Origin of the sequence: Actibacterium sp. MT2.3-13A (assembly GCF_018139985.1) — a bacterium.
Classification (GTDB): domain Bacteria; phylum Pseudomonadota; class Alphaproteobacteria; order Rhodobacterales; family Rhodobacteraceae; genus JAGSOU01.
This window is the reverse complement of the sequence record NZ_JAGSOU010000015.1, coordinates 1-55,353: the sequence shown is the minus strand read 5'-3', so window position 1 is coordinate 55,353 and position 55,353 is coordinate 1. Positions and strand designations below refer to the sequence as shown.

Below are 55,353 nucleotides of genomic sequence, written 5' to 3'. Positions count from 1 at the left end.
TTCGAGACGCCGGGCCGCTTCCTGCGCCAGCTGGCCGAGACGCCGGACGGGGTGCGCTACCTGTGCCTGGCGCGCGATGTCAGCAAGCCCGGCGGCGCCTGGGGCGTGCCCGACCGGCGCTTCGCCATCGGGCTGGGCTGCGAAGTGCAGCACGCCGAGGAGCTGGTCTATGCCGACGGGCTGGACCTGACCCGCGCCGCCAGTTTCGAGCCGATCGGCATCTCCTGCCGGATCTGCGAGCGCAAGAATTGCCACCAGCGCTCGGTCCCGCCGCTGGAGCGCCGCCTGCGCGTCGATCCCGACCACCGCGGCGTGCTGCCCTACGAGATCGCGGAATAGCTTTACCGCCGCCCCCGCTCGCCTTAGGTCTGGGGCAAACTGGGAGACAGGACATGGAACTGAATGGCAGCCGCGTCATCGCGGCGGACCGCGCGACGGTCTGGGCAAAGCTGAACGAGGCAGAGACCCTCAGGGCCTGCATCCCCGGCTGCGAGGAACTGACCGGCAGCCCGGAGGAGGGCTTCGAGGCCGTGGTCAAGCAGAAGGTCGGGCCGGTAAAGGCCACCTTCAAGGGCGGCGTCACGCTGTCCGACGTGGTGCCGGGCGAAAGCTACACCATCGCCGGCGAGGGCAAGGGCGGCGTCGCCGGATTCGCCAAGGGCGAGGCAAAGGTGCGCCTCTCCGACGCCGAGGGCGGCACCGAGCTGAGCTATGATGTCGAGGCGAAGGTGGGGGGCAAGATCGCGCAGCTCGGATCGCGTCTGATCGACGGCTTCGCACGCAAGATGGCCGACCAGTTCTTCGAACGTTTCCAGGAACAGGTCGAAGGCCCGGCCGCGCCCACGGGGGACGAGGCCGGGGCCTGAGAAAGGGCTCAGCCCTCGGCGGGCTCCGCCAGCATGCGGGCGATCTCGTCCTTCAGGGCGAGGCGCTGCTTGCGCAGTTCGCCCTCGTGCAGCTCGTCGGTGGGCTCCACGTTGGTCTCGGCGCGGTGCACGGCGCGGTTCACCTCGTGATATTCCTCGACCAGCTTGGCGAAATGCGCGTTCTTCGTCTTCAGATCGTGGATGGCTTCGACCTGATCGGGGAATTCTTCGGCCAGTTCGTGCGGCGTGTTCGACATTGCGCGGTCTCCTTACAGTGCATTTGCGGTAACGCTAGCCGAGCCTGTTGCCCGACACCTTGACCGTGATCAAGTGGAAACCCGCGCCCCCCGCGCGAATGCTGTTCGGCTGCGGGAAAAACCGCGCAGCCACGCCCGCGCGCGGGCCGGCTCAGGGCTTGGTGGCGTTGGCCGGCGGCGTGACCGGGCGGCGCTTCAGCCGGGCCTCGCGCCAGGTGATGTAGCTGACCGATCCCATGGTCAGCGCGCCGCCCAGCACGACCCAGCCATCAACCTTTTCGCCGAACACCAGCCAGCCCAGCAGCGTCGCCCAGACCAGTTGCAGAAAGGTCACTGGCTGGATCACCGCCATCGGTGCTGCACGGAAGGCGTGGGTCATGAAATAATGCCCCGCCGTGGCGAAACCCGCGACCAGGAACAGCCAGCCCAATTGCCCCCATGTGGGCGTCACCCAGACCCAGGCGGCAAAGGGCGCCAGCCCGATGGTGACCGACACCGACAGGATCGCCACCACCGTCCCCGCCCCCGCCTCGCGGCTGGCCATCCCCGCGCACAGATAGGAGGCCGCCATCATCATCGCCGTGACCAGCATCGCCAGATGCCCGGTGGACACCTCGCGGAAGCCCGGACGCAGGATGACCAGCACACCCAGCAGCGCCACGCCGATCGCCGTGATCCGGCGCACCGAGATCTTCTCGCCCATGAACAGCGCCGCGCCGATGGTCACATAGACCGGGTTGAGATAGTTCATCGCCGTGACCTCGGCCACGGGGATGCGCGCCATGGCGTAGAACCAGCAGATCACGCCCAGCGTATGCACCACACCGCGCAGCGCCAGCAGCCGCCAGCTGAGCGGCGACAGCCGCACCCGGATCAGGCTGCGCGCCATCGGCAGGAAAAAGATCAGCCCGGCCAGAAAGCGCAGGAAGGCCGCCTCGGCGGCGGGCAGGCCGCTGCCCACATGCTTCACGATGGCCGTCATGATGACGAAGCTCAGCCCGGCGAGGAGCATCCAGAACACGCCCACCATGGGGCGGGACTCGGAAGGGGCGATTGCCTGCGACATGCGGCGACTTGACGCGATCCCGGAGGCAAGGGCAAGGGGGCTTCAGCGCTCGGCCCAGTCCCCGTGCCCCAGTAGCCGGTCGATCGGGGCATAATTGTCGGTCAGAACCGGCGAGGCCGTCTCGGCCAGCAACTGATCCCGCGCGTCCCGCGCGAAGCGCACAACCCGGTAGCCCTCGGGGCTGAGCGTGCGCAGAGCGCTGAAGGGCGAAGCCGAGCGCCCCGCCAGCAGGATGAAAACCTGCCGGTTCTCCACCCCGATGGCATCGGGATTGGCCCAGATCTCCACCACCGGAAAGACCTCGCCCAGCGTGCGCGCGATGGCGGTCAGCGCCTGCAGCCGGTCCATGTGGTCGATCACGTTCATCAGGTAGATGCCCTCGCCGGTCAGCCGGCTCTCCACCAGTTCAAAGAACTCCCGCGTGATCAGGTGGGGCGGCACCGCGATATCGGTGAAGGCGTCGCCGATGATCACGTCATAACTGTCGGGCCGCGTCAGCAGGGCCCGGCGCGCGTCGTCGTTCAGCACCCGCGCGCTGGCGGGGTCGAACCAGAACTCCCGCGCCGCAACCCGCGTCACGACCGGGTCGATCTCTGCCACGGTGACCTCGGCCCCGGGCCGGGTCGCCGCCCAGGAGCGCGGGATCGAATAGGTGCCACCGCCGATGAAGAAGGCGCCGAAGCGGTCGCGCCCGGCCATGCGCGCGCGCGCCAGCGCGTCCAGCGCGGCGGCATGGTAGGTCAGCATCTCCGAGGGATTGTCGCGCGACGAGATGCCGTGCACGAGGTGATCGAGCACCATCAGGCGCGTCGGACCGACGCCCGGCGCGCCGGGCTCCTCGATCACCCGGATGCAGAAATAATCGCTCTCCTCCGTGCAGGGATCGGGTCGCGCCAGCCCCGCGCCCGCCACGCCCAGAGGCAGAAGAACCGCCAGCCCCAGCACCGCCCAGCGTCCCACCGGAGCGATCCGCCCCGCCAGCGCGAAACACAGCGCGGCGAGGCCCGCATAGGCGGCGGTGACCGCGGCCAGCGTGCCCGCCGAGCCCAGCCAGGAGATGAACAGGAACCCCGCCAGCAGCGTGCCGCCGATCGCGCCCACCGCGCCGGCCGCGAACATCGCGCCCAGCGCCCGCCCGGTCTGGCCGGGCCGCGCCAGCACCGCGATCTGCGCCAGCACCGGCGCCGGGATTCCGGCAAAGAAGGACGGCAGGAAGAACACCAGCATGCTCAGCGCCACGATGGCGCCCACCGGGCTCTGCATCGCGGCGATCACCGGCCCGGCGGCGAGCCGCAGCACGAACACCGCCGCCGCCGTGCTCAGCGCCGCGCCCGCCATCGACCAGCCGGTCAGCAGCAGCGCCCGCCGCGGCGGGGCCTCGGCCATGCGCCCGCCCGCCCAGTGCCCGGCCGAGAACCCGGCCAGCACCACCGCGATCACCGATGTCCAGGTGTAAAGCGACATGCCCACATAAGGCGCCAGCATCCGGCCCGCCACGATCTCGACCACCAGGCTCGCCGCCGCCACCACACCTTGCATGGCGACCAGCACCGCCACGCCCGGCAATCCCTGATCGCGCCCGTCCCCATATGTCATCGCCCTGCCCCCGCTCTGCCGCGCCGGACGGAGTTAACGCAACCTTCCGATCCCCGGCAAGAGATTGCCGCTTGCCCGCCCCCGCGGGGAGGATGCTAGGCTGGGGGCATGTTGGAACGGCTCCGCCTCGGCCTGGCCCTGCTCGCCTGTCTCGCCGCCCCGCCGGCCTCGGCGCAGCTGCCGGCCGACAGCGCGCCGGCGGCGGACTGCCCCCGCCCGGACCGGGCCGATGCCCTGCTCCCGCCGGAGATGCCGTCGCCCGCATTGGTGGCTGAACTGATCCTCTGGATCGGCGAGGAGACTGGCTACGACACCGCCGAGGCGCTCGAAGCCCCGCCCGAGATCCTCTTCTGCCTGACCGGAGAGGAGATCGGCGTCGACGACGAGGACATGCTGGTCGAGGAGAACATGCTCGGCGCCTACGACCTGGCCCGCGGCCGGGTATTCCTGGTGCGGCCCTGGTCGGAGGGCGACAGCCGCCAGGTCTCGGTGCTGCTGCACGAACTGGCGCATCATGTGCAGTTCCTGAACCGCGGCTTCGACTGCCGCCAGGCCGCGGAATGGGAAGCCTATCAGTTGCAGGCGAAATGGCTGGCCGAGCGCGGCGTGGAGCCAGCGTTCGACTGGCTCCACATCTATTTCCTGTCGCGCTGCCCGCGCGACATCCACCCCTGAGGCGCGGCGCTCAGAGCTGCGCCATCACCTCGTCGGAGGCCTCGAAGTTCGAGGTGACGCGTTGCACGTCGTCGTCATCCTCGAGCGCGTCGATCAGCTTCATCAGCTTCTGCATGCCATCGAGGTCAAGCTCGGTGCTGGTGGTCGGCTGCCAGATCAGCTTGGTCGAGTCCGATTCGCCCAGTTCCGCCTCCAGCGCGGTGGACACCGCGTTCAGGTCGGTATCGGCGCAATAGATGATGTGGCCATCCTCGGAGCTCTCCACATCCTCGGCGCCGGCCTCGATCGCGGCCAGCATCACCGTGTCCGCGTCGCCCACCGAGGCGGGATAGACGATCTCGCCCTTGCGCTCGAACATGAACCCGACCGAGCCGGTCTCGCCGAGATTGCCGCCGTTCTTGGCAAAGGTCGAGCGCACGTTCGACGCGGTCCGGTTGCGGTTGTCGGTCATCGCCTCGACGATCACCGCCACGCCGCCCGGGCCGTAGCCCTCGTAGCGGATTTCCTCGTAATCGTCGCCCTCGCCGGCCTGCGACTTCTTGATCGCGCGCTCGATCACGTCCTTCGGGACCGAGTTCGACTTGGCCTCCTTCACGGCCAGACGCAGACGCGGGTTCTTGTCCGGATCGGGATCGCCCATCTTGGCGGCGACGGTGATCTCCTTCGACAGTTTCGAAAACAGCTTCGAGCGCGCCGCGTCCTGGCGCCCTTTGCGATGCTGAATGTTTGCCCATTTTGAATGGCCGGCCATGGTGCTCTCCGACAGGTGACAACTGAGATTGTCCCGTCTATACGGACTGCCCCGCCGGGGAGCAAGCCACAGCGCCGCGATGCTGCAATGCGCGCCTGCGGCGCAGAGCTTTTGTCTCGCACCCGGCCTGCGGCCGGATGCTCGGGATGCCTCCGGCGGGGATATTTTGGGCCAGAAGAACCCCGGGGCTTCTTCTTGGCGGAAATACTCCGGGGTTTGGGGCCGAGCCCCAAGGACCGGCTGCGGAATACAGCGACTCGCGCCGGCCACGGTCGCGCCGCCGGTCCGCGCGAAAACAGCGGAGCGGGGTGGGTGCCCTGCCGCGGCCCTCTGCCCCCTTGTGCGGGAACATTGCCACGTCGTTACCAGGGCGTTACCCCTGTCACCGCTCCCACATTGCTTCCGGAAAAATGGCACGGTTTCGGGGAACGGCCGAAAGCTTCTGAATACATGTATGAAATCGACAGTCTGGCGACCCCTCCAGGACTCGAACCCGGAACCTGCTGATTAGAAGTCAGCTGCTCTATCCAGTTGAGCTAAGGGGCCGCTTGCGCCCGTTTTTGCGGCGTTAGCGCCCACCGATCAAGGCAAATCGGCGGCCGGGCGGGGCAGTCCGGGGATCAGTGCGTCCAGACGGTGCGGCGGTTGGTGGCGAAGTTCTCGCCATAGCCGCCCTTCCGGATCACCGGCTTGCGGGTCTTGGGCTCCGTCACGATGGCTTCGATGCCGTGCTCGCGGGCGTAGTCCAGCGCCGCCTGCTTGCTGTCGAAGCGCAGCCGCACCTGGGCCTGGGTATCGGAGGAACTGGTCCAGCCCATCAGCGGATCGACCTCGCGCGCACTGGCGGGGGCGAATTCCAGAACCCAGTGGTGGGTCTTGGCCATGCCGGATTGCATCGCGGTCTTGGCGGGCTGGTAGATACGGGCAAGCATCGCGGAACTCCCTTCAGATCGCCCTCGTTATGGGAAAAACCGCGCGCCAGCGCAAGAGGCCGCGAGGGCGCCCCTTGAACCCAACGCGCAACGGGTCAAGTTAGGAAGGCCAAGGAGTCCGCCCATGCCCTATGCCCAGGAACATCCCGCCCTGCATGCCCCCGCCCCGGAGGTCAGGACCCGCCCCAAGCTGGAAGGCGGCAGGCGCTTCGTCATGAAGACCGAGTTTCAGGCGGCGGGCGACCAGCCCACCGCCATCGCCGAATTGTCGGCGGGCGTGAACGAGGGAGAGCGCAACCAGGTGCTGCTGGGCGCGACCGGCACCGGCAAGACCTTCACCATGGCGCGCGTCATCGAGGAGACCCAGCGTCCGGCGATCATCCTCGCCCCCAACAAGACGCTGGCAGCGCAGCTTTATGGCGAATTCAAGGGCTTCTTCCCCGACAACGCGGTGGAATATTTCGTCTCCTACTACGACTACTACCAGCCCGAGGCCTATGTGCCGCGCTCGGACACCTTCATAGAGAAGGAATCCCAGATCAATGAGCAGATCGACCGGATGCGCCACTCGGCCACGCGGGCGCTGCTGGAGCGCGACGACGTGATCATCGTCGCCTCGGTCTCCTGCATCTACGGCATCGGCTCGGTCGAAACCTACGGGGCGATGACCCAGGACCTTGAGATCGGCAAGGAATACGACCAGCGCGCGGTGATCGCCGATCTGGTGGCCCAGCAATATCGCCGCAACGACGCGGGCTTCCAGAGGGGCAGCTTCCGGGTGCGCGGCGACGTGCTGGAGATCTGGCCCGCCCACCTGGACGACCGCGCCTGGCGATTGTCGTTTTTCGGAGAGGAACTGGAGGCAATCACCGAGTTCGACCCCCTCACAGGTTCGAAAACGGATAGTTTCGAACATATCCGGGTCTACGCGAATTCGCATTATGTGACGCCGAAGCCCACCATGAAACAGGCCATCATCGGCATCAGGAAAGAGCTGCGCCAGCGGCTCGACCAGCTGGTGGCCGAGGGCAAGCTGCTGGAGGCGCAGCGGCTGGAGCAGCGCACCAATTTCGACCTCGAGATGCTGGAGGCGACCGGCGTGTGCAACGGGATCGAGAACTATTCGCGCTACCTCACCGGCCGCGCCCCGGGCGAGCCGCCGCCGACCCTGTTCGAGTTCATCCCCGACAACGCCATCGTCTTCGCCGACGAATCCCACGTCACCGTGCCCCAGATCGGCGGCATGTATCGCGGCGACTACCGGCGCAAGTTCACCCTGGCCGAGCACGGGTTCCGCCTGCCCTCCTGCATGGACAACCGCCCGCTGAAGTTCGAGGAATGGGACGCCATGCGCCCGCAGTCGGTCTTCGTCTCCGCCACCCCCGCCGCGTGGGAACTGGAGCAGACCGGCGGCGTCTTCACCGAGCAGGTGATCCGGCCCACCGGCCTGCTGGACCCCGAGATTGAAATCCGCCCGGTCGAGATGCAGGTGGACGACCTGATGGACGAGGTCCGCAAGGTCACCGCCAGGGGCTTCCGCACGCTGGCGACCACGCTGACCAAGCGCATGGCCGAGGACCTGACCGAATACCTGCACGAACAGGGCATCAAGGTGCGCTACATGCATTCCGACATCGACACGATCGAGCGGATCGAGATCCTGCGCGACCTGCGCCTCGGGGCCTTCGACGTGCTGGTGGGCATCAACCTGCTGCGCGAGGGGCTGGACATTCCCGAATGCGGGCTGGTGGCCATCCTGGACGCCGACAAGGAGGGGTTCCTGCGCTCGGAAACCTCGCTGATCCAGACCATCGGCCGGGCCGCGCGCAACGCCGAGGGGCGGGTGATCATGTATGCCGACCGCATGACCGGCAGCATGGAGCGCGCCATCGCCGAGACCAACCGCCGCCGCGAGAAGCAGATCGCCTATAACGAGGAACACGGCATCACGCCCGCGACCGTGAAGAAGAACGTCGAGGACATCCTCGCCGGCCTCTACAAGGGCGACGTGGACATGAGCCGGGTGACGGCGAAGATCGACAAGCCGCTGCACGGCGCCAACCTGGAGGCGCATCTCGACGGGTTGCGCGACCAGATGCGCAAGGCCGCCGAGAACCTGGAATTCGAGGAGGCCGCGCGCCTGCGCGACGAGATCAAGCGGCTGGAGGCGGTGGACCTGGCGATCTCGGACGACCCGCTGGCGAGGCAATCGGCGGTGGAGGCGGCCAGCGAGGCCGCCGTGGGGCGGTCAACGGCGGGACGGCCGGGGCAGAGGGGTGGTGTGAAGAGGAGGAAGCGTTGACCTATTCACCTTTTCACAGGCTGCATTGGCATGGCTTTTAGTGAACGTAGTTTCCTAGCGACATCCGCGTCCAAACAGAGATCTTCAACGCTGTGGATGCATTTTATTCCACGCCCTATTACATTACCTCGCTCGTCTGCTCCGAACCGATTAGCTAGTTCCTCGAGGTATCTCGGTTCCGGGATATTAAAATTCGTCTTGGTCTTGTTCGCACACTGATAGGCTGCATGGGCAGCCAAGTCTGCATACCGCAATAATGGCTCTTCAGTCTTGGTTTTCGCCGTGATCGCAAACGGATTAAAAACGCGCAAATACTTGGCATCTGTGTGCATCGGCTTTTCCTTAATCGCACTAAGATACCGGCGCATCGCATCGTAATCGTGGTTTTTCTTTTCGAAGCAAACTTCGGGCGGCGTTCCAGCCATGCCTTTCGCTGTCAGGTACTGCCCAACACGCTCGAGCAAATACACCGCACATTTGTTGTAGAACTTGTCGGGATCCTTTCGGATTCGCTCAGAGTAGCTTCCAAGCGTGCTCTTATTCGAAATCACGGCGAAGAAGCGGAGATTGACCTTAGTGGCGGTGCGCGCCCAGAAAACCGTTTGGTAATGATTAAGTTCGGTTGCGTGTGACCATTTTTTGGGAATTGTTTTCAGTACCTCGTCGAGAACTGATGTCGCCGAAATCTTCACGGCCCTTGGCATCACTGCAGCTGCCAGTACGAAGTATGGCGACGCTCCACCTGATGTATCCGAGCGCACCTTTGCGATACCGGCCTCTCCGCTTTCATCAATAAATACACTGCAAGTCATTGAACGTGGAACTCATTTGAAAAACGCGAGTTTTGATATTCGCTACGTTCAACCATGAGAAGACTTCACAAAAATTGCAATGTTATCAGTAGGGCCGCGACCGACCCGAGGGGTGGCGCAATCGCGCCGCCCCTGGGGGGCGGGTCGGCGCGGCCCGGGCCGCAAGCGCCCCGGGCGGAGCTGTTCTCTGACGGCAAGATGAGCCCCTTGGGTCACCAAGGGCGCGTTCCGCACCCACCCTCGGGCCGGGCGCGACTCTGGGGCAGACGTGGCGCCGCTGGCCGGATGGCAATCGGCGCCGCCCTCCCCCGCCGCCCCGATCCCTGCTATCCTGCCCCCATGCCCGACAAGCCCCCGAAAAGATGGTCGCAGAAGGTCACTGAGACCAGCCATGCGCTCGCCCTCGAAGAGGGGGTCTTCACCTGGGACGATCCGAAACGCATCGCCGCGTCGCTCAAACGCTCGGCCGAGGAAAGCACGCAGCGCAAGGGCACCGTGCTGCAATCCTCCATGTCCATGCTGAGTTTCTACATCAACCGCGCCGGCCGCACCCTCGACCCCGGGCAGAGGGAAATCCTCGAACAGGCCAAGGCCGAGCTGCGCGCGCTGTTCCGCGACCGCCGCGGGCCCGCCCCCCCCCTTGACGCCGCCCGCAAAACCGCGCATGTGAGGGCTGTCGTGGGGCCTTAGCTCAGCTGGGAGAGCGCGTCGTTCGCAATGACGAGGTCAGGGGTTCGATCCCCCTAGGCTCCACCAAAATTCCCTCGCAACAGATCTTCGAACAGCATCTTCGCCGCAGCGGCGTGGCTTGGTCCCGTTTTTCCGCCCCTTCCCGCTTGAAGCGTCCCCGGCGATCGCACGGGCGGCCTGTCGAATCCCTCGATAACGTCATCGGGGAATACGGGCCTGCCCCGTCTCCGACCCCGGCGATCCCGTGCGGCGCAGGGACGACGGCCCGCGGGGCCAACGGCGCGGCCCCGATGCACGCGTCGCGCCGGAAGGCGCGCGCATCGGGCGCAATTGTCACTTGCCCTTCCGGCCCCGCGCGCCTAGGCCATGGCGCATGAAGATACTGTTTCTCGGAGATGTGATGGGCCGCGCCGGGCGCGCGGCCATCCAGGAGCGCCTGCCCGGCCTGCGCCGGGAGTGGGGGCTGGATTTCGTCGTGGTCAATGGCGAGAACGCAAGCTCGGGCCACGGGCTGACCGCCGCCCACGCCAAGGGCCTGCTGGAGGCCGGGGCCGATTGCCTGACGCTGGGCGATCACGCCTTCGACCAGAAGGACATGCTCAGCTTCATCGAGCAGGAGCCGCGCATCCTGAGGCCGCTGAACTACGCCCGGGAGGCCCCGGGCAAGGGCGCGCGGCTGTTCACCGCCACCGGCGGGCGCAAGGTGCTGGTGGCGCAGGTTCTGGGGCAGGTCTTCATGAAGCGGCCCTTCGACGATCCGTTCTCGGCGATCGACCAGGTGCTGCGGGCGCATCCGCTGGGCGGACTCGCGCAGGCCACTCTGGTGGACATCCATTGCGAGGCGACCTCGGAGAAGATGGCGATGGGGCATTGGTGCGACGGGCGCGCCAGCGTGGTGGTCGGCACCCACACCCATGTGCCCACCGGGGACGCGCAGATCCTGCCCGGCGGCACCGCATTCCAGTCCGATGCCGGGATGTGCGGCGACTACAACTCGGTCATCGGCATGGACAAGGCCGAGCCGCTGCGCCGCTTCATCACCGGCATGGCCAAGAACCGCTTCACCCCGGCCAGCGGCGAGGCGACCCTGTCGGGGCTTTTTGTCGAGACCGACGACCGCACCGGCAAGGCCACCCGGGTGCGCATGATTCGCGTGGGCGGGCGGCTGGAGGCCTCCGCGCCGTGATCCGCCGGGGCCGGGACGCGGCGCCACTCGGCGCTTGTGCCGGGGCGCGGGGGCGATAAAGATACGGTCTGAATTGAACGGCGGGCCTATTGCATGATCGACCTTTCCCTGTCTCCGGCCGCAAACGCGCTGCTGTCGCTTGCCGTCGTGGTGGTGATGTTCATCCTGTTCGTCCGCGAACGCTACCCGGCCGAGGTGATCGCCATCGCCGGGGCCTCGGTTATGCTGATCACCGGCGTTCTGCCCTACGAGCAGGCGCTCGCGGTGCTGTCCAACCCCGCCCCCTGGACCATCGCGGCGATGTTCATCGTGATGGGCGCGCTGGTGAGGACCGGAGCGCTCGACTGGTTCACCCATGCCGCCGAGCGCAACGCCAAGAACAAGCCCAAGCTCGCGGTCGGGGCGCTGATGGGCTTCGTGGTGGCGGCCTCGGCCATGGTGTCGAACACCCCGGTGGTGGTGGTGATGATACCGGTCTTCGTGCAGATCAGCCGCAGCCTGTCGATCTCGCCGTCCAAGCTGCTGATCCCGCTCAGCTACGGGGCGATCCTGGGCGGCATGCTGACGCTGATCGGCACCTCGACCAACCTGCTGGTCGACGGCGTGGCGCGGGCCAACGGCCTGGAACCCTTCACGATTTTCGAGGTAACGCCGCTGGCGGTGGTGCTGGTGGCCTGGGGGATGCTCTACCTGCGCTTCGCCGGGCCGCGGCTGCTGCCGGAGCGCTCGTCGATGGCCAGCCTGCTGTCGGGGCGCTCGAAGATGAAATTCTTCACCGAGGTCGCCGTTCCCGAATACAGCGAGCTGATCGGCCAGAGCGTCAACGAGATCGACCTGTTCAAGCGCGAAGGCGTGCGGCTGGTCGACGTGCTGCGCGGCGACGCCTCGCTGCGGCGCGAGCTGGAGACGGTGACGCTGGAGGCCGGCGACCGGGTGGTGCTGCGCACCGAGATGGCCGAACTGCTGGGCCTGCAGCAGAACAAGAGCCTGCGCATGGTGGACAAGCTGAGCTCGGTGCAGACCACCACGGTGGAGGTGCTGATCTCGCCGGGCTGCCGGATGGTGGGCCGCTCGCTCGGCTCGCTGCGGCTGCGGCGGCGCTACGGCGTCTATCCGCTGGCCGCGCACCGGCGCAACCAGAACATCGGCCGCCAGCTCGACGACCTGGTGGTGCGGGTCGGCGACACGCTGCTGCTGGAGGGCGCCCCGGAGGACATCCAGCGCCTCGCCGCGGACATGGAGCTGGTGGACATCTCGCAGCCCAAGGCGCGCGCCTATCGCCGCGCCCATGCGCCGCTGGCGGTGCTGGCGCTGATCGGCATCGTCGCGCTGGCCGCACTGAACGTGGCGCCGATCCTTATGCTGTCGATCTTCGCCGTGGCGCTGGTGCTGCTGACGCGCTGCATCGACGCGGAGGAGGCGTTCTCCTTCATCGACGGGCGGCTGCTGGCGCTGATCTTCTCGATGCTGGCGGTGGGCGCGGCGCTGGAGGCGTCGGGCGCGGTGCAGATGATCGTGAACGCGGTGGCGCCGCTGCTGGCGAAGCTGCCGCCCTTCCTGATCGTCTGGGCGATCTTCCTGCTCACCTCGATCCTGACCGAGCTGGTGTCGAACAACGCGGTGGCGGTGGTGGTCACCCCGATCGCGATCGGGCTGGGGCAGGCGCTGGGCGTCGATCCGCGGCCGCTGGTGGTGGCGGTAATGGTGGCCGCCTCGGCCAGCTTCTCCACCCCCATCGGCTATCAGACCAACATGCTGGTCTATGGCGCGGGCGGCTACCGCTTCACCGATTTCCTGCGCGTGGGCATTCCGCTGAACCTGTCGATCGGCCTGCTGGCCTCGGCGATCATCCCGTTGCTGTGGCCGCTGTGACGGCCTGATCGCAGCGCGCGGCTCACAGCGGCCAGAACAGCAGAATCGCCGGGATCGCCACCACGATCACGATCAGCTCCAGCGGCAGCCCCATGCGCCAGTAATCGCCGAAGCGGTAGCCGCCGGGTCCAAGGATCAGGGTGTTGTTCTTGTGTCCGATCGGCGTGAGAAAGGCGCAGGACGAGGCCACCGCGACCGCCATCAGGAAGGGATCGGGGCTGACCCCCAGCGCCCGCGCCATCTCGATACCCACGGGTGCGGCGACCAGCGTGGTGGCGGTGTTGTTCAGCACGTCGGACAGCGTCATCGTCACCACCATCAGCACGGTCAGCACCGCCCAGGCCGGCCAGCCCCCGGTCAGCCCGACCAGCGCGCCGGCGATCAGCTCGGTCCCGCCGGAGGTCTCCAGCGCCGTGCCCAGCGGGATCATTGAACCAAGCAGGACCACCACCGGCCACTCGATATGGCCGTAGACCTCGGACAGCGGGATGATGCGCGCCAGCAGGTAGCCCACCACCACCAGCCCCAGCGCCACCGGCAGATAGAGCCAGCCGACGCTGGCCGCCAGCACCGCCGCCGCGAACAGTCCTATCGCGGCCCAGGTCTTGCTGTTCTCGGTCACCGCCAGCCCGCGGCTGGCAAGCGGCAGGCAGCCCAGCCACTCGACCACGTCATGGGCGGTCTCCTTCGGCGCCAGCAAAAGCAGGATGTCGCCGGGGCGCACCCTGGTCTTGCGCACCTGCTCGGTGATCGCGCGGCCCTGGCGCGAGATCCCCATCAGCACCGTGCGCCGCCGCCAGCCCAGGCCCAGCGACAGCGCCGAGCGCCCGGCGATGCGCGCGCCCTCGGGCACCACGACCTCGATCGCGATGACGCCCTCGCCCTCGGCGCGCAACCGCTCCTGCCGCACGCCCTCGGCGAAATCGAGCTTCAGCGCGGTGCGGAATTCGTCCAGCGCGTCGGGCGCGGCCTCCAGCACCAGCGCGTCGCCTTCGCGCAGGATGGCGCCGCGCTGCGGGCCGTAGAGCCGCTGGCCGTCGCGCACCAGGCCAAGGATCGCCACGTCGTCGCGCTCCGCCTCCTCGGCAAGCTCATGCAGCCGCATCCCCGCCAGTTTCGATCCCTCCGGGACCGTGAGTTCGGCGACATATTGCTGGAATTCCTCGGTCGTGTTCCGGTGGGTCTCGGCGGGCTGCGGGATCAGACGCCAGCCGACCAGCGCCACGAAGACCATCCCGGCGATGGCCACCAGCCCGCCCACCGGCGCGAAATCGAACATCGCGAAGGAGGTGCCGAGACTGTCCTCGCGGATGGTGGCGATGATGATGTTGGGCGGCGTGCCGATCAGCGTGACCATGCCGCCCAGGATGGTGGCGAAGCTCAGCGGCATCAGGCTCAGCCCCGGCGCGCGCCCGGCCTTGCGCGCAGTCTGGATGTCGACCGGCATCAGCAGCGCCAGCGCGGCGACGTTGTTCATGAAGCCGGACAGCACCGCGCCGATTCCGCCCATCAGCGCGATGTGCTGCCCCAGCGGGCGGGAAGCGTCGATCAGGGTGCGCGTGATCAGCAGCACCGCGCCCGAGCGCACCAGCCCCGCCGAGACCACCAGCACCAGCGCCACCACCAGCGTGGCCGGATGGCCGAAACCGGCAAAGGCCTCCTGCGCCGGCACCACGCCCAGCACGACCCCGACCAGAAGCGCCGCGAAAGCCACAAGATCATAGCGCCAGCGCCCCCAGAGCAGCAGGGCGAAGACCGCGGTGAACAGCGCGAAAAGGATGATCTGGTCCTGGGTCATGGGACCTGTCTAACGGAGCGGCCCGGCCCCGGTCACGGGAATATTGCGCGCCTGCGGCGTGGACCGTCCGGCCCAGCGTGCAAATTGCGGCATCGGCACGGGCGTGGGCATCCTCGGCGCTTTCCGGCCCGCTCCGGTTCGCCTGTCGCAGCGTCACGCGTTCCGCCAGCTTGCAGGAGGGCTCGGCAATCTCGAACTCGCCCCCCCTGCGCGCGCGTTGAAGGTCTCGGTCGGCGCGCCCCGCGCGCCGACCTTGCGGAGACTGTCCCGGGGTGCCCGGCCACCGACCTAACCCGGCGGGCGGCCGCGCAGAAGATTCGCCCGCAGCCGGGGCAGGACGCGCGCAATCAGGCGGCTGTCGCGCAGGTAGCGCCACAGGCCCAGCGGACCGAGGCCCGCCAGCTGCCGGATGGTTCCGCGGCAGGCGCCGGGGACATTGTGGTATCGCCCGGCGAGGCAGACATTCACGGCGATCGACACCTCCGCAAGCTGTCGCAACCGGGACGAGGCGGGGGCGTGCCGGTCGTACACACGCGTGAGCTGGTCGCGGAAATCGGCGATGTCGCGCGAGCCGGTGATCGTCTGCGCGTCCCCGTGCAGCCGAAAGGCCACCGCGCGCGCCGGCGCCCAGGCCAATGGCCCGCGCCCGACAAGCCGCAGCCAGAGATCCCAGTCGGCGGTGTACCAGAGCGTTTCATCGAGGCCGCCCGTCGCCAGGGCCTGCTCGCGCGGGAACATCACCGCCGGCATGGCGAGGGTGTTCTGGACGATCAGCGCCGACAACGCCTCGACGCCGGAGACCAGGCGCTGGCGGCGGCCGAAGGCGGGCCCGAAGCGGCCGCTCAGCCGCGCGCCGGCATCGACATAGCAGGCGGCGTGAGACCAGATCGCCGCCTGAGGGTATCGCCGCGCCAACATCCGGAGCAGGTCGGTGCGGCCGGGGCGCCACAGGTCGTCCTGGGGCAGGATCGTGGCGTAGGGCGCGCGGGCGGCGCGCAGCGCGGCGTTGGTGTTTGCCATCCAGTTGGTCCTGTCGGAGGTATCGATGATACGCAGCGGCAAGGTGTCGGAATAACTTTCGGCAATCTCGCGGCTGCCGTCGCTGGAGCCCTGATCGGCCAGCACGATTTCGACGCCCCCGCATTGCCCCTGCAGCGAGCGAAGGGTGCGCTCCAACGTGGCGGCCCCGTTGTGGACCGGGATGAGAACGCTGAGCCAGGGGGTCACTCTTCGCCCTCCCTCTCGCCCGCGGCCAGCCCGCCCAGCGGCAAAGCGACGGCGACAGGACGACCCAGGCCCAGCCCTGTTCCAACCGTCCCCCAGACCGGCCTCAAGGCCAGAGTGCGCCGCCGCAGCGCCTCGTCGCCGGGCTGTGCCGGGGGCCCCATCGCGCGCCCCTAGATCAGCACCGCATGGCGCGCGCGGTACCCCGAAAAGATCGAGATGAGCAGCCCGGAAAAGAAGATCTGCGAGCCGATCACGATCAGCGTCGCCGCCGCGATCAGCCCCCGCATCTCGTCCAGGGCTCCGAAGTCCGAATTGATCCAGTCCAAGGCGATGGAACCGGCCCATACCAGGCCGGCAGCAACCAGAAGCGCCCCGCCCAGCAACCAGTATTGCAGTCGCGACCATCTCAGGAAGGCGGCCGCGATCCGGCCCGGCGATCGCAACCCTTCCCGCCAGTTGTAGACCAGCGCGAACAGCCCGATCGCGGTTGTCTGCACGGCCATGATCATCGCCGTGCTGGCCGCGACCGCCCAGTGATCGCCGATCCCGAGGCTCCCCAGGCGGGCCATTTCGGCATCACCCGCCATGAGCAGGATCGCCAGCACAACCAGGCCAAAGGAAAACATCAGCGCGGCCGGCAGCAGGAAAAGCCAGCTTGGGCTGAGCAGCAGCATGTAGATCAGGTGCCGCAGACCGTCCCGCCAGGGGTTCAGATGCGGGGGCCGACCCCGGCCGTCGGGCCAGAGGGTCACCGGCACCTCCGCCACGCGATAGCCTTTCAGAACGGATTTCAATACCATCTCCGAGGCGAATTCCATCCCCGTCGAAGACAGATTGAGCCTCTCGTAGGCGTCCGCCGTAATTGCGCGCAGGCCGCAATGCGCATCGCTGACGGTGGTGCGGAATAGCATGCGCAGGATGCCGCTGAGAATTGGGTTGCCGATATGGCGGTTTTTCCACGGCATCGCCCGCGGCTTGATCTCGCCCCTGAACCGTGACCCCATGCACAGATCGGCGCCGGCCTGCAGTTCGAGGACCATCGACACCGCCTCGAGGAAATCGTAGGAGCGGTCGCTGTCGCCCATGACCAGGTTTCGGCCCCGGGCCACTTCGAACCCGCCGCGCAGGGCAGCGCCATAGCCGCGCGCAGCGACGTCGATCACCCGGGCACCGGCCGCGCGCGCCAGGTCCTGGCTGCCATCGGTCGAGCCATTGTCCGCGACGATGACCTCGCCTGTCAGGGCGTGCCCCTCCCGCAGCGCATCCAGCGCCTCATGCGCGCGACTGACGCACCAGGCAATGGTCTTGGCCTCGTTGAGGCAAGGGAGAACAAAGGACACGTCCATGGTCGCGCGTGCGGAGGCCCTGGCATCTTTTCTGGCTCCGGGGAGCTGATGTGTCTTATACATTGCCAACAATAGCGACCGCCCGTGAACGGGCCGACGATACCGCAGGCCACTGCATTTTCAAAGCTCGTTGCCATTCGCCAGCCATGCGCGGCTGCCGGCGACCGAACATGGCGCCCGCGGGCGCAGGCCCCGCACTCGCCCCACACCATGCGAATGGATCCTCAAGCTCCGGAGTTCAGACCGGGACGGATCCTTCGGCGCACCGCCCCACCAGATGCCGCGACCGAACGGCCGGGCGCGCCCGCGCTGCGGCCTTCCCGCCACGCCATCGGCGGCGGGAAGGCATCCGATCGGAGGGGCGCTCAGCGCTTCTTCACGAACTTGGTGAGGATCACGATGCGCTGCCCCTCGACCCGGCCCTCGATATGTTCGGCGTTGTCGGGCACCAGCGAGATGCCGCGCACCGCCGTGCCGCGCTTGGCGGTGAAGCCCGCGCCCTTGACCGGCAGGTCCTTGATCAGGACCACGGTGTCGCCCTGCTCCAGGACCGTGCCGTTGCTGTCGCGGTGCACGAGGTCCGAGGGCGCGCCGGCCTCGGCCCATTCCAGGATCTCGGGCTCGAGATAGAGCATCTCCAGCGCCTCGGTCGCCCAGCCCTCCTCGGGCAGGCGTTTCAACAGCCGCCAGGCGAGGACCTGCACGGCGGGCACCTCGCTCCACATCGCCGCTTGCAGGCAGCGCAGGTGCTGCGGGTCGGGCGCGCCGCCGGCCGCCTGTTCGGCGCAGGTCGCGCACAGCGCCACCTCGTCCCCGCGCGGCGGAACCGCCACGGCGGTCAGCCCCTCGGTGCCGCCGCACAATTCACATGCGCCGCCGCAGCGCGTCCTCAATGCCTCATCCATGGCCGGGTTCCTTTCTTGAATTCCGGCGCGACCCTAATGCGGATCGCGTCCCGCCGCCAGTGCGACGAATTCCTCTTGCAATCGTCCAACAAAAGCCCCATGTGCACGGGGCGACGTTATTCTCTATCGACCCACTGTCTCCCTAACACGGCTTCAGTCACTCGATCTTGCACTGACCAAGCCGACCTGCCGCAGTTCCGCGGGCAGGACTATCTAGGAGACAGACGGATGGCCAATGGCACCGTGAAATGGTTCAACGAAACTAAAGGCTTCGGCTTCATCGCCCCCGAGGGCGGCAGCAAGGACGTGTTCGTGCACATCACCGCACTGGAACGCGCCGGCCTGCGCACCCTGGCTGACAACCAGAAAGTGACCTTCGACATCGAAGCCGGCCGTGACGGCCGCGAAAGCGCGACCAACATCCAGCTGGCCTAAGCCCGCTTCGGATACGGACGGAAAGGCGCCCCTCCGGGCGCCTTTTTTCATGCCTGCGGGAAATTTCCGAAGAGGCCAGCGCCCGCGCCGTGTGGAACGGGTCGGGCGCCGACCGGCGTGACCGCCGGGCGGGCCGCATGACGAAGGCGGAACGCTGACCGGCGGCAAAGCCCCAGGAGGCGCCGGCCTTACGACCGGGCGAAGGCCTCGATGTCGCGCGCCGGGCGGGCGCCGGCCAACCGCGACACCTCGCGCCCGTTCTTGAACAGGATCAGCGCCGGGATGCCGCGGATGTTGAAGCGCACCGTGGCATCCGGATGCGACTGGGTGTCGATCTTGGCCAGCCGCACCTCGGGCGAGACCGCCTGGGCCGCCTTGGCGAATTCCGGCGCCATCATCCGGCACGGCCCGCACCACGGCGCCCAGAGGTCCACCAGCAGCGGCAGATCGTCGTTCTTGGCCGCCTTGAGCAGGGTCGTGAGGTCCAGTTCGCGGACCTTGCCGTCGTTGATCTTCGCCCCGCAGGTGCCGCATTTCGGGCCCGCGCCCAGCTTGTCCTCGGGCACCCGGTTGACGACGCCGCATTCCAGGCAGGTGAGTTTGACTGACTTGGCCATCGGGGCCTCCTTTTACATTCGGTTGCGCGAATATATCGGGTTGCGCCCTGCCCGAAGCAACCCCATTCTGAGCGGGAACCCGACCACGGAGGCCGCATGATCCCCTGGCGCGACCTTTCCCCCGAGCAGCAGCTGAGGCTGCGCGAGGACTACAATGCCAGCCCAGACTGCCTGACCGGCACCTGTTCGCTGGAGGCCAAGCTGGCGCGTTTCACCGACTGGCTGGCCCGTCGGGGCGTGCATTTCAGCGAGGAGGACCTGCGCCCGCCCCGGACGTGATAGACTCCCCAGGCCGGAATCACACGCAGGGGGGGCGCGATGAAAGCCGCGATCAGCAACCGTTACGGCGGGCCGGAGGTCGTCCGCCTGGGCGACGTCCCGCGCCCCGAGCCCGCCCCGGGCGAGGTCCGCGTCCGGGTCCATGCTGCCACCGTCAGCCGCAGCGACTGCGGCATGTTGCGGGCCCACCCGTTCTTCATTCGCCTGACAAGCGGCCTGTTGCGCCCGAAGCTCAGGATCCTGGGGCTGGATTTCGCCGGCACGGTGGACAAGGCCGGCGCCGGGGTCACCGCCTTTCGCGCCGGGGACCGGGTGTTCGGCATGTCGCCGCGCCGTTACGGCACGCATGCGGAGTATCTGTGCATTCCGGCGGAAGGCGCGATCGCGCCGCTTCCCGCCGGCCTGCCCTTCGACGAGGCGGTCGTCTGCGAGGGCGCATGGTATGCGAATTCCACGATCCGCAAGCTCGACGCGGGCGAGTCCCTGCTGGTCTACGGCGCCTCGGGGGCCATCGGCACGGCGGCGGTTCAGCTGGCCAGGGCGCGGGGCGTGCATGTCACGGCGGTCGTTGCGACACGCCACCTGGAGCTGGCGCGCGCGCTGGGCGCGGAGCGGGTGATCGACTACACTGCCGAGGATTTCACCGCGCTCCCGGACAGGTTCGACATCGTGTTCGATGCCGTGGGCAAGGAAAGCTATTTCCGCTGCCGGCGCCTGCTGAAACCCGGCGGATTATTCGCCAGCACGGATCTCGGCCCGGGCTGGTCGAACGTGTTTCTGGCGCTGTGGAACGCGCTGACCGGGCGGACGCGGGTGGAAATCCCGCTTCCCGTCGACAGCCCCGCCTTCGTGACGGAAATGGCCGGGCTTCTCGCGGCGGGGAAATTTCACGGGGTGTTCGACCGCAGCTATCCGCTGACGGAGATCGCTGACGCCTATCGCTATGTGGAGACCGGCGAAAAGACCGGGATCGTGGTGCTCAGGCTGCCCTGAGGCGCCTGAGCACCACATCTTTTGTCGAAGGCGGCTATTCCGCCGCCTCGGCGTAGTCCTCGACCGGCGGGCAGGTGCAGACCAGATGCCGGTCGCCATAGACGTTGTCGATGCGGCCCACCGGCGGCCAATACTTGTCCACCCGGAAGGAGCCCGGCGGGAAGCAGCCCTGTTCGCGGCTGTAGGGCCGGTCCCAGTCCGCCACCAGATCGCCCACGGTGTGCGGGGCGTTCTTCAGCGGGTTGTTCTCGGCGTCCATCTCGCCCGCCTCGACGGCGCGGATCTCCTCGCGGATCGCCAGCATCGCCTCGATGAAACGGTCGAGTTCGGCCTTGGTCTCAGACTCGGTCGGCTCCACCATCAGCGTGCCCGCGACCGGCCAGCTCATCGTGGGAGCATGGAAGCCGCAATCCATCAGCCGCTTGGCGATGTCGTCCACCGTGACATGCGCGCTGTCGGCGAAGGGGCGGGTGTCGAGGATGCATTCATGCGCCACCCGACCATTGCGGCCCTTGAACAGCACGTCATAGGCGCCCTCCAGCCGCTTGGCGATGTAGTTGGCGTTCAGGATCGCCACCTTGGTCGCCTGGGTCAGGCCGGCCCCGCCCATCGCCAGGCAATAGGCGTAGGAGATCACCAGGATCGAGGCCGAGCCATAGGGCGTGGCCGAAACCGGCCCCTCGTTGCCGCCCGTTTCCGGGTGGCCGGGCAGGAAGGGCGCCAGATGCGCCTTGACCCCGATCGGCCCCATGCCGGGCCCGCCGCCGCCATGCGGAATAGCGAAGGTCTTGTGCAGGTTGAGGTGGCTGACGTCGGCGCCGATCTCGCCCGGGTTGGCGAGGCCCACCATGGCGTTGAGGTTGGCCCCGTCGAGATAGACCTGCCCGCCGTGCCTGTGCGTGATCTCGCAGACCTCGCGCACGGTTTCCTCGAACACGCCGTGGGTCGAGGGATAGGTGATCATGCAGGCGGCGAGGTTGTCGCCCGCGGCCTCGGCCTTGGCGCGGAAATCCTCGAGGTCGATATCGCCGTTCTCGGCCGATTTCACCACCACGACCTTCATGCCCGCCATATGGGCCGAGGCCGGGTTGGTGCCATGCGCCGAGGTCGGGATCAGGCAGACATCGCGATGCCCCTCCCCGCGCGAGCGGTGATAGGCGGCGATGGTCAGCAGGCCCGCATATTCGCCCTGCGCGCCCGAATTCGGCTGCATCGACATCGCGTCATAGCCGGTGGCCTGACACAGGATCGCCGACAGCTCCTCGACCAGCTGGGCATAGCCCTGCGCCTGATCGGCGGGGGCGAAGGGGTGCAGGTCGGCGAATTCGTGCCAGGTGATCCCGGCCATCTCCACCGCCGCGTTCAGCTTCATCGTGCAGGATCCCAGCGGAATCATCGCCCGGTCGAGCGCGAGGTCGCGGTCGGCCAGACGGCGCATGTAGCGCATCATCTCGGTCTCGGCGCGGTTCATCTGGAACACCGGATGGGTCAGATAGTCGCTTTCGCGCAGCAGCCCCTCGGGGATGCGGTATTGCCCGTCCCCGCCGATATCGCGCTTATCCAGGCCGAAGGCCCGCCACAGAGCCTCGATCGTCGCGGGACGGGTGGTCTCGTCCAGCGCGATGCCCAGCCTGGTGGTGCCGATCTTGCGCAGGTTGATCCGCTCGGCCAGGGCGGCGTTGTAGATCACGCCCTGCATCGGGCCCACATCGACGGTGAAGGTGTCGAAGAATTCGGCCGGTTCGACCTTGAACCCGGCCTCTTCCAGCCCGCGCGCGGCACGCACCGCCTTGCGGTGGATGCGCTGCGCGATCGCCTGCAGCCCCTTGGGGCCGTGGAACACGGCGTAGAAACCCGCCATCACCGCCAGCAGCGCCTGCGCGGTGCAGACGTTCGAGGTCGCCTTTTCGCGGCGGATATGCTGCTCGCGCGTCTGCAGGGACAGCCGGTAGGCCTTCTTGCCATGCGAGTCGATGGAGACGCCCACGATCCGGCCCGGCATCGCCCGCTTATGCGCGTCGTGGCAGGCCATGTAGGCCGCATGCGGTCCGCCATAACCCATCGGCACGCCGAAACGCTGGGTCGAGCCCACGGCGATGTCGGCGCCCATCGCGCCCGGCTCCTTCAGCAGGGTCAGCGCCATCGGGTCGGCGACCACGATGCCCAATGCCTTGGCCGCGTGCAGCGCGGCGATCGGGTCGGTGAAGTCGCGCAGATGCCCGTAGGTGCCCGGATACTGGAAGATCGCGGCAAAGACCGCCTCGGGGTCCAGATCCTCGGGCGCGCCGACGATCACCTCGATGCCCAGCGGCGCGGCGCGGGTCTTCATCACGGCGATGTTCTGCGGGTGGCAGTTCTCGTCGATGAAGAAACCCTTGGCCTTCGATTTCGCCACCCGCTGCGCCATGGTCATCGCCTCGGCACAGGCCGTGGCCTCGTCCAGCAGCGAGGCGTTTGCGATCTCCAGGCCCGTCAGGTCGGAGACCATGGTCTGGAAGTTCAGCAGCGCCTCGAGACGGCCCTGGGAAATCTCGGGCTGGTAGGGCGTGTAGGCCGTGTACCAGGCCGGGTTCTCCAGGATGTTGCGCTGGATCGCGGGCGGCGTCACCGTGCCGTAGAAGCCCTGCCCGATCATGGTCGAGTAGACCTCGTTCTTCTTGGCCACCTGGCGCAGGTGCCACAGAAGCTCGCGCTCGGATTTCGGCTTGCCGAATTCCAGCGGCTCGGCCTGGCGGATGCTTTTCGGCACCGTCTCGTCGATCAGCTGGTCCAGGCTCTCGACCCCCAGCACGGCGAACATCTCGGCCATTTCCTCGGGCGAGGGGCCGATGTGGCGCCGGTTGGCGAAGTCGTAGGGGAGGTAATCGATGGGCTGGTAGGGCATCTAGGGCTCCGCTTACTCGATAAAGGCCTTGTAGGCCTCTTCATCCATGAAGTCGTCGAGCGCCGACAGGTCCTCGACCTTCATCTTGAAGAACCAGGCATCGCCCAGCGGGTCCTCGTTGACCAGGCCGGGGTTGTCGACCAGCGCCTCGTTGACCTCGACGATCTCGCCGTCCACGGGGGCCAGGATGTCCGAGGCAGCCTTGACGGATTCGATCACCACGATCTCGTCGTCCTTGGAGACGGTGGCGCCGGGCTCGGGCAGTTCGACGAACACCACGTCGCCCAGCTGGGTCGAGGCATGTTCGGTGATGCCCACCACGACCAGGTCATCCTCGACGCGGAGCCATTCGTGTTCTTCGGTGTATTTCATCTTGGGATCCTCAGCGTTTGTAGGTGGAAGGACGGAACGGCAGCGCCGTGACAGTGGCGGGCAGGCGCTTGCCGCGCACCTCGCCGTAGATCGTGGCGCCCTCGGCGGCCAGCGCCGCGGGGACATAGCCCATCGACATCGGCCCCTCGATCGACGGACCGAAGGCGCCCGAGGTGACCTCGCCGACCGGCGCGCCGCCCTCGGCGTCCGCGAACAGGGCGGTGTGCGCCCGCATCGGCGCGCGGCCCTCGGGGCGCAGACCGACGCGCAGCCGCGCCGGGCCCTCGGCCAGTTCTTTCAGGATGCGGTCCGCACCGGGGAAGCCGCCCGCGCGGGCGCCGCCCGCGCGACGGGCCTTCTGGATCGCCCAGCTCAGCGCCGCCTCGACCGGCGTGGTGGTCTCGTCGATATCGTTGCCGTAAAGGCAGAGCCCCGCCTCCAGCCGCAGGCTGTCGCGCGCGCCGAGCCCGATCGGCTCCACCGCGTCATTGGCCAGCAGCGCGCGGGCCAGCGCCTCGGCGTGGCCGGCCGCCACCGAAATCTCGAACCCGTCCTCGCCGGTATAGCCGGAGCGCGAGATCCACAAATCACCGAAGCCGGAGGCCAGCACGGCCACATCCATGAATTTCATCCCGGCCACGCCGCCCGGAACCACCCCACCCAGCGCCGCCTCGGCGGCCGGGCCCTGCAGGGCCAGCAGCGCGCGGTCGGTGATCTCCTCGATCTCGCAGGTCTCGGACAGGTTGGCCCGCAGATGCGCGATATCGGCTTGCTTGCAGGCCGCGTTGACAACCAGGAACAGATGGTCGCCGCGGTTGGCGACCATCAGATCGTCGAGGATCCCGCCCGCGTCGTTGGTGAACATCGCGTAGCGCTGGCGGCCCTCTTTCAGCTCCAGCAGCGCGACGGGCACCAGCGCCTCAAGCGCGAGCGCGGCATCGTCCACGACGCCCGATTTCGCCCGCAGGATCACCTGCCCCATGTGGCTGACATCGAAAAGCCCGGCCTGCGCCCGGCAATGCAGGTGCTCCTTCATCACGCCCAGAGGGTATTGCACGGGCATCTCGTAACCGGCGAAAGGCACCATCTTGGCGCCCAGCTCCAGGTGAAGATCGTAAAGCCCCGTCCGCTTCAGTTCCGACATAAGTGTCCCCTTCATTGCCGGCCCACTACGCGCGGCATCGCAGGGCGGCCCCGCTGGCCGCCTCGTCCGATGCCCCCTCTGTCCTGTCGCCTGAGAACGCTATCCCTTCGGCGGGCGCGCTTTCCGCGCCACTCTCCAGAGTGTCTTGTCCACGAAGGTCCTTCGGCCTGAGAGTTTACCGGGGCGGTTGCTCCTTCGGCACCGGGCGGGCCCGGATTCTCCCTTCGCGGATGGCGCGGACCCTAAGCGAAGCGTCGCATTCAGGCAAGGGGTTGCGTGGCGCCAGCGACACCCCAAATTGACCTCATGCAGGACCCTTTCTTCTTCGGATACGGCTCGCTCGTGAACCGGGCCACCCATGATTACCCCTCGCCCTATCATGCCAGCGTCAAGGGCTGGCGCCGGGCCTGGCGCGGCACGAGGTTGCGCAAGGTCGCCTACCTGACCGTGGTCCCCGCCCACGGCGAAAGGATCGACGGGCTGATCGCCGCGGTGCCGGGCCATGACTGGGCGGCGCTGGACAAGCGCGAGGGCGCCTACCGGCGGCATCCGGTGAGCGGCCATGTGGAGCATCGCGCGCCGCATCCGGTGGAGGTGCAGCTTTACGCCGTGGAGGACACCCACGCCGCGCCGCGCGCGGACGATCACCCGATCCTGCTGAGCTATCTCGACGTGGTGGTGCAGGGCTATCTGCGCGAATTCGGCGCGGCCGGCGCGACCCGCTTCTTCGACACCACAGACGGCTGGGACATGACGGTGCTCGACGACCGAAGCGCGCCGATCTACCCGCGCCACCAGCGCCTGCGCCCCGAGGAGACCGCCTTCGTTGACGGCCAGATCGCGCAGCGGCGGATCGAGGTCACCCGCGAGCGGAGTTGAGGCCGGGTTCCGGATGGCAAATCCGCGGCCGAGATGCGTGCCGCCAGAGGGCGGCGCTCGTTCCGGGGCGGGCGCTGCCCGGGACGCCATGCGCCCCGGGCGGATCAGATTTGAAAGGCTGCGCCTCAGCCCAGCGCGGGCTTCTTCTGCAAGAGCGGCATCACATCGGCCATCTCGGGGCCCTGCGTGCGCCCCGTCACCGCCTTGCGCAGCGGCAGGAACAGGGCCTTGCCCTTGCGGCCCGTGGCGTCCTTCACCTCGGCGGCCCACCGGCTCCAGCTCTCGGCCGTGTAGGGCGGCTCGGGCAGCATCGCCAGCGCCTGCGCCACGAACTCCCGGTCCTCGTCATCGACCAGCGGCTCAACCCCGTTGCAGAACAGCTCCCACCACGCGGCCATGTCGGACTTGACGGTGATGTTCTCGCGCACGACGTTCCAGAACGCCTCGGCCTTGTCCGCCGGCACGCCCAGCGCCGCCACATCCCCGGCCACCGCCTCCAACGGCAGGGAGTGCAGGTATTTCGCGGTCAGCGGGAACAGGTCGTCGACGTCGAACTTCGTGGGCGCCGCCCCGAAATTCGACAAATCGAACCCCTCGATCAGCTCGTCGAGCGACGAACAAAGTTCCACCGGCTGGCTCGACCCCAGCCGCGCCATCAGCGACAGCAGCGCCATCGGCTCCACCCCCTGCGCGCGCAGGTCGCGCAGGCTGAGCGTGCCCAGACGCTTCGACAGCGCCTCGCCTTGCGGGCCCGTCAGCAGCGAATGATGGGCGAAGGACGGCACCGCGCCGCCCAGCGCCTCGATGATCTGGATCTGGGTCGCGGTGTTGGTCACATGGTCCGAGCCGCGCACCACATGGGTCACGCCGAAGTCGATGTCGTCGCAGACCGAGGCCAGCGTATAAAGAAACTGCCCGTCGCCGCGGATCAGCACCGGGTCGGAGACCGAGGCCGCGTCGATCGACAGGTCGCCCAGGATGCCGTCGGTCCACTCGATCCGCTCCTGCCTGAGCTTGAAGCGCCAGTGGCCGTTGCCGCGCTCGGCGCGCAGGCGCGCCTTCTCCTCCTCCGACAGCTCCAGCGCGGCGCGGTCATAGACCGGCGGCTTGCCCATGTTCAGTTGCTTCTTGCGCTTGAGGTCCAGCTCGGTCGGCGTCTCGAAACATTCGTAGAAGCGGCCCTTGTCGCGCAGCTCCTGCGCGGCCTGCTCGTAGCGCTCCAGCCGCTCCGACTGGCGCTCCATCCGGTCCCAGGTCAGGCCGAGCCATTCCAGATCCTCGCGGATCGCGTCGGCGTATTCCTGCTTCGAGCGCTCCGGGTCGGTGTCGTCGAGGCGCAGGATGAACGTGCCCCCGGCCTTGCGGGCAATCATGTAGTTGAACAGCGCGGTGCGCAGGTTGCCCACATGGATGTAGCCGGTGGGCGACGGCGCGAAACGGGTAACGGTCATCGGTCTCTCCTGTTGAGCGCTGCTCTTTCACAACGGCGCGCTTTTGTCCATATCGGGGGCATGAGCACAGCCTTCGAAACCCCGCCCTCCGCCGACGACATCGCGGCCCTCGCGCTGGCCGCGCGCGACGCGCTGCCCGCGCCCTTCGCCGCGGCCGCCCGCGCCGTCGCCATCCGGGTGGAGGAGTTCGCGCCCGAAGACATGCTGAGCGACCTGGAGATCGACGATCCGTTCGAGTTGACCGGCCTTTACGACGGCATCCCGCTGACCTCGAAATCGGTGATGGACCAGCCCGACCGGCCCGACACGATCTGGCTGTTCCGCCGCGCCATCCTCGACGAGTGGATCGACCGCGAGGAGGTGCCGCTGCCCGTGCTGGTCACCCATGTCTATGTGCACGAACTTGCGCATCACTTCGGCTGGTCCGACGCCCAGATCGCGGCGATCGACCGCTGGTGGGAATAGGCGCGCACATCACATGTGCGCCAGCGCGGAGCGCCCGCGTGGAAAACCGCCGCGCCGATGCTATCCTTGCCGAGGTCCAACGCATCCGAGGGAGGATTTCATGACTCTGACCCGCCGACAGGCCCTTGCCGCAGGCGCCGCCCTGCCGCTGGCCGGCCTCGCCGCCAAGACCGCAACCGCCGCCGCCCCGATGATGGGCGGGGGCTTCGCCCCCTACAACCGCTTCAGGCTGGGCGCCTTCGAGGTGACGGCGCTGCTGGCCGGCACCCGCACCGTGGAAAACCCGCAGGGCATCTTCGGCATGAATGTCCCGGCCGAGGAATTCGCCGAGGTCTCGCAGGCCGCCTTCCTGCCCACGCAGGCCGCGCAGTTCTTCTTCACGCCGACGCTGGTCAACACCGGCTCCGAGCTGATCCTGTTCGACACCGGGCTCAACCCCGCTGGCATCGCCGGGGCGCTGCAGGCCGCGGGCTATGGCGCCGACCAGGTGGACACGGTGGTGCTGACCCATATGCACGGCGACCACATCGGCGGGCTGTCGGGCGAGGCCGGGGAGACCTTCGAAAATGCCCGCTATGTCACCGGCGCGGTCGAATTCGACGCCTGGGCCAAGATGGGCAACGAGGGCTTCGACACCAAGGTCAGGCCGCTGGCCGAGAAGACCAGCTTCCTCGACGACGGCGGCGCGGTCGCCTCGGGCATCACCGCGATGGCGGCCTTCGGCCACACGCCGGGCCACATGGCCTACATGCTGGAAAGCGAAGGCCAGAGCCTGGCCCTGATCGCCGACACCGCCAACCATTATGTCTGGTCGCTGGCCTACCCGGAATGGGAGGTCAAGTTCGACAGCGACAAGGCCGCGGCAGCGCAGAGCCGGCGCAAGGTCTTCGGCATGCTGGCGGCCGATCGCGTGCCCTTCATCGGCTATCACATGCCTTGGCCGGCGATGGGATATGTCCAGCCCCGCGCGGACGGGTTCGAATATGTCCCCGCCAGCTACCAGATGATGCTGAACGGCTGACCCCTTTCCCCTCCGCCGCCGGGGTGGCAAGCTGTGCCCGAGGGCAAACCGGGCGCAGCTTATGCAAGATATTCTCACAATCACGCTGAACCCGGCGGTGGATCTCTCCACCGCCACCGACCAGGTGGAGCCCGGCCCCAAGCTGCGCTGCGACCCGCCGCGCAGCGATCCCGGCGGCGGCGGCATCAACGTGTCGCGCACGATCCGCGTCCTCGGCGGGCGCAGCCGCGCGCTGGTCGCCCTCGGCGGCGCCACCGGCAGGATGCTGCGCGATCTGCTGCAGGCGGAGGGCATCGACTACCTGCCCTTCCGCGCCCCGGGCGAGACCCGCCAGAGCCTCGCCGTCACCGACCGCGGCACCGGCCAGCAATACCGCTTCGTCATGCCCGGCCCGGCATGGGACGAGGCGCACAGCGTCGCCATGCTGGCCATGATCGGGCAAAGCGTGATCCGGGACGGTTATGTGGTGGTCAGCGGCTCCAACCCGCCGGGACTGCAGGAGGATTTCATCACCCGCGTCGCGGCCCGGCTGGAGGGCAGCGGCGCGAAGCTGATCGTCGACACCTCGGGCCCGGCCCTGAGGCATCTCGCCACGCCGCCGGCCAAGACCCCGCCGCCCTATGTGCTGCGGATGGACCAAGAGGAGGCCGAGGCGCTGGCCGGCCGCCCCCTGCCCGCGCGCGCCGACAGCGCCGGCTTCGCGGCGCGGCTGGTGGAAGAGGGCGCGGCGGCGGTGGTGATCGTGGCGCGCGGCGCTGACGGCTCGGTGCTGGCCGCCGGGGGGCGGCGCCTGCATGTCGCGGCGGCCGACGTGCCGATCCGGAGCAAGGTCGGGGCCGGCGACAGTTTCGTGGGCGCCTTCACCCTGTCGCTGGCGCGCAACGCCAGCCTGGCGAAGGCGCTGCAACACGGCGCCGCGGCGGCCTCGGCCACGGTGATAACCGAGGCGACGCAGCTGTGCACCCGCGAGGACACCGCCCGGCTGGTCGCGGAGAGCGTCCTGAGCGAGCTTTAGGCGGCGCGCCGGGCGACCGGCCTCAGCTGTCGTCGCGCCAGCGGTTGACGATCGGGTAACGCCGGTCGAGCCAGAACGCCCGGCTGGTCAGCCGCGCGCCCGGCGCGGACTGGAAGCGCTTGTATTCCGAGGTGTAGAGCAGGCGCTCGACCTTCTTCACCGTCTCGCGGTCGAAGCCCTCGGCCACGACGCCGGCCACGCTGTCCTCCTCGTCCACCAGCATCTCGAGGATGCGGTCGAGATCCTCGTAGGGCGGCAGGCTGTCCTCGTCCTTCTGGTCGGCGCGCAGTTCGGCCGAGGGCGGCTTGTCGATCACCCGGGGCGGGATCACCTCGCCCGCCGGGCCCTTCATCCAGTCGCGGTGGTTCCCGTTGCGCCAGCGGCAGGTCTCGAACACGCGGGTCTTGTAGAGATCCTTGATCGGGTTGTAGCCGCCCGCCATGTCGCCGTAGATCGTGGCATAGCCCACCGCCACCTCGGACTTGTTGCCGGTGGTCAGCAGCATCTCGCCGAACTTGTTGGAGATCGCCATCAGCAGCAGCCCGCGCAGCCGCGACTGGATGTTCTCCTCGGTCACGTCCGGCGCGCGCCCCTCGAACAGCGGCGCCAGCGTCCCGGTGATCGCGGCGCGGCCGGCGTCGATCGGCACATAGTCGTAGGAACAGCCCAGCGCCCTGGCCACCGCCTCGGCATCCTCCAGCGAGGCGGGCGAGGTGTATTCCGAGGGCAGCATCACGCAGCGCAGGTTCTCCGGGCCCAGCGCATCGGCCGCAATGGCGGCGACCAGTGCGCTGTCCACCCCCCCCGAGAGACCCAGCAGCGCCTTCGAGAAACCGCTCTTGCCCATGTAGTCGCGCAGCGACTGCACCATCACGCGGTAGTCCTGCTCCCACTCGTCGGGCAGCCGCGCCCGGGCACCCTCCTCCGCCTGCCAGCCACCGTCGGCGCGGACGAAATCCACATGCGCGATATCCTCGTCGAACTGCGGCATCTGCACCGCCAGCGCGCCGCCCCGGTTCAGCACGAAAGAGCCGCCGTCGAACACCTGGTCGTCCTGCCCGCCCACGAGGTTGAGATAGACCAGAGGCAGCTCGGTCTCGACCACGCGCGAGACCATGACGTTCATCCGCCGGTCGAACTTGCGCCGGTAATAGGGTGAGCCGTTGGGCACCAGCAGGATCTCGGCGCCGGTCTCGGCCAGCGCCTCGGCCACGTCGTCATACCAGGCGTCCTCGCAGATCGGCGTGCCGATGCGGACGGGCCCGACCGAATAGGGGCCGTTGATCGGGCCGCTGTCGAACAGGCGCCTCTCGTCGAACACACCGTCATTGGGCAGGTGATGCTTGAACACCCGCGCCGTGACCTGGCCGCCCTGCAGCACGAAATAGGTGTTGTAGAGATGCCCATGCGCCAGGTAGGGGCCGCCGATCCCCATCGCCGGGCCGTCGGCGCAGGCGGCGGCCAGCGCCTCGATCGCCGCCATCGCGGCCTCCACGAAGGCAGGCTTCAGCACCAGGTCCTGCAACTGGTATCCGGTGAGGAACATCTCGGGCAGTGCGACCATGTCGGCGCCGGCCTCGCGCGCCGCCTGCCACGCAGCGCGGGCCTTTTCGGCATTGGCGGCAAGCGCCCCCACGGTCGGGTTCAACTGTGCAAGTGTCAGGCGGAATCTGTCGGCCATGGGCGCCCCCTTTTGCCTTCTGTCTTAGCAGACCCGTCGGCAAGGGAAAGCCGCATGGTGGGGAAAACCGTTGTCAGCGCGCGGGGGGTCAACTAGGCTTCGCCCTACCGCGCGGCAGCGCACAGAAGCTCAGGGCACGAGGGGGCTCACATGCACAAGGCAGGGGCAGGCGCGGCTGCGTTTCGCGCCGTTCTGACAGGCATCTTCATCGCCACCACCGCCGGCGCGGCCAGCGCGCAGGAGGGAGAGGTCGTCACCAAGCAGTATGACGACGGCGGCATCTACGAGGGCACCTTCAAAGACGGCAAGCAGCACGGCCAAGGCACCTACCGCCTGCCCAACGGCTACGAATATTCCGGCGAATGGGTCGAGGGCGAAATCCGCGGCACCGGGGTCGCGCGCTTCCCCAACGGCTCGGTCTACGAGGGCAGCTTCGCCAAGGGCAAGCCGGAGGGGCTGGGCAAGATCACCTTCGCCGACGGCGGCACCTACGAGGGCGACTGGGTCGACGGCAAGATCACCGGCACGGGCGTGGCCAACTACGCCAACGGCGTGCGCTACGAGGGCGAATTCCGCAATGCCCTGCACCACGGCATCGGTACCATGGCCAGCCCCAACGGCTATGTCTACGAAGGCCAGTGGCTGGACGGCGTCAAGGAGGGCAAGGGCAAGATCACCTATCCCGACGGCGCGGTCTACGAGGGCGAGTTCAAGCGCGGCCAGCGCGCGGGTCAGGGCACCCTGACCATGCCCGACGGCCTGGTCTACACCGGCGCCTGGAAGGACGGGCAGATCAACGGGCTGGGCACGCTCACCCAGTCCAACGGCGATGTCTACGAGGGGCTTCTGGTCAACGGCCAGCGCCACGGCGCGGGCAAGATGACCTATGCCAACGGCGACACCTACGAGGGCGCCTTCCAGAACGACCAGCGCCACGGCAAGGGCACCTTCCGCGGCGCCGACGGCTATGTCTACGAGGGCGACTGGGTCGCCGGCCAGATCGAGGGCGAGGGCACGGTCACATACCCGGACGGCTCGGTCTATGTCGGGCAGTTCCGCGACGGGTTGGCCGACGGCACCGGCAAGATCACCTATCCCGACGGCTCCACCTACGAGGGCGCCTGGGCGGCCGGCGTGATCGAGGGCCAGGGGATCGCCACCTATGCCAACGGGCTGGTCTACGAGGGCGAGTTCAAGAACGCCAAGAACCACGGCATGGGCACCATGACCTATACCGATGGCTACACCTACACCGGCGAATGGCGCGACGGGCTGCGCCACGGCAAGGGCAAGGCCACCTATGCCGACGGCACCACCTACGAGGGCGACTTCGCCGAGGGCCAGCGCCACGGCCAGGGCAGGATCGTGATGCCCGACGGCTTCACCTACGAGGGCGCGTGGAAAGACGGCGAGATCGACGGCATGGGCGTGGCCACCTACGCCAACGGCGATGTCTACGAGGGCATGTTCCGCGCCGGCAAGCGGCAGGGCGAGGGCACCATGCGCTACGCCAGCGGCGAGGAGGAAAGCGGCACCTGGAAGAATGGCGTGCTGGCCACCGGCGGCAACGAAGGCGCCACCACGGAGGGCACCGCGCCCCCGCCCGAAGGTGCCCCCGACCCGGCCGGCACCCCGGCCGCGAACGGCAACTGAACGCCCGGCCAGATGCGCCACCCGGCGGCGCCGGGCACCTGCGCGCGGGCCGGTCTGAAGAAGGGGAGGTCTTGAAATGCGTGGTTTCGCCCTGTGGCTGCTCGCGGCCGGGCTGGTCATCGCCGGGGGCATCGTCCTGCCCTACGGCATCCTCACCGGCGGCGCGCCGTCGCTCGACATCCTGATTTTCTGGTGCCTGTTCGGCGGCGCGGTGATCGCGCTGATCGCCGCGGGCGTCGCGCGCTGGAGGGTCTGAGCGATGATTTCGGCCACGCTAATCTGGACCACCGTCGCCGTCTTCGCGGTGATCGGCGGCGCCATCGCCTTTGCCGCGGCGCGCGGCAACACCGGCACCGCGGCGGATTACTACCTCGGCGGGCGCCATATCGGCGGCATGGTCTCGGGCCTGTCCTACGCGGCCACGACCTATTCGGCCTTCATGCTGGTGGTGCTGACGGGGCTGACCTATCGCGGTGGCATCGGCGCGCTGGGGTTCGAGTTGATCTATTTCTCGGGGCTGACGCTCTTGGTGGTGTTCGGCCCGCGCTTCTGGCTGGCAGCGAAAAAATGGGGCTTCATCACGCCCGCCGAGATGCTGGGCGCGCGCTATGGCGACCGCAACATCGCGCGGCTGGTGGCGGTGCTGAGCCTGGTCTTCCTGATGCCCTATTGCACCACGCAGATGGCAGGGATCGGCCTGCTGCTGTCGGGCGTCACGGGCGGCGAGATCGGGCTCGGGACGGCGATCGCCATCGGCGCGGCGCTGGCGATCTTCTGGACGCTGGTCGCGGGGCTGCGCTCGGTCGCGTGGACCGACGCGGCGCAGGCCGGCATCATGATGATCTCGGCACTGCTGGCGGTCGGCTTCGTGGTGGCCGCGATCGGCGGCACCGGCGCCTTCGTCGCCAAGGTGAAGGAAACCAACGGGCCTTGGCTGGACGTGCCCGGGCCGGGGCTGTGGAAACTGCCCACCTTCCTCGCGCTGGCGCTGCCGTGGTTCTTCTTCCCGCTGTCCAACCCGCAGGTCAGCCAGCGGCTGTTCGTCACCCGCGACCTGGCCGCGATGCGGCGCATGATCTTCTGGGTGCTGGGCTTCGGCCTGGTCTTCACCCTGGTTGCGGTGATCTGGGGCTTTGCCGCGCTGGTGCTCGCGCCCGGGCTGGAGAACCCGGCCACCGCCACGCCGGCGCTGCTGGGATCCGGCGCGGTGCCGGTGGCGATCAGCCTGGCGCTGATCATCGGCATCCTGTCGGCGGCGGTCTCGACGCTCGATTCCATCGCGCTGACGCTCGGCTCGATGGTGGCGCGCGACCTGACGCGGCAGGGCGAGGGGCGCGATGCGCGGCAGATCTTCGTCGGCCGGGTGATCGTGGTGCTGGTGGTGCTGTTTGCCGCGATCTTCGCGCTGCAGAAGGCGCAGATCGTGGATCAGCTGGCGGCGCTGTCGGCGGCGGGGCTGGTGGTGACCGTCCCCGCCACCATCGGCGCCTTCTTCTGGCGAGGGGGCACGGCCTCGGGCGTTCTGGCCTCGCTGATCGGGGGCGCGGGCACGGCCATCTACATGGCGATGATCGCGGGCGTCAGCGTGTTCGACCCGAAACTGGCGCTCAGCGTGATCGGCGTCAGCGTCGCGCTGTTCGTGGGGGTGAGCCTCGTCACCCGCCCGCGCGCGGGCGCGCTGGATTTCCCGGGCGAGTTGCGCGGCGATCTGGACGAGAACGGCGTCTGGTAGGCGACCCCGGCCGGGCGGCCTACCACGGCACGCGCTTGCCGTTCCAGTCGTAGAAGCCGCCCGAGTCCTCGGGGGTCAGCCGGTCGATCACCGACAGCAGGTTTCGCGCCGCCAGCCGGGGCGAGACCATGGGGCGGCCCTTGAAATCGGCGGTGAAACCCGTCTCGACCGTGCCCGGATGCAGGGCCACGCAGATCGCCTGCCGGTGCGTGCGCGCCAGCTCTATCGCAGCGGTGCGGACCAACTGGTTGACCGCCGCCTTAGCCGCCCGGTAGCTGTACCAGCCGCCCATCAAATTGTCGCCGATCGAGCCCACCCGCGCCGACAGCACCGCGATCACCGCGCGCCGGTCGCGCGGCAGCAGGTCGATCGCATGTTTCAGAACCATCGCCGGGCCGACCGCGTTGACCGCATATTGCGCGGCCATGGCCTCGGACTCCAGCGCACGGAAGGTCTTTTCCGGCGCGTGGCCCGCGCCATGCAACGCGCCCGTGGCGGTGAACACCAGGTCGAACGGCCCCTCCAGGCTCCCGAGGCGGGCCTTGACGGTTTCTTCGCGGGTGACGTCGAGACCGTCGTCGCGCCGCGACAGCCCCGTGACCTGCGCCCCGCGCGCCTTCAATGCGGTGGAGACGGCCGCGCCGATCCCGCCCGATGCGCCGATGACCAATGCCCTTGTTCCAATCAATGCTCTCGTACCTTCCAATGCTTTTGTGCCAACCATGAGAAAAATGGTGGGGCGGAAAGCACTCCTGTCGAGGGTCCCGCATGAAAAAAAATCCCTCCCGGCCACGCCGGGAGGGTTTATCGCGCTGGGCCGCCCCGTGGGGCGCTCAGGTCTTCAGTTTGGTGATCTTCATCATCCGCATGATGGCCTTCTCATAGAAGGGCTCACTGACGCCCTGGCGCACCTTGCGCATGAAATACCACTCAAAGGCCAGTTTCGCCCAATGCACCCAGCGCCCCTTGGCCGACCAGTTGACGTTGCGCGGCGGGTTCTGCGGCATTGCCAGGAAAGCCGCGCCGCCATCGCCGAAATCGGCCAGGCAGAGGGCATTCCAGGTGGCGATCTCGGTCGGCTCCTTGCCCTCGATGATGCGCGGGATGTTATGCGCGGTGGCGGTGACCATGGATTCGATCATGAAGCCGGTCTTGGGCACGCCCGTGGGCACGGGTGTCGGCTCCTTGGGCGCAATGGCGATGCAGACGCCGATACCGAAGATGTTGGGATAGGCCGGGTTGCGCTGGTATTCGTCGACGATGACGAAGCCGCGCGAGTTGACCAGCCCCTCGATCCCCATCAGCGCCGGGATGCCGCGGAAGGCGGGCAGCATCATCGCATAGGCGAAGGGGACCTCGTGCTTCTTCTTCTCGGCGCCGGTCTCGTCGCATTCGGAGACATGCACCTTGTCGGACTCGAACCTTTCGACCTTGGCGTTGGTGATCCAGCGGATCGAGCGCTCGCGCATGATCGATTCCAGCATGCCCTTGGTGTCGCCCACGCCACCCAGGCCGAGATGGCCGATATAGGGTTCTGAGGTGACGAAGGTCATCGGCACCTTGTCGCGGATCTTGCGCCGACGCAGGTCGGTGTCGATGGTCATGGCGTATTCGTAGGCCGGGCCGAAGCACGACGCGCCCTGCACCGCGCCGACCACGATGGGGCCGGGATTGGCGCAGAAATCCTCCCACTTGTCCCCCGACATCTCGGCATGTTCGATATGGCAGACCGAATTGGTGTAGTTCTCGGGGCCGAAGCCCTCGATCTCGTCAAAGGCGAGGTCGGGGCCGGTGGCGATGACGAGGTAGTCGTAGCTCACCTCGCGGCCGCTGTGCAGGGTGATCCGGTTCTCCTCGGGCACCAGCCTGGCGGCGCCGTCGCAGATGAACTCGATCCCGCGACGTTTCATCACCGGCTCCAGCTCGATGGTGATGTCCTTCTTCTTGCGCCAGCCGACGCCGGCCCAGGGGTTCGACGGGGTGAACTGGAAATAGGATTTGTTGGAGATCACCGTGATCTGGTGATCGCGGCCCAGCATATCGCGGAGCTCATAGGCCTGGATGGTGCCACCCAGCCCGGCCCCCAATACGACAACATGCGCCATGGATATTCCCTCCTCTTGGTCGGGTGCGGGGCGCGTCGACGCCAACGCCCTGCCCGGACGTGTCGTTTGGGAGAGAGCAGCCCGGCAGGGCGCTGCGCCCTCCGTCAAAGGTCGACACTGGGACAACCCGCCGACCTGAATGCAAAAGCCAATATTTCAATAACTTGAGCGTAGCTTGAAGCCGAGGCCATCGACAAGGTCTTTGTTGACGCAGTGGCCGGGCGGCTGGGAAAACCGCGAAATTCGCGCTTTTCTTTTCGCCCGCAGCCCGTATATTCCGCCCCATGGCACGGGATCAGAATATCATCATTGCCGGGGCTGCCGCACGCGCCCTGCTTCCCCGTGCCCTGCTTCTTCTCCTTAGCCTGCGCTGAGCGCGCTTCGGCGCGGCCGCTCAGTCAGTGACAAGCGCCGGCAAACGCTAAGGACAAGACGAAAGATTACCGACATGACCGATACTGCGAAACAGGACCGCGTCCTGATCTTTGACACAACCCTGCGCGACGGAGAGCAGAGCCCCGGCGCGACCATGACCCATGACGAGAAGCTGGAAATCGCCGCCATGCTCGACGAGATGGGGGTCGATATCATCGAGGCCGGCTTCCCGATCGCGTCCGAGGGCGATTTCGCCGCCGTCAGCGACATCGCCAAACAGACGCAGAACGCGGTTATCTGCGGTCTGGCGCGCGCCAAGACCCTGGATATCGACCGCTGCTGGGAGGCGGTGAAACACGCCCGCCGCCCGCGCATCCACACCTTCATCGGCACCTCGCCGCTGCACCGCGCCATTCCGAACCTGAGCAAGGACGAAATGGCCGAAGTGATCCACGACACCGTGACCCACGCCCGAAACCTGTGCGACAACGTGCAATGGTCGCCGATGGACGCCACCCGGACCGAGTTCGACTATCTGTGCCGGGTGATCGAGATCGCCATCAAGGCCGGCGCGACCACGATCAACATCCCCGACACCGTGGGCTACACCGCGCCGAAGGAGTCGGCCGCGCTGATCCGCCGCCTGATCGAGACCATCCCCGGCGCCGACGAGGTGGTCTTCGCCACCCATTGCCACAACGACCTCGGCATGGCCACGGCCAATGCGCTGGCCGCCGTGGACGCGGGCGCGCGGCAGATCGAATGCACGATCAACGGCCTGGGCGAGCGCGCCGGCAACACCGCGCTGGAAGAGGTGGTGATGGCGCTGAAAGTGCGCAACGACATCATGCCCTACCGGACCGGCATCGACACCACCAAGATCATGAACATCTCGCGCCGTGTCGCGGCGGTGTCGGGCTTCCCGGTGCAGTACAACAAGGCGATCGTCGGCAAGAACGCCTTCGCCCATGAAAGCGGCATCCACCAGGACGGCATGCTGAAGAACGCCCAGACCTTCGAGATCATGCGCCCCGAGGACGTGGGCCTGAGCGAGACCAGCCTGGTGATGGGCAAGCATTCCGGCCGCGCCGCGCTGCGCTCCAAGCTGGAGAACCTGGGCTACACCCTGGGCGACAACCAGCTGAAGGATGTCTTCACCCGGTTCAAGGAACTCGCCGACCGCAAGAAGGAGGTCTACGACGACGACCTGATCGCACTGATGCGCGACAGCTCCTCGGACGAGGGCCACGGCCGCATCCAGGTGAAATTCCTGCGCGTGATCTGCGGCACCGAGAAGCCGCAATCGGCGGACCTGACGCTCAGCATCGACGGGGTGGATCACCAGGTGACCCGCACCGGCGACGGGCCGGTGGACGCGACCTTCAACGCGGTCAAGGCGCTGTTCCCGCATGAGGCGCGGCTGCAGCTTTATCAGGTGCATGCCGTGACCGAGGGCACCGACGCCCAGGCCACCGTCTCGGTGCGGATGGAGGAGAACGGCAAGATCGTCACCGGCCAGTCCTCGGACACCGATACGGTCGTGGCCTCGGCCAAGGCCTATGTGAACGCGCTGAACCGCCTGCTGGTGCGGCGCGAAAAGACCCGCCCCGACGACGCCCGCGCAACGGTCTGAGCACGGTCCCGCGACATCCGGCCAGGGCCGGGCCAAGGCGCCCCACAGGCGCCAACCGGCCCGGCCCGCCACGCTGAAATTCGAAAAGTGCCATTTTTAAGCAAACCACACCCGCATCAGGCGATGAATTGCAGCATTTCTGCAAGCGGCGGAAACGCGCTGGTCGCCCCGGCATGCGCCCTTTACCCTTGCACCACTGAAAGCCTATAACCGTTCCCGGCCCGCCCCGAGCGACTCGGGGCGGAAAACGGGCTCGGACACAAGGCAGGACGCAATGGCAGGATTTGGCGGTTTGTTCTCGTCGGACATGGCAATCGACCTCGGCACGGCGAACACGCTGGTCTACGTCAAGGGACGCGGCATCATCCTCAACGAGCCCTCGGTGGTCGCCTTCCACGTCAAGGACGGGCGCAAGCAGGTGCTGGCGGTGGGCGAGGACGCCAAGCTGATGCTGGGCCGCACGCCGGGCAGCATCGAGGCCATCCGCCCGATGCGCGAGGGTGTGATCGCCGATTTCGACGTGGCCGAAGAGATGATCAAGTATTTCATCCGCAAGGTTCACAAGCGCACCACCTTCACCAAGCCCAAGATCATCGTCTGCGTGCCCCACGGCGCGACGCCTGTGGAAAAGCGCGCGATCCGGCAGTCGGTGCTGTCGGCGGGCGCCCGCCGCGCCGGCCTGATCGCAGAGCCGATCGCCGCGGCCATCGGCGCGGGCATGCCGATCACCGACCCGACGGGCAACATGGTCGTCGATATCGGCGGTGGCACCACCGAGGTGGCCGTGCTCAGCCTCGGCGACATCGTCTACGCGCGCTCCGTCCGGGTGGGCGGCGACCGCATGGATGACGCGGTGATCAATTACCTCCGCCGCCAGCAGAACCTGCTGATCGGCGAGGCCACCGCCGAGCGCATCAAGACCTCGATCGGCACCGCGCGCATGCCCGACGACGGGCGCGGCGCGGCGCTGACCATCCGCGGCCGCGACCTGCTGAACGGCGTGCCGAAGGAGATCGAGATCAACCAGGCGCAGGTGGCCGAGGCCCTGGCCGAGCCGGTGCAGCAGATCTGCGAGGCGGTGATGGTCGCGCTCGAGGCGACCCCACCCGACCTTGCCGCCGACATCGTAGACCGCGGCGTGATGCTGACCGGCGGCGGCGCGCTGCTGGGCGAGCTGGACCTGGCGCTGCGCGAGCAGACCGGGCTTGCGATCTCGGTCGCCGACGAGTCACTGAATTGTGTGGCCCTCGGCACGGGCAAGGCGCTGGAGTATGAAAAACAACTGCGCCATGTCATAGACTACGACAGCTGAGGCGCGAGGGGACGCGCGCCTGACAAGGGGCCGCGATGGCACGAGACCGCAACACCCAGGTGGATTACGCCCGCCCGGTCAGGCACATCCTGATCGGGGTGATGGTGGTCCTGATGCTGGGCACCTTCCTGCTGTGGCGCATCGACAGCCCCCGGGTTGAGCGTTTCCGCGCGACGCTGGTGGACCGGGTGGTCCCCAGTTTCGACTGGGCGCTTCTGCCGGTGACCAGGCTGGTCGGGCTGGTCGAGGGGTTCCAGTCCTACGCGCGGCTGTCCGAGCAGAATCAGGAGCTGCGCCGCGAACTGCGCCAGATGAAGGCCTGGAAAGAGGCCGCGCTGCAGCTGGAGCAGGAAAACGCCAAGCTGCTGGACCTGAACAAGGTGCGGCTCGATCCCAAACTGACCTATGTCACCGGCGTGGTGCTGGCCGATTCCGGCTCGCCCTTCCGGCAGTCGGTGCTGCTGAACGTGGGCGCGCGCGACGGCATCATCGACGGCTGGGCCACCACCGACGGGCTGGGACTGGCGGGTCGGATCTCGGGCGTGGGCAAGAACACCTCGCGGGTGATCCTGCTGACCGACTCCAACTCGCGTATCCCGGTGACGATCCAGCCCTCGGGCCAGCAGGCGATGCTGGCCGGCGACAACACCGCCGCGCCGCTGATCGAGTTCCTCGAAAACCCCGACCAGGTGCGTCCCGGGGACCGCGTGGTCAGCTCGGGCGATGGCGGGCTGTTTCCGGCGGGGCTGCTGGTGGGGCAGGTCGCGCTGGACCCCGAGCGTCGCCTGCGCGTGCGGCTGGCCGCCGATTACGAGCGGCTGGAATTCCTGCGCGTGCTGCGCAGCCATGCCCACGAGGTGATCCGCGACGCCGGCGGGCTGATCGCGCCGCCACCGCCCCCGCCGGCCCCGGTGGCCGAGGCCGCCGAGCCGGCCGCCTCCGAGGGGGGCGCCGATGGTTGACCCGGCGACCACGCAGCGCTGGGGCTACCGGCTGTTGTTCGTCGCGCTGGCGGCCGTTCTGCTGTTCCTGCGCCTGCTGCCGCTGGACATGATGCCCGCCACCCTGCCCGGCCCCGACCTTCTGCTGTGCCTGGTCTTCGCCTGGGTGCAGCGCCGGCCCGACATCGTGACCCCGCTGCTGCTGGGCGCGCTGCTGTTCCTGTCCGACATGCTGCTGGGCCGCGCGCCGGGCCTGTGGGCCGCGCTGGCGCTGATCGCGGCCGAGTTCCTGCGCAGCCGCCACCAGGGCTCCGCCGAGATGCCCTTCGCGGTCGAACTGGCCTTCGTCGCGGGCGCTGTGATCGCGCTGACCGTGGCCTATTGGGCGGCGCAGGGCATCTTCGCCGTGCCCGCCCCCGGCCTGAGCGATCTGCTGATGCAGGCGGTCTTCACCCTGACGGCCTACCCGGCGGTGGTCGGCGTGTCGCAGCTGGGCTTCAACATCCGGCGCCTGTCCCCGACCGAGGCCGACTCCGGGGGGGCGCGATGAAATATTCCCCCCGCGACACCGAGGAAAGCGCCCGCGGCATCACCCGGCGCGGGCTGGTCCTGGGCGGGATGCAACTGGCCTTCATGGGCGGGCTGGCCGCGCGGATGCGCTACATGCAGGTCGAGCAGGCCGACCAGTTCCGCCTGCTGGCCGAGGAAAACCGCATCAACATCCGCCTGCTGCCGCCTGCGCGCGGGATGATCTTCGACCGCAACGGCCACCTCGTCGCCGGCAACGAGCAAAACTACCGCATCGTCATGGTCCGCGAGGATGCCGGCGATGTCGAAGAGGTGTTGGCCCGCGTCGCCCGGATCATCCGCCTGACGCCCGAGGAGATCGACCGCGCGCTGAAGGAGATCATGCGCCGCAGCCCCTTTGTGCCGGTCACCGTCGCCGACCGGCTGAGCTGGGAGGACGTCGCCCAGATCGCGGTCAACGCCCCCGCCCTGCCCGGCGTGGCGCCCGAGGTGGGCCTGTCGCGCATCTATCCGCTGGCTGAGGATTTCGCCCACGTGGTGGGCTATGTCGGCCCGGTGTCGGACTACGATCTCAGCCGGATCGAGGATCCCGACCCGGTGCTGCAGATCCCGCGCTTCCAGATCGGCAAGACCGGGGTCGAGGCCAAGGAGGAGCTGCGGCTGCGCGGCAAGGCCGGGACCAAGCGGATCGAGGTCAACGCCGTGGGCCGGGTGATCCGCGAACTCGACCGCGAGCCGGGCCAGCCTGGTGCCGATCTGCAACTGACCGTCGATCACGGGCTGCAGAATTTCATCGAGGCGCGCCTCTCCGGCGAAAGCGCAGCGGCGGTGGTGATCGACCTGGCCGAAGGCGATCTTCTGAGCCTCGCCTCGGCGCCCAGCTTCGATCCCAACAAATTCGTGCGCGGCATCTCGGTCGCCGACTACAAGGCGCTGACCGAGAACCCCTATCGCCCGCTGGCCAACAAGACGGTACAGGGCACCTACCCGCCGGGTTCGACCTTCAAGATGGTTACCGCGCTCGCCGCGTTGGAGGACGGGCAGATCACCCCGGAGGAGACCGTCTACTGCCCCGGCTACCTGGAGGTGGGCGGCCGCCGCTTCCATTGCTGGAAGCACGGCGGGCACGGCCATGTGAGCCTCGAGGAAAGCCTCCAGCAATCCTGCGACGTCTACTATTACGAGATCTCGCGCCGGGTCGGCATCGAGAAGATCGCCGAGATGGCCCGCCGCCTCGGGCTCGGCGACCGCTTCGAACTGCCGCTCTCGGCGGTGGCCGGCGGGCTGACCCCCACCAAGGAGTGGAAACGCGAGAACCGCGGCGCCGAGTGGGTGGTCGGCGACACGCTGAACGCGGCCATCGGTCAGGGCTTCGTGCTGGCCTCGCCGCTGCAGCTGGCGGTGATGACCGCGCGCCTGGCCACGGGCCGGTCGGTCACGCCGCGGCTGATCAAATCCGTGGACGGGGTCGAGCAGCCCTCGGGCCTGGGCGCGGAACTTGGGCTCAGCCCGGCGCTGCTGGCCAAGGTGCAGCGCGGCATGTTCTCGGTGTCCAATTCGCGGCGCGGGACGGCCTACGGATCGCGCATCGCCGACGACGCGCTGCTGATGGCGGGCAAGACCGGCACCAGCCAGGTGCGCAACATCACCGCCGCCGAACGCGCCCGCGGCGTGTCCCGCAACGAGGACCTGCCGTGGGAGCGGCGCGACCACGCGCTCTTCGTGGCTTTCGCCCCGTTCGACGCGCCGCGCGTCGCGGTGTCGGTGGTGGTGGAACATGGCGGCGGCGGCTCCAGCGCGGCCGCGCCCATCGCCCGCGACATCGTGCTGCGCGCCCTGCACGGCGAGGTGCCGCCGCTCTCGTCCTATCCGCAGAACCAGCGCCGCGAGATCGAAGAGCGCCTGCGCGCCCTGCCGCTGCGCGCGCCCCTGCCCCCCGCCCCCGGACGGAGCCGCGCATGAGCTATCTCGAATATTCGGTCAAGCAGGTGCCCAGCGGCTGGCGCAAGGTGATCCACCTCAACTGGGCGCTGGTGCTGCTGCTGACCGCGGTGGCGGGGGTGGGCTTCATGATGCTCTACTCGGTGGCGGGCGGATCGTTCTCGCCCTGGGCCGAGCCGCAGATGAAACGCTTTGCGCTGGGGCTGGTGGTCATGTTCACCGTCGCCTTCGTTCCGGTCTGGTTCTGGCGCAACATGGCGGCGCTGGCCTATGCGCTGTCGGTGCTGCTGCTGCTGTTCGTGGAACTGTTCGGCGCCGTGGGCATGGGCGCGCAGCGCTGGATCGACCTCGGCTTCATGCGGTTGCAGCCGTCCGAGCTGACCAAGATCACGCTGGTGATGATCCTGGCCGCCTATTACGACTGGCTCGACATCAAGAAGGTCTCGCGCCCGCTCTATGTGCTGCTGCCGCTGGTGCTGATCCTGCTGCCCACCTTCCTGGTGCTGCGCCAGCCCGACCTCGGCACCGCGCTGCTGCTGGTGGCCGGCGGCGGCGTGGTGATGTTCGTGGCGGGCCTGCATTGGGCCTATTTCGCCGCCGTGATCGCCACCGGCGGCGGGCTGGTGGCCGGCGTCTTCCTGTCGCGCGGGACCGAGTGGCAGTTCCTCAAGGACTACCAGTATCGCCGCATCGATACCTTCCTCGACCCGGCCTCCGACCCGCTCGGCGCGGGCTATCACATCACCCAGTCCAAGATCGCCCTGGGCTCGGGCGGCTGGGCCGGACGCGGCTTCATGCAGGGCACCCAGTCGCGGCTGAACTTCCTGCCCGAGAAACACACCGATTTCATCTTCACCACGCTGGCCGAGGAATTCGGCTTCATCGGCGGCTTTTCCCTGCTCGCGCTTTACGCGCTGATCATCTTCTTCTGCATCGCCTCGGCGCTGAAAACCAAGGACCGGTTCTCGTCGCTGCTGATCTTCGGGATCTCCGCCGCCTTCTTCTTCTATTTCGCGCTCAACATGTCGATGGTCATGGGGCTGGCGCCGGTGGTCGGCGTGCCGCTGCCGCTGGTTTCCTACGGCGGCTCGGCGATGCTGGTGCTGATGGCCGCCTTCGGCCTGGTGCAGAGCGCGCATATCCACAGACCGAGGGGCCGTTCATGATCCGAGTTCTCTTCGCCGCGGGCGAGGCGCGCTGGCAAACCTACCGCCACGCCCTGCCCGCCGCCTTCGCCAGGGCTGGACTGGAGGTCGACCTCTTCACCGCGACCGACGCCCCCGAGAGCGTCGATTACATCGTCTACGCCCCGGGCGACACGCTCCATGACTTCACCCCCTTCACCAGGGCCAGGGCGGTGCTGAGCCTCTGGGCCGGGGTGGAAAAGATCGTGGGCAACGAAACGCTGACCCAGCCGCTCTGCCGCATGGTCGATGCCGGGCTCGAGGAAGGCATGGTCGAATGGGTCACCGGCCATGTGCTGCGCCACCATCTCGGCATGGACGCGCATATCGTGAACCCGGCCCACGAATGGACCCCGGTCGCGCCGCCGCTCGCGCGCAACCGCCGCGTCGCCGTCCTGGGCCTGGGCGAGCTCGGCCGCGCCTGCGCGCAGGCGCTGGCGGCCCTGCGCTTCGACGTTGCCGGCTGGAGCCGCACCCCCAAGGACATCCCCGGCCTGACCTGCCTGTCGGGCGCGGAGGGCCTGAACGCGGCCCTGTCGCGCGCCGAGATCGTGGTGCTGCTGCTGCCGCTCACGACCCAGACCGGGAACCTTCTCGACGCCGGGCGCCTCGCCCGCCTGCCCGAGGGTGCGGTGATCGTCAATCCCGGCCGCGGCCAGCTGATCGACGACGACGCGCTCATCGCGGCGCTCGACTCAGGCCATATCGCCCATGCCACGCTGGACGTGTTCCGCGTCGAACCGCTGCCGCGGGACCACCCGTTCTGGACCCATCCCAAGGTGACCGTGACCCCGCATATCGCCTCCGAGACCCGCGCCGACACCGCCAGCGATGTCGTCGCCGAGAACATCCGCCGCGGCGAGGCGGGCGAGCCGTTCCTGTTCCGGGTGGACCGCAAACAGGGCTACTGAGCCCCCTTCTTCTTGGCCCAAATACTCACCGCGCGACGGCGCCGCCTAGCGCAGCTTCGGAGGTTGCGCAGGGTCCATCCCCGGCTTCGCGCTAGGAACCTGCGCCTGCGCCTCCGCCTGCGGCAGGTCGAAGCGCAGCCCCACCTTGGCCAGCCGCGCCGCGATCGGGTCGGCGGCCGCGAAGAATCCCACGTCCATCGCGCCCGCCTCGATGCCGGAAAAGGTCAGCGCCTCGCCCGCGGCCTGCGCCAGCGCGCCCTCGGCCCCCGGCGCGGGGTCGATGAAGGCCAGCATGTGGCCCCGCGCCCCGCCCGCGTAGCTCACCCCGGCCAGATAGGCCATCTTTGCCAGCCCGCCGGCCGCCGCCAGCTTGGCGTCCAGCGCCGAGAGCAGCGGCTCGGGCAGCCCGGCCGGCGCATGCAGTTCCTCGGGGCGCGCCTCGATCTCGGTCGGGCGCTGCTGCAGCGTTTCGGCCAGCCAGTCCACCGCCTGCGCCGGGATCAGGATCGAGGAGGGCGCAACCGACAGGTTCACGCCCAGCCCGATGCCCTGGCCGGCCAGCATGCCCACCACCAGCCGGCCGCTGAGCGCGACGTAGGGAACGGTCTCGCGCGCGAATTCGGCCAGCCGCTCCTCGCGGTCGAAGACCACGATCACGCGGCCCTCCTCCACGTCGAAGACCTGCGGCATGATCTGCTCGCCCCGCGGCTCTTCGAAGAGCAGAACGAACAGCTCGGCATCGGCCAGCCTCTCGTAGAAGCGTAGCCGCGCCGCCGCATCCTCGGGATCGGCCTGCATGGCCGCGTGGGCCCGGTCCAGCGGGGTTTGATCAGTCATCCAGCACCTCTTGCACACGGGCCCGCAGAACCGGCAGAAGCTCGGCCTCGAACCACGGGTTTTTCTTCAGCCATGCCGTATTGCGCCAGGACGGGTGCGGCAAGGGAAAGACGCGCGGCGCATGGTCCCGCCAGGCCGCCACCGTGGCGGTGACGGGGCCGGCCCTCTTTCCCAAATGCCACCTTTGCGCATAGCCGCCGATCAAAATGGTCAGGGGAATTTCCCCCAGCTCTTGCATAATTCGAACATGCCACGTCCGCGCGCAGAGCGTCGGCGGCGGCAGGTCCGCGCCCTTGGCGTCATAGCCCGGAAAGCAGAAGGCCATCGGCAGCACCGCCACGCGGGACAGGTCGTAGAAGACCCCCTCGTCGATCCCCATCCAGTCGCGCAGCCTCTCGCCCGACGGGTCGAAGAAGGGCTTGCCTGCCTTGTGCACCCGCATCCCGGGCGCCTGCCCGGCCACCAGGATGCGGGCGCCGGGCCGGAACCAGGGCACCGGCCGCGGCGCATGGGCCGTGGCGGTGGCCGCGAAACGGTCGGCGCAGAACCGGCAGTCCGAAAGCTCGGCCAGAAGATCGGAGAAGGCGGGGCAGGGATCGCTCATTCCCGTCTACTTAGGAAAGGGCGCCGGAGGATGCAAATTGGAGGGTTGCCTCCCCCGCCCGAAACTGCCCGCCCGGCCCCTGCCCGCGCCGGCCCCGCGGTCCGGTCGCGGGCCTTGGCCGCCTGTCGGCGGCCTCGAAGGTAATCTCGTGAACTTCGGGCGGTTGCCCCCCGGTTTCACATGCTCTATCTGACGGTGAAACTATGGGGGGACACGCACGCATGTACAGGGTCTGGAACTTTGTAACCAACTACTCGCTCCTGCTGATCGGGGGCGCGATCATCGCCTTGGTCTGGGCCAATGTGGATGCCCATTCCTACCACGATTTCGTGGAAATGGTGCTGATCGACGATTTCATCATCGGCCACGCGCATCTCGACGAGGCGGGCAATGTGCACCGCACCCTGACCCTGCACTACCTGGTCAACGACGTGTTGATGGCCTTCTTCTTCGCCATCGCGGCCAAGGAGGTCTGGGAGGCGATCATCCTCAAGAACGGCTCGCTGCGCGGCAAGAAGGCGGCGACGCCGCTGTTTGCCACCGCCGGCGGCATGCTGGGGCCGATCGTCGTGTACCTTGGCCTGGCCATGCTGCTGGGCTCGGACACGTTCAACGCGGTCAGCCGCGGCTGGGCGATCCCGACGGCCACCGACATCGCGTTCTCCTATCTCGTCGGCCGCCTGGTCTTCGGCGCGGGGCATCCGGCGGTTCGATTCCTGCTGCTGCTGGCGATCGCGGACGATGCGGCGGGGCTGATCATCCTGGCCATCTTCTACCCCTCGGGCGAGCTCGCACCGGAATGGCTGCTGCTGTCGGCGGGCGTGGCGCTGGCGGTGTTCGTCCTGTTCAACTGGCTGCCGCGGGTGATGGATCGCGGCGACCAGCTGCGCACTAAATCGAGCTGGGTGCGCAAATACCTGAGCTTCTGGCCCTACCTGATCGCCGGCGCGCTGAGCTGGTACGGCTTCCAGGAAGCCGGCCTGCACCCGGCGCTGGGCCTGCTGCCGGTGGTGCCGACGATCCCGCATGCCGACCGTGCCTTCGGAATCTTCTCGGAGGCCGAAACCTACCTTACCGACCTGCTGAACACGATCGAGCACGCGCTCAAGCACCCGGTCGAGATCATCCTGTTCTTCTTCGGCCTGCTGAACGCGGGCGTGGAGTTCGCCTCGATCGGCTCACCGACCTGGCTGGTGCTCTTCGGCCTGCTGCTTGGCAAGCCCATGGGCGTCCTGATCTTCGGCTATATCGCGGCGCATCCGCTGCGGCTGGGCCTGCCGGCCGGCATGCGCACAATCGACCTGCTGGTGATCGGCTGCGTGGCGGCCATCGGCTTCACCGTTTCGCTGTTCGTCGCCTCTGTGGCCTTCGACGGCTCGGTGCAGCTGGAGGGCATCCGTGTTCAGGACGCGGCCAAGATGGGCGCGCTGTTCAGCTTCTCCGCCGCGATCATCGCGATCGTCGTGGGCAAGATCTGCCGGGTGGAGAAACAGAAAGCCTGAGGCCCTCCCTCCGCGGGGGCTTTGCGAGGCCGGCGCTGCACCTGCGCCGGCCTTTGCCATTTTATCGCCGCAAAGCGCATGAGTTCATTGAATATTAGCGTTCCCGCAGGACATAATGCCGCCCAAAACCGCCGGTAATGTCACCGGAGAGGAAACGCCGGGCCGCGCTCCCGGACAGAGGCAGAACCGACCCATGATCGAGTTCATCAATGTCAGCAAGTCCTTCTGGACGGGCAAGCAGCGCAAGGTGATCCTTGACCGCGTGTCGTTCCGGGTGGAACTGGGCCGCTCGCTGGGCATCCTGGCGCCGAACGGCACCGGCAAGACGACGCTGATCAACATGATGGCCGGGCTGGAGAAACCCGACGAGGGGCAGATCCTGCGCACATGCCGCATCTCCTTTCCGCTGGGTTTCATGGGCGGCGTGGTCAGTCGCCACACCGGCACCGAGAACGCCCGCTACATCGCACGGCTCTATGGCCTCGACCCCGATTACGTCGAGGCCTTCTCGCGCTGGCTGTGCAATATCGACGAATATTTCGACATGCCCATCGGCACCTACAGCCAGGGCATGCGCGCGCGTTTCAGCTTCTCGTTGATGCTGGCGCTGGATTTCGACATCTACCTGATCGATGAGGGGATGCCCTCGACCACGGATGTGGAGTTCAACCGCAAGGCCGGCGCCATCCTGCGCGAGCGGCTCGAGCGGGCGACCGTGGTCGTGGTCTCGCATCAGGCCGCGACACTTGAGAAGTTCTGCCGCCAGGCCGCCGTGTTAAGAGACGGGCAGTTGTACCAGTTCGATACCTTGGAAGAGGCAAAAAGACTCTATGACTACGAAACCCAAGGCTAAGAAGTTCCGCATCCGCCGCAGCGGCCCGCTCGGCAACGGCCGCCCGCGCCCCGAGGACGCCGCCGAGACCGTCGACGACGGCTTCGGCGCCGGGCCGTTCCCGACCGCCGCGCCGCAGCCCGCCGCGGCCTCCGCCGCGCCGGCCACACCCGCCGCGCGCGGCGTCGACGAGGAAATCACCGCGATCCGCCGCGAGGGTCTGACCGGGCGGCAGCTGCGCATGGCCCGGCGCGTCGCGCAGAAACACGGGCTGGCGCCGACCTCGGATTTCGACGCGGTGCGGCTGCTGCGCGAGCAGGGGATCGACCCGTTCCACCGCGCCAACATGCTGGAACTGGTGGCCAGCGAGGGCCGCCAGACCACCCTGCCGCAGCTGCCGCAGACCGTGCCGCAGGGGCGCAGTCCGCAGCTGCCCTCGACCGAGGTGATGGGCGCCGACACCCGCGCGCGAGAGATCATGCGCATCCAGCAGGACATCGCCCGCCGCCGCCGGCGCCGCTTTGCGCTGATGCTGACCCGGCTGGGGTTCTTCGTGATGCTGCCGACGCTGCTGGCCGGCTATTACTATTACTTCGTGGCGACGCCGATGTATGCCACGAAATCGGAATTCGTGATCCAGCAGGCCGAAAGCCAGGTCGCCGGCGGGCTGGGCAGCATGTTCGCGGGCACCGGCCTGGCCGTGCAGCAGGATTCGATCGCGGTGCAGAGCTACCTGCAGTCGCGCGACGCCATGCGGCGGCTGGACTCCGATCTCGGCTTCAAGGCACATTTCAGTCAGGCGGGCATCGACCCGATCCAGAAACTGGACCAGGGTGCCAGCTTCGAAGCCGCCTACAAGATCTACAAACGCAACGTGCAGATCGGCTACGACCCGACCGAGGGCATCCTGAAGATGGAGGTCATCGCCGCCGATCCCGGGACCAGCGCGGCGTTTTCCGAGGCGCTGATTTCCTATGCCGAGGAACGCGTAGACGGGCTAACCCAGCGGCTGCGAGAGGACCAGATGGCGGGTGCCCGCGCCTCGTTCCGCGACGCCGAGGCCAAGGTCGAGGCGGCGCAGCAGCGCGTGCTCGACCTGCAGGAGCGTCTGGGCGTGCTCGACCCGGTAACCGAGACCAGCGCGCTGATGGGCCAGATCTCCACCTTCGAGGTGCAGCTTCAGGAAAAGAAGCTGCAGCTGCAGCAGCTGCTCGACAACCCGCGCCCCAACGCCGCCCGCGTGGAGGGCGTGAAGGGCGACATCAAGCGCCTCGAGGCGCTGGTGGCGCAGCTGCGCGCCTCGATGACCGAAAGCACGCAGGGCACCGATTCGCTGGCCCGCATCTCGGCCGAACTGCGCATCGCCGAGGCGGACCTGGCCAACCGCCAATTGCTGCTGCAACAGGCGCTGCAACAGCTCGAGACCGCCCGGATCGAGGCCAACCGCCAGGTGCGCTACCTGTCGCTGGGCGTCAGCCCCGTCGCCCCGGACGAGCCGACCTACCCGCGGGCCTTCGAGAACACTCTGCTGGCCTTCCTGATCTTCGGCGGGATATACCTCATGATATCCATGACGGCTTCCATCCTCCGAGAACAGGTTTCTGCCTAGACATGCATGACGTGACCATCGGCGCGCTGAGCGTCTCGAATGACCGCCCGCTGACCGTGATCGCCGGCCCCTGCCAGCTGGAAAGCGCGGACCATGCCCAGATGATCGCCGGGCGCATGGCCGAGATCTGCGCCAGCGCCGGGGCCGGCTACATCTTCAAGGCCAGCTTCGACAAGGCCAACCGCACCTCGCTGTCGGGGATGCGCGGCGTGGGCATGGAGGCCGGGCTGGACATCCTCGCCGGCGTGAAGAAGGCGCTGGGGCTGCCGGTGCTGACCGATGTGCATGAGGTCGCGCAATGCGCGCCCGTGGCCGAGGTCGCAGACGTGCTTCAGATCCCCGCCTTCCTGTGCCGTCAGACCGACCTGCTGCTGGCCGCGGGCCGGACCGGGGCCGCGGTGAACATCAAGAAGGGTCAGTTCCTGGCACCCTGGGACATGGCCAATGTCGTGGACAAGGTCGAGGCCACCGGCAACCGCCGCATCCTGCTGACCGAACGCGGCACCTCCTTCGGCTACAACACGCTGGTGACCGACATGCGCGCCCTGCCCCAGATGGCCAGGACCGGCTACCCGGTGATCATGGACGCCACCCATTCGGTGCAGCAGCCTGGTGGCCTCGGCGGCGCCTCGGGCGGGCAGCGCGAGTTCGCCCCTGTCATGGCCCGCGCGGCGGTGTCGCTGGGGATCGCCGGCGTCTTCATCGAAACCCATGAGAACCCAGATCATGCGCCGTCGGACGGACCGAACATGATCCCGCTCGACCAGATGGAAAACCTTATTCACACCCTGATGGAATTCGACGGGCTGGCCAAGGCCAACCCCATCCGCCTTTAGATCCAAGACCAGAGCGAGACTGCCCCGTGACCAAACCGATTTACGAAGTGTCCCAGAACACCTGGGAATTCCTGCGCGACGCGATGATCACCCCCACCGGCTTCCGCGAATACGATGCGCGCTGGAAATACCCCGACCAGATCAACCTGCCGGGCATCACCGCGCTGGGGCTGGGGCTGGGCACGCAGATGCAGCGCCGCGGGATCGCGCCGCTGATCGCGGTCGGCAACGACTACCGGGACTATTCGCTGGCGATCAAGAACGCGCTGATCCTGGGACTGATGCGCGCCGGCATCACGGTCAAGGATATCGGCCCTGCGCTTTCGCCCATGGCCTATTTCGCGCAGTTCCACCTGGACGTGCCGGCGGTGGCGATGGTCACCGCCTCGCACAATCCCAACGGCTGGACCGGGGTGAAAATGGGCTTCGAGCGCCCGCTGACCCACGGCCCCGAGGAAATGTCCGAACTGCGCGATATCGTTCTGGGCGGCGACTGGGACTGCCGCCCCGGCGGCGCCTATGAATTCGTGGACGGGGTGAAGGAAGCCTATATCGACGATCTGGTGGGCGATTTCAGGATGTCGCGCAAACTGAAGGTCGTCTGCGCCACCGGCAACGGCACGGCCTCGGCCTTCGCCCCCGAGATCCTGGAGCGGATCGGGGTGGAGGTGGTGCCGAGCCACAACAAGCTCGACTACACCTTCCCCAACTACAACCCCAACCCCGAGGACATGCACATGCTGCATGACATGGCCGATACGCTGAAAGCCTCGGGCGCCGACCTGGCGCTGGGCTTCGACGGCGACGGCGACCGCTGCGGGGTGGTCGATGACGAGGGCGAGGAGATCTTCGCCGACAAGGTGGGCGTGATCATGGCCCGCGACCTGAGCAAGCTCTACCCCGGCGCGACCTTCGTGGCCGACGTGAAATCGACAGGGCTCTTCGCCTCCGACCCCGAGCTGAAGGCGCATGGCGCCAAGGCCGATTACTGGAAGACCGGCCACAGCCACATGAAGCGCCGGGTCAAGGATCTGGGCGCGCTGGCGGGATTCGAGAAATCCGGCCACTACTTCCTGGCCGAGCCGATCGGCCGCGGCTACGACTGCGGCATGCGCGTGGCGGTGGAGATCTGCAAGCTGATGGACCGCAACCCGGGCCAGTCGATGTCGGACCTGCGCAAGGCCCTGCCGCGCACCTGGTCCACCCCCACCATGTCGCCCTATTGCGCCGATACCGAGAAATACGACGTGCTGGCGCGGCTGGTCGAAAAGCTGGTGACCAAGGCCGAGGCGGGCGAAAAGCTGGCCGGCCGCGGGATCGACCGCGTGGTCACGGTGAACGGCGCGCGGGTGATCCTCGACAACGGCTCCTGGGGGCTGGTGCGGGCCAGTTCGAACACGCCGAACCTGGTGGTGGTCTGCGAAAGCGCCGAGAGCGAAGACGAGCTGCGCGCGATTTTCGCCGAGATCGACGCGGTGATCCGCACCGAACCGTCGGTCGGCGAGTACGACCAGAAAATATGATCCCGCAGGCCCGATTTTTTCGCGAAATTGGGCTTGCAGACCCGGGCGGTTGGTCGTAGATAACCGCGCACCGTTGGGGTGTAGCCAAGTGGTAAGGCAGCGGTTTTTGGTACCGTGTACCGTAGGTTCGAATCCTACCACCCCAGCCATAAAACCTCGCCTTTTCAGGCACTTACCAGATCTGAATTTGGTAAGTTACTCTTTCGTTGATTGTTGCCCACAAGCTGCCCACAGTTTGCCCCACCTTGGCGTGCGAATCTAGTGGGAAGGGAAAAGGGCTCATGACATCCAAGCGTGTTATCGTAAGCCGTCGGACCCAGAATGGCAGGCGCAGATATCGTGTGCGTTGGCGCGATCCTGCAACTGGACAGCAATGCGAGGAGTCTTTCTCGAAACAAACTGACGCGTATAAGCGGCGAGCGGAAATCGCCGCGGCACTCGAGACAGGTGGAAACCCGCGCACCTCCAATCTCAAATTCCGCGACCTCGCAGGCCAATACATCGAAGCCTCTCGGATTGGACGAGATGGGAAGGCGCCCTTGGAGCACTCCACGCTCCACTATTACCAACACTATTTGGACCAATACATTTTCGGCGAGATAGGCGATGTGCCAGTCTCCAGGCTGACGCGGGATCACATGATCGAGCTGATGAACACCTTGATCGCCCGCTACCCATCGAGAAGAACGGCAAGCCACGCCTTCAATCTGGTCAAATCGATCCTGAACTGGGGAGTGGCAAGGGATATCTTGACCAAAAGCCCCGGCTACAAGTTGGCGGTACAGGTCCGCAGCACAAGGGAGAAGCGGCAAGGGGCTCGCATTCATTCGGAGCAAGAAATGCGAGCTATTATGGAAAAGCTTGAAGAACTGCGTCAGCACCCAAACCTTCAAGTCCGGCGCGCATTCGTCAAATACAGTGCGCTGTTCGCTCTGATGTCCACAACGGGCATACGCATTTCAGAAGCGCTCGGAATTAAGCGGGATGATTTCGCCCCTGACCTAACAACTCTGACAATCGAGCGCCGCGTAGACCAAGCGAGGAGGGGGCGCGACAACGCTGATCGTGTCGGCCTGCTCAAGAGCGGCTATGCCTATCGAACGGTTCCCGTCGCGAAGCAAGTGCGGCCATGGCTTCGCGATCAGCTTTCGGCACACAACTATGAATGGGTTTTTCCCACACGTAGCGGCACTCCGATTCATCATTCCGCAGTGAACGCCCAAGGATGGTACCGCGTCCAAAGGGAGGCGGGCGTCACACGACTGGGAATTCATTCCCTGCGGCATTACTTCGCGTCAAGTTTGATGCGTAAGGGACTCTACTTGGAAGCGCAAAAACTGCTTGGGCATCATGACGCTGCTTTCACGATGACCCAGTACGGACATCTGATAGATGATGGAACAGCTCGAATGGAGAGCATTGCCACCGAGATCGCCTCAGGTTTCTTGGAGGGCGGCGAAGCCTCATCTCGAAGTTAAGGCACCTATCAAGGTCACAAGGTCAAGGCCCTTTGACTGAGCAAGACCGTCAGATGCCCGCAACAAACCCTTAGCAGGCGCGCCGCCCGGCTGCGGCTTCAGGAACTACCGGTCCAGAGCCACCTTTCATTAAACAACGTCGTGCTCTGAAACATCTTCCTGCAAATGGCTGTTCGTTCTACGCGCAGCGATCATGGTCCATGACCTGCCCCCCGGTGGTCCCTCGTTCATAACGAGAGTCTGCGGGTTTGGGATTGGTAGTTGGGTTGGTCGGTTTGGGCAAGCGCGCCGGGAGCGGAG

The 55,353-nt window shown here is 67.5% G+C and carries 51 protein-coding genes, 3 tRNA genes and 1 riboswitch (1 of these 55 only partly in view); of the genes, 32 read left to right on the top strand and 22 right to left on the bottom strand.

Annotated features, from left to right (window positions below):
- A protein-coding gene (locus KCI33_RS13630; RefSeq protein ID WP_212525354.1) for a helix-turn-helix transcriptional regulator crosses the window boundary here: on the top strand, window positions 1-339 show its final stretch. 1,065 nt of this gene lie to the left of the window's left edge; only the last 339 of its 1,404 coding nucleotides appear in the window; its start codon lies off the left edge, out of view; its stop codon occupies window positions 337-339.
- Between the two features lie 53 nt (window positions 340-392).
- A complete protein-coding gene (locus KCI33_RS13625) occupies window positions 393-866 on the top strand; it encodes a carbon monoxide dehydrogenase subunit G (protein WP_212525353.1) in 474 nt (157 codons plus the stop codon).
- 8 nt (window positions 867-874) lie between these two features.
- Here KCI33_RS13625 and KCI33_RS13620 read toward each other — a convergent pair whose 3' ends face one another.
- The 3 genes from KCI33_RS13620 to KCI33_RS13610 all read right to left on the bottom strand — a co-directional run bounded on the left by KCI33_RS13620 (window position 875) and on the right by KCI33_RS13610 (window position 3,785).
- Window positions 875-1,123, bottom strand: a complete 249-nt coding sequence (locus KCI33_RS13620; RefSeq protein ID WP_212525352.1) for a YdcH family protein — start codon at window positions 1,121-1,123, stop codon at window positions 875-877.
- 151 nt (window positions 1,124-1,274) lie between these two features.
- Entirely contained in the window at window positions 1,275-2,189 is a 915-nt protein-coding gene (locus tag KCI33_RS13615; protein ID WP_212525351.1) for a DMT family transporter, read from the bottom strand.
- 42 nt (window positions 2,190-2,231) lie between these two features.
- On the bottom strand, window positions 2,232-3,785 hold the full coding sequence (locus KCI33_RS13610) for a fused MFS/spermidine synthase (protein ID WP_212525350.1): 1,554 nt from the start codon (window positions 3,783-3,785) through the stop codon (window positions 2,232-2,234).
- 108 nt (window positions 3,786-3,893) lie between these two features.
- Here KCI33_RS13610 and KCI33_RS13605 point away from each other — a divergent pair, with 108 nt between their 5' ends.
- Window positions 3,894-4,460: a DUF6647 family protein gene (locus KCI33_RS13605; protein WP_212525349.1), complete on the top strand. Its 567-nt coding sequence runs from the start codon at window positions 3,894-3,896 to the stop codon at window positions 4,458-4,460.
- Between the two features lie 10 nt (window positions 4,461-4,470).
- On the opposite strand, the gene KCI33_RS13600 is transcribed toward KCI33_RS13605, so the two are convergent.
- The 3 genes from KCI33_RS13600 to KCI33_RS13590 all read right to left on the bottom strand — a co-directional run bounded on the left by KCI33_RS13600 (window position 4,471) and on the right by KCI33_RS13590 (window position 6,143).
- On the bottom strand, window positions 4,471-5,211 hold the full coding sequence (locus KCI33_RS13600; RefSeq protein ID WP_212525348.1) for a YebC/PmpR family DNA-binding transcriptional regulator: 741 nt from the start codon (window positions 5,209-5,211) through the stop codon (window positions 4,471-4,473).
- Window positions 5,212-5,680: 469 nt separating this feature from the next.
- Window positions 5,681-5,757 (bottom strand) — tRNA-Arg (locus KCI33_RS13595).
- 74 nt (window positions 5,758-5,831) lie between these two features.
- Window positions 5,832-6,143 (bottom strand): ETC complex I subunit, encoded by a 312-nt coding sequence (locus tag KCI33_RS13590; protein WP_212525347.1) that lies wholly within the window; start codon window positions 6,141-6,143, stop codon window positions 5,832-5,834.
- A 124-nt stretch (window positions 6,144-6,267) separates the two neighbouring features.
- On the opposite strand from KCI33_RS13590, the gene uvrB reads away from it, so the two are divergent.
- Window positions 6,268-8,445 carry an excinuclease ABC subunit UvrB gene (uvrB, locus tag KCI33_RS13585; protein WP_212525346.1) on the top strand — a complete coding sequence of 726 codons (2,178 nt, stop codon included), beginning with the start codon at window positions 6,268-6,270 and terminating at the stop codon, window positions 8,443-8,445.
- A gap of 5 nt (window positions 8,446-8,450) precedes the next feature.
- Here uvrB and KCI33_RS13580 read toward each other — a convergent pair whose 3' ends face one another.
- Window positions 8,451-9,257, bottom strand: coding sequence for a DUF3800 domain-containing protein (locus KCI33_RS13580; RefSeq protein ID WP_212525345.1), 807 nt, complete (start codon window positions 9,255-9,257; stop codon window positions 8,451-8,453).
- Window positions 9,258-9,596: 339 nt separating this feature from the next.
- Between KCI33_RS13580 and KCI33_RS13575 the strand changes: the two genes are divergently transcribed.
- The 4 genes from KCI33_RS13575 to KCI33_RS13560 all read left to right on the top strand — a co-directional run bounded on the left by KCI33_RS13575 (window position 9,597) and on the right by KCI33_RS13560 (window position 13,005).
- Window positions 9,597-9,947, top strand: a complete 351-nt coding sequence (locus KCI33_RS13575; RefSeq protein ID WP_212525344.1) for a DUF3175 domain-containing protein — start codon at window positions 9,597-9,599, stop codon at window positions 9,945-9,947.
- Window positions 9,938-10,013 (top strand) — tRNA-Ala (locus KCI33_RS13570). Before KCI33_RS13575 ends, KCI33_RS13570 begins: the two co-directional genes overlap by 10 nt.
- A gap of 307 nt (window positions 10,014-10,320) precedes the next feature.
- The gene (locus KCI33_RS13565; protein WP_212525343.1) at window positions 10,321-11,133 is read left to right on the top strand and encodes a TIGR00282 family metallophosphoesterase; all 813 of its coding nucleotides are present in this window, start codon (window positions 10,321-10,323) and stop codon (window positions 11,131-11,133) included.
- Between the two features lie 93 nt (window positions 11,134-11,226).
- Window positions 11,227-13,005, top strand: coding sequence for an SLC13 family permease (locus tag KCI33_RS13560; RefSeq protein WP_212525342.1), 1,779 nt, complete (start codon window positions 11,227-11,229; stop codon window positions 13,003-13,005).
- Between the two features lie 22 nt (window positions 13,006-13,027).
- On the opposite strand, the gene KCI33_RS13555 is transcribed toward KCI33_RS13560, so the two are convergent.
- The 5 genes from KCI33_RS13555 to KCI33_RS13535 form a co-directional block, all read right to left on the bottom strand.
- A complete protein-coding gene (locus KCI33_RS13555) occupies window positions 13,028-14,803 on the bottom strand; it encodes an SLC13 family permease (RefSeq protein WP_212525341.1) in 1,776 nt (591 codons plus the stop codon).
- Between the two features lie 288 nt (window positions 14,804-15,091).
- Window positions 15,092-16,030, bottom strand: coding sequence for a glycosyltransferase (locus KCI33_RS13550; protein ID WP_212525340.1), 939 nt, complete (start codon window positions 16,028-16,030; stop codon window positions 15,092-15,094).
- Window positions 16,027-16,191: a hypothetical protein gene (locus tag KCI33_RS13545; RefSeq protein ID WP_212525339.1), complete on the bottom strand. Its 165-nt coding sequence runs from the start codon at window positions 16,189-16,191 to the stop codon at window positions 16,027-16,029. Before KCI33_RS13545 ends, KCI33_RS13550 begins: the two co-directional genes overlap by 4 nt.
- Before the next feature lie 9 nt (window positions 16,192-16,200).
- Complete coding sequence (locus KCI33_RS13540) at window positions 16,201-17,376, bottom strand: glycosyltransferase family 2 protein (protein ID WP_212525338.1); 1,176 nt, start codon at window positions 17,374-17,376, stop codon at window positions 16,201-16,203.
- 365 nt (window positions 17,377-17,741) lie between these two features.
- A complete protein-coding gene (locus tag KCI33_RS13535) occupies window positions 17,742-18,281 on the bottom strand; it encodes an alkylphosphonate utilization protein (protein ID WP_212525337.1) in 540 nt (179 codons plus the stop codon).
- A gap of 228 nt (window positions 18,282-18,509) precedes the next feature.
- Between KCI33_RS13535 and KCI33_RS13530 the strand changes: the two genes are divergently transcribed.
- Window positions 18,510-18,716: a cold-shock protein gene (locus KCI33_RS13530; protein WP_212525336.1), complete on the top strand. Its 207-nt coding sequence runs from the start codon at window positions 18,510-18,512 to the stop codon at window positions 18,714-18,716.
- A 188-nt stretch (window positions 18,717-18,904) separates the two neighbouring features.
- Here KCI33_RS13530 and trxC read toward each other — a convergent pair whose 3' ends face one another.
- Window positions 18,905-19,333, bottom strand: coding sequence for a thioredoxin TrxC (gene trxC, locus KCI33_RS13525; protein WP_212525335.1), 429 nt, complete (start codon window positions 19,331-19,333; stop codon window positions 18,905-18,907).
- Window positions 19,334-19,429: 96 nt separating this feature from the next.
- On the opposite strand from trxC, the gene KCI33_RS13520 reads away from it, so the two are divergent.
- Both KCI33_RS13520 and KCI33_RS13515 read left to right on the top strand, forming a co-directional pair.
- On the top strand, window positions 19,430-19,612 hold the full coding sequence (locus KCI33_RS13520; RefSeq protein WP_212525334.1) for a hypothetical protein: 183 nt from the start codon (window positions 19,430-19,432) through the stop codon (window positions 19,610-19,612).
- A 39-nt stretch (window positions 19,613-19,651) separates the two neighbouring features.
- Window positions 19,652-20,605 carry an NAD(P)-dependent alcohol dehydrogenase gene (locus KCI33_RS13515; protein WP_212525333.1) on the top strand — a complete coding sequence of 318 codons (954 nt, stop codon included), beginning with the start codon at window positions 19,652-19,654 and terminating at the stop codon, window positions 20,603-20,605.
- A 34-nt stretch (window positions 20,606-20,639) separates the two neighbouring features.
- Here KCI33_RS13515 and gcvP read toward each other — a convergent pair whose 3' ends face one another.
- The 3 genes from gcvP to gcvT are packed head-to-tail and all read right to left on the bottom strand — an operon-like array spanning window position 20,640 to window position 25,005.
- Window positions 20,640-23,489, bottom strand: coding sequence for an aminomethyl-transferring glycine dehydrogenase (gene gcvP / locus KCI33_RS13510; protein ID WP_212525332.1), 2,850 nt, complete (start codon window positions 23,487-23,489; stop codon window positions 20,640-20,642).
- A gap of 12 nt (window positions 23,490-23,501) precedes the next feature.
- Window positions 23,502-23,861, bottom strand: a complete 360-nt coding sequence (gene gcvH, locus KCI33_RS13505) for a glycine cleavage system protein GcvH (protein ID WP_212525331.1) — start codon at window positions 23,859-23,861, stop codon at window positions 23,502-23,504.
- A gap of 10 nt (window positions 23,862-23,871) precedes the next feature.
- Window positions 23,872-25,005 (bottom strand): glycine cleavage system aminomethyltransferase GcvT, encoded by a 1,134-nt coding sequence (gcvT, locus tag KCI33_RS13500; RefSeq protein ID WP_212525330.1) that lies wholly within the window; start codon window positions 25,003-25,005, stop codon window positions 23,872-23,874.
- A 145-nt stretch (window positions 25,006-25,150) separates the two neighbouring features.
- Window positions 25,151-25,239, bottom strand: a riboswitch (glycine riboswitch).
- Between the two features lie 72 nt (window positions 25,240-25,311).
- Between gcvT and KCI33_RS13495 the strand changes: the two genes are divergently transcribed.
- Window positions 25,312-25,884 carry a gamma-glutamylcyclotransferase family protein gene (locus tag KCI33_RS13495; RefSeq protein ID WP_212525329.1) on the top strand — a complete coding sequence of 191 codons (573 nt, stop codon included), beginning with the start codon at window positions 25,312-25,314 and terminating at the stop codon, window positions 25,882-25,884.
- A 125-nt stretch (window positions 25,885-26,009) separates the two neighbouring features.
- Here the strand turns inward: KCI33_RS13495 and gltX are convergent, their stop codons facing one another.
- The gene (gene gltX / locus KCI33_RS13490) at window positions 26,010-27,335 is read right to left on the bottom strand and encodes a glutamate--tRNA ligase (protein ID WP_212525328.1); all 1,326 of its coding nucleotides are present in this window, start codon (window positions 27,333-27,335) and stop codon (window positions 26,010-26,012) included.
- 60 nt (window positions 27,336-27,395) lie between these two features.
- Between gltX and KCI33_RS13485 the strand changes: the two genes are divergently transcribed.
- From KCI33_RS13485 to KCI33_RS13475, 3 genes are all read left to right on the top strand, one after another.
- Window positions 27,396-27,800, top strand: a complete 405-nt coding sequence (locus KCI33_RS13485) for a metallopeptidase family protein (protein WP_212525327.1) — start codon at window positions 27,396-27,398, stop codon at window positions 27,798-27,800.
- Window positions 27,801-27,900: 100 nt separating this feature from the next.
- On the top strand, window positions 27,901-28,821 hold the full coding sequence (locus tag KCI33_RS13480) for an MBL fold metallo-hydrolase (RefSeq protein WP_212525326.1): 921 nt from the start codon (window positions 27,901-27,903) through the stop codon (window positions 28,819-28,821).
- A 61-nt stretch (window positions 28,822-28,882) separates the two neighbouring features.
- The gene (locus tag KCI33_RS13475) at window positions 28,883-29,836 is read left to right on the top strand and encodes a 1-phosphofructokinase family hexose kinase (RefSeq protein WP_212525325.1); all 954 of its coding nucleotides are present in this window, start codon (window positions 28,883-28,885) and stop codon (window positions 29,834-29,836) included.
- Window positions 29,837-29,858: 22 nt separating this feature from the next.
- Here KCI33_RS13475 and KCI33_RS13470 read toward each other — a convergent pair whose 3' ends face one another.
- Entirely contained in the window at window positions 29,859-31,517 is a 1,659-nt protein-coding gene (locus tag KCI33_RS13470) for an NAD+ synthase (RefSeq protein ID WP_212525324.1), read from the bottom strand.
- 150 nt (window positions 31,518-31,667) lie between these two features.
- Between KCI33_RS13470 and KCI33_RS13465 the strand changes: the two genes are divergently transcribed.
- From KCI33_RS13465 to KCI33_RS13455, 3 genes are all read left to right on the top strand, one after another.
- A complete protein-coding gene (locus KCI33_RS13465) occupies window positions 31,668-33,170 on the top strand; it encodes a 2-isopropylmalate synthase (RefSeq protein WP_212525323.1) in 1,503 nt (500 codons plus the stop codon).
- 76 nt (window positions 33,171-33,246) lie between these two features.
- The gene (locus KCI33_RS13460) at window positions 33,247-33,426 is read left to right on the top strand and encodes a hypothetical protein (protein WP_212525322.1); all 180 of its coding nucleotides are present in this window, start codon (window positions 33,247-33,249) and stop codon (window positions 33,424-33,426) included.
- Window positions 33,427-33,429: 3 nt separating this feature from the next.
- Window positions 33,430-34,902: a sodium:solute symporter family protein gene (locus tag KCI33_RS13455; RefSeq protein WP_212525321.1), complete on the top strand. Its 1,473-nt coding sequence runs from the start codon at window positions 33,430-33,432 to the stop codon at window positions 34,900-34,902.
- 19 nt (window positions 34,903-34,921) lie between these two features.
- Here the strand turns inward: KCI33_RS13455 and KCI33_RS13450 are convergent, their stop codons facing one another.
- Window positions 34,922-35,626, bottom strand: a complete 705-nt coding sequence (locus tag KCI33_RS13450) for an SDR family NAD(P)-dependent oxidoreductase (protein ID WP_212525320.1) — start codon at window positions 35,624-35,626, stop codon at window positions 34,922-34,924.
- A 109-nt stretch (window positions 35,627-35,735) separates the two neighbouring features.
- Window positions 35,736-37,007: an FAD-dependent oxidoreductase gene (locus KCI33_RS13445; RefSeq protein WP_212525319.1), complete on the bottom strand. Its 1,272-nt coding sequence runs from the start codon at window positions 37,005-37,007 to the stop codon at window positions 35,736-35,738.
- A gap of 448 nt (window positions 37,008-37,455) precedes the next feature.
- Here KCI33_RS13445 and KCI33_RS13440 point away from each other — a divergent pair, with 448 nt between their 5' ends.
- The 7 genes from KCI33_RS13440 (at window position 37,456) to KCI33_RS13410 (ending at window position 45,832) form a co-directional block, all read left to right on the top strand.
- The gene (locus tag KCI33_RS13440; RefSeq protein WP_212525318.1) at window positions 37,456-39,015 is read left to right on the top strand and encodes a 2-isopropylmalate synthase; all 1,560 of its coding nucleotides are present in this window, start codon (window positions 37,456-37,458) and stop codon (window positions 39,013-39,015) included.
- Window positions 39,016-39,289: 274 nt separating this feature from the next.
- The gene (locus tag KCI33_RS13435) at window positions 39,290-40,327 is read left to right on the top strand and encodes a rod shape-determining protein (RefSeq protein ID WP_212525317.1); all 1,038 of its coding nucleotides are present in this window, start codon (window positions 39,290-39,292) and stop codon (window positions 40,325-40,327) included.
- 35 nt (window positions 40,328-40,362) lie between these two features.
- Entirely contained in the window at window positions 40,363-41,289 is a 927-nt protein-coding gene (mreC, locus tag KCI33_RS13430) for a rod shape-determining protein MreC (RefSeq protein WP_212525316.1), read from the top strand.
- A complete protein-coding gene (locus KCI33_RS13425) occupies window positions 41,282-41,818 on the top strand; it encodes a rod shape-determining protein MreD (RefSeq protein ID WP_212525315.1) in 537 nt (178 codons plus the stop codon). Before mreC ends, KCI33_RS13425 begins: the two co-directional genes overlap by 8 nt.
- Window positions 41,815-43,758 (top strand): penicillin-binding protein 2, encoded by a 1,944-nt coding sequence (mrdA, locus tag KCI33_RS13420; RefSeq protein ID WP_212525314.1) that lies wholly within the window; start codon window positions 41,815-41,817, stop codon window positions 43,756-43,758. The genes KCI33_RS13425 and mrdA overlap by 4 nt, the downstream gene beginning before the upstream one ends.
- Window positions 43,755-44,903 carry a rod shape-determining protein RodA gene (rodA, locus tag KCI33_RS13415; protein ID WP_212525313.1) on the top strand — a complete coding sequence of 383 codons (1,149 nt, stop codon included), beginning with the start codon at window positions 43,755-43,757 and terminating at the stop codon, window positions 44,901-44,903. The genes mrdA and rodA overlap by 4 nt, the downstream gene beginning before the upstream one ends.
- The gene (locus KCI33_RS13410; protein ID WP_212525312.1) at window positions 44,900-45,832 is read left to right on the top strand and encodes a glyoxylate/hydroxypyruvate reductase A; all 933 of its coding nucleotides are present in this window, start codon (window positions 44,900-44,902) and stop codon (window positions 45,830-45,832) included. The genes rodA and KCI33_RS13410 overlap by 4 nt, the downstream gene beginning before the upstream one ends.
- Before the next feature lie 45 nt (window positions 45,833-45,877).
- Here KCI33_RS13410 and KCI33_RS13405 read toward each other — a convergent pair whose 3' ends face one another.
- A complete protein-coding gene (locus KCI33_RS13405) occupies window positions 45,878-46,669 on the bottom strand; it encodes an SseB family protein (protein ID WP_212525311.1) in 792 nt (263 codons plus the stop codon).
- Complete coding sequence (locus tag KCI33_RS13400) at window positions 46,662-47,273, bottom strand: uracil-DNA glycosylase family protein (protein WP_212525310.1); 612 nt, start codon at window positions 47,271-47,273, stop codon at window positions 46,662-46,664. Before KCI33_RS13400 ends, KCI33_RS13405 begins: the two co-directional genes overlap by 8 nt.
- Before the next feature lie 221 nt (window positions 47,274-47,494).
- On the opposite strand from KCI33_RS13400, the gene KCI33_RS13395 reads away from it, so the two are divergent.
- From KCI33_RS13395 to KCI33_RS13365, 7 genes are all read left to right on the top strand, one after another.
- Complete coding sequence (locus KCI33_RS13395; protein WP_212525309.1) at window positions 47,495-48,775, top strand: Na+/H+ antiporter NhaA; 1,281 nt, start codon at window positions 47,495-47,497, stop codon at window positions 48,773-48,775.
- Between the two features lie 193 nt (window positions 48,776-48,968).
- A complete protein-coding gene (locus tag KCI33_RS13390) occupies window positions 48,969-49,628 on the top strand; it encodes an ATP-binding cassette domain-containing protein (protein ID WP_212525308.1) in 660 nt (219 codons plus the stop codon).
- Window positions 49,606-51,216, top strand: a complete 1,611-nt coding sequence (locus KCI33_RS13385; RefSeq protein WP_212525307.1) for a capsule biosynthesis protein — start codon at window positions 49,606-49,608, stop codon at window positions 51,214-51,216. The genes KCI33_RS13390 and KCI33_RS13385 overlap by 23 nt, the downstream gene beginning before the upstream one ends.
- 2 nt (window positions 51,217-51,218) lie before the next feature.
- Window positions 51,219-52,052, top strand: coding sequence for a 3-deoxy-8-phosphooctulonate synthase (gene kdsA / locus KCI33_RS13380; protein WP_212525306.1), 834 nt, complete (start codon window positions 51,219-51,221; stop codon window positions 52,050-52,052).
- Between the two features lie 26 nt (window positions 52,053-52,078).
- Window positions 52,079-53,575: a phosphomannomutase/phosphoglucomutase gene (locus KCI33_RS13375; protein ID WP_212525305.1), complete on the top strand. Its 1,497-nt coding sequence runs from the start codon at window positions 52,079-52,081 to the stop codon at window positions 53,573-53,575.
- Between the two features lie 74 nt (window positions 53,576-53,649).
- A tRNA-Gln gene (locus tag KCI33_RS13370) sits at window positions 53,650-53,724 on the top strand.
- A 489-nt stretch (window positions 53,725-54,213) separates the two neighbouring features.
- Complete coding sequence (locus KCI33_RS13365) at window positions 54,214-55,053, top strand: tyrosine-type recombinase/integrase (RefSeq protein ID WP_212525304.1); 840 nt, start codon at window positions 54,214-54,216, stop codon at window positions 55,051-55,053.
- The last annotated feature ends 300 nt before the right edge of the window (window positions 55,054-55,353 follow it).

Excerpts from the sequence above, each read along its gene's own strand:
- mrdA (WP_212525314.1), top strand. The coding sequence starts at position 41,815 with ATGAAATATTCCCCCCGCGACACCGAGGAAAGCGCCCGCGGCATCACC.
- KCI33_RS13440 (WP_212525318.1), top strand. The coding sequence starts at position 37,456 with ATGACCGATACTGCGAAACAGGACCGCGTCCTGATCTTTGACACAACC.
- KCI33_RS13565 (WP_212525343.1), top strand. The coding sequence starts at position 10,321 with ATGAAGATACTGTTTCTCGGAGATGTGATGGGCCGCGCCGGGCGCGCG.
- gltX (WP_212525328.1), bottom strand. The coding sequence starts at position 27,335 with ATGACCGTTACCCGTTTCGCGCCGTCGCCCACCGGCTACATCCATGTG.
- KCI33_RS13410 (WP_212525312.1), top strand. The coding sequence starts at position 44,900 with ATGATCCGAGTTCTCTTCGCCGCGGGCGAGGCGCGCTGGCAAACCTAC.
- KCI33_RS13470 (WP_212525324.1), bottom strand. The coding sequence starts at position 31,517 with ATGGCCGACAGATTCCGCCTGACACTTGCACAGTTGAACCCGACCGTG.
- KCI33_RS13435 (WP_212525317.1), top strand. The coding sequence starts at position 39,290 with ATGGCAGGATTTGGCGGTTTGTTCTCGTCGGACATGGCAATCGACCTC.
- KCI33_RS13610 (WP_212525350.1), bottom strand. The coding sequence starts at position 3,785 with ATGACATATGGGGACGGGCGCGATCAGGGATTGCCGGGCGTGGCGGTG.
- KCI33_RS13450 (WP_212525320.1), bottom strand. The coding sequence starts at position 35,626 with ATGGTTGGCACAAAAGCATTGGAAGGTACGAGAGCATTGATTGGAACA.
- KCI33_RS13400 (WP_212525310.1), bottom strand. The coding sequence starts at position 47,273 with ATGAGCGATCCCTGCCCCGCCTTCTCCGATCTTCTGGCCGAGCTTTCG.
- KCI33_RS13620 (WP_212525352.1), bottom strand. The coding sequence starts at position 1,123 with ATGTCGAACACGCCGCACGAACTGGCCGAAGAATTCCCCGATCAGGTC.
- KCI33_RS13425 (WP_212525315.1), top strand. The coding sequence starts at position 41,282 with ATGGTTGACCCGGCGACCACGCAGCGCTGGGGCTACCGGCTGTTGTTC.
- KCI33_RS13480 (WP_212525326.1), top strand. The coding sequence starts at position 27,901 with ATGACTCTGACCCGCCGACAGGCCCTTGCCGCAGGCGCCGCCCTGCCG.
- KCI33_RS13520 (WP_212525334.1), top strand. The coding sequence starts at position 19,430 with ATGATCCCCTGGCGCGACCTTTCCCCCGAGCAGCAGCTGAGGCTGCGC.
- KCI33_RS13625 (WP_212525353.1), top strand. The coding sequence starts at position 393 with ATGGAACTGAATGGCAGCCGCGTCATCGCGGCGGACCGCGCGACGGTC.
- KCI33_RS13615 (WP_212525351.1), bottom strand. The coding sequence starts at position 2,189 with ATGTCGCAGGCAATCGCCCCTTCCGAGTCCCGCCCCATGGTGGGCGTG.
- KCI33_RS13475 (WP_212525325.1), top strand. The coding sequence starts at position 28,883 with ATGCAAGATATTCTCACAATCACGCTGAACCCGGCGGTGGATCTCTCC.
- KCI33_RS13530 (WP_212525336.1), top strand. The coding sequence starts at position 18,510 with ATGGCCAATGGCACCGTGAAATGGTTCAACGAAACTAAAGGCTTCGGC.
- KCI33_RS13545 (WP_212525339.1), bottom strand. The coding sequence starts at position 16,191 with ATGGGGCCCCCGGCACAGCCCGGCGACGAGGCGCTGCGGCGGCGCACT.
- KCI33_RS13590 (WP_212525347.1), bottom strand. The coding sequence starts at position 6,143 with ATGCTTGCCCGTATCTACCAGCCCGCCAAGACCGCGATGCAATCCGGC.
- KCI33_RS13600 (WP_212525348.1), bottom strand. The coding sequence starts at position 5,211 with ATGGCCGGCCATTCAAAATGGGCAAACATTCAGCATCGCAAAGGGCGC.
- KCI33_RS13515 (WP_212525333.1), top strand. The coding sequence starts at position 19,652 with ATGAAAGCCGCGATCAGCAACCGTTACGGCGGGCCGGAGGTCGTCCGC.
- KCI33_RS13485 (WP_212525327.1), top strand. The coding sequence starts at position 27,396 with ATGAGCACAGCCTTCGAAACCCCGCCCTCCGCCGACGACATCGCGGCC.
- mreC (WP_212525316.1), top strand. The coding sequence starts at position 40,363 with ATGGCACGAGACCGCAACACCCAGGTGGATTACGCCCGCCCGGTCAGG.
- gcvP (WP_212525332.1), bottom strand. The coding sequence starts at position 23,489 with ATGCCCTACCAGCCCATCGATTACCTCCCCTACGACTTCGCCAACCGG.
- gcvT (WP_212525330.1), bottom strand. The coding sequence starts at position 25,005 with ATGTCGGAACTGAAGCGGACGGGGCTTTACGATCTTCACCTGGAGCTG.
- KCI33_RS13365 (WP_212525304.1), top strand. The coding sequence starts at position 54,214 with ATGATCGAGCTGATGAACACCTTGATCGCCCGCTACCCATCGAGAAGA.
- KCI33_RS13575 (WP_212525344.1), top strand. The coding sequence starts at position 9,597 with ATGCCCGACAAGCCCCCGAAAAGATGGTCGCAGAAGGTCACTGAGACC.
- trxC (WP_212525335.1), bottom strand. The coding sequence starts at position 19,333 with ATGGCCAAGTCAGTCAAACTCACCTGCCTGGAATGCGGCGTCGTCAAC.
- gcvH (WP_212525331.1), bottom strand. The coding sequence starts at position 23,861 with ATGAAATACACCGAAGAACACGAATGGCTCCGCGTCGAGGATGACCTG.
- KCI33_RS13560 (WP_212525342.1), top strand. The coding sequence starts at position 11,227 with ATGATCGACCTTTCCCTGTCTCCGGCCGCAAACGCGCTGCTGTCGCTT.
- KCI33_RS13455 (WP_212525321.1), top strand. The coding sequence starts at position 33,430 with ATGATTTCGGCCACGCTAATCTGGACCACCGTCGCCGTCTTCGCGGTG.
- KCI33_RS13495 (WP_212525329.1), top strand. The coding sequence starts at position 25,312 with ATGCAGGACCCTTTCTTCTTCGGATACGGCTCGCTCGTGAACCGGGCC.
- uvrB (WP_212525346.1), top strand. The coding sequence starts at position 6,268 with ATGCCCTATGCCCAGGAACATCCCGCCCTGCATGCCCCCGCCCCGGAG.
- KCI33_RS13465 (WP_212525323.1), top strand. The coding sequence starts at position 31,668 with ATGCACAAGGCAGGGGCAGGCGCGGCTGCGTTTCGCGCCGTTCTGACA.
- KCI33_RS13540 (WP_212525338.1), bottom strand. The coding sequence starts at position 17,376 with ATGGACGTGTCCTTTGTTCTCCCTTGCCTCAACGAGGCCAAGACCATT.
- KCI33_RS13605 (WP_212525349.1), top strand. The coding sequence starts at position 3,894 with ATGTTGGAACGGCTCCGCCTCGGCCTGGCCCTGCTCGCCTGTCTCGCC.
- rodA (WP_212525313.1), top strand. The coding sequence starts at position 43,755 with ATGAGCTATCTCGAATATTCGGTCAAGCAGGTGCCCAGCGGCTGGCGC.
- KCI33_RS13580 (WP_212525345.1), bottom strand. The coding sequence starts at position 9,257 with ATGACTTGCAGTGTATTTATTGATGAAAGCGGAGAGGCCGGTATCGCA.
- KCI33_RS13535 (WP_212525337.1), bottom strand. The coding sequence starts at position 18,281 with ATGGATGAGGCATTGAGGACGCGCTGCGGCGGCGCATGTGAATTGTGC.
- kdsA (WP_212525306.1), top strand. The coding sequence starts at position 51,219 with ATGCATGACGTGACCATCGGCGCGCTGAGCGTCTCGAATGACCGCCCG.
- KCI33_RS13555 (WP_212525341.1), bottom strand. The coding sequence starts at position 14,803 with ATGACCCAGGACCAGATCATCCTTTTCGCGCTGTTCACCGCGGTCTTC.
- KCI33_RS13395 (WP_212525309.1), top strand. The coding sequence starts at position 47,495 with ATGTACAGGGTCTGGAACTTTGTAACCAACTACTCGCTCCTGCTGATC.
- KCI33_RS13405 (WP_212525311.1), bottom strand. The coding sequence starts at position 46,669 with ATGACTGATCAAACCCCGCTGGACCGGGCCCACGCGGCCATGCAGGCC.
- KCI33_RS13390 (WP_212525308.1), top strand. The coding sequence starts at position 48,969 with ATGATCGAGTTCATCAATGTCAGCAAGTCCTTCTGGACGGGCAAGCAG.
- KCI33_RS13445 (WP_212525319.1), bottom strand. The coding sequence starts at position 37,007 with ATGGCGCATGTTGTCGTATTGGGGGCCGGGCTGGGTGGCACCATCCAG.
- KCI33_RS13460 (WP_212525322.1), top strand. The coding sequence starts at position 33,247 with ATGCGTGGTTTCGCCCTGTGGCTGCTCGCGGCCGGGCTGGTCATCGCC.
- KCI33_RS13385 (WP_212525307.1), top strand. The coding sequence starts at position 49,606 with ATGACTACGAAACCCAAGGCTAAGAAGTTCCGCATCCGCCGCAGCGGC.